Raw genomic sequence first — 57671 nt, 5'->3', positions numbered from 1 at the left:
AACGGATCGAGCGTGAATTTCAGTTCGGCGGTGAATGCCGCAAGTTCGCCGATCGGCGACCGTTGTCCCACTCGTCACAGCGTATCGGAGTAGTCCGACACGGGTCTCGATGTTTTCTCCGCGGCGGAGTCGTGCAGGATCGAGGCGGCCGGGTCGATCGGCTCCGCGGCCGCGATCGGCTCCGCCTGGCCCATCCCTCCAGCGCCGGGCAGGGGCGATGCCTGGTCGTCGGACAGCGCGTCCCACTCCCCGCTCGCCCGGGCGCGACGGCGGTCGTTGAGCCGAGCCACCTGCACCGCCACCTCGAACAGCACCGTCAGCGCGACGGCCAGCGACAGCATCGAGATCGGATCCTGCGGCGTGACGATCGCGGCGAAGACGAACAGCCCGAAGATCATGCCGCGCCGCCACTTCTTCAGCCGCGCGTAGCTGAGCACGCCGATCGCATTCATCCCGACGATCAGCAGCGGCGTTTCGAAGCTGACCCCGAAGATGATCAGCAGCTTGATGATGAAGCTGAAGTATTGCGTGCCGCTCAGCGCCGTGATCTGCACGTTGTTGCCGACGGACATCAGGAACCGCAGCGCGTGGGCAACCACCCAGTAGGCCAGCAGCGCGCCGATGACGAACAGCACCGAACCGGCGCCGACGTAGCTGACCGCGTACCTGCGTTCCTTCGCGTACAGACCCGGGGTGACGAACGCCCAGATCTGATACAGCCAGATCGGGCTGGCCAGGACCATGCCCGCGGTGAGGCCGACCTTGAGCCGCAGCGTGAACTGTTCGAACGGCGCGGTCGCGAGGAGCCGGCAGGCCCCGTCGGCGCTCAGGGTCGCACGCGAGGAGGCCGGGAGCGAGCAATACGGGCCGCGCAGGATGTCACCGAGACTGTGAATGCCGAGGAATCCATATTGATACCAGGCGAATCCGAGGGCGGTGGTGAGCGCGACGGCCAACAGCGCCTTGAGCAGCCGGGAGCGCAGCTCCTCCAGATGTTCGACCAACGACATGGTGCCGTCGGGATTCGTCCTGCGCTTGCTGCGCCGGGGGTCGAACGGGATGCGCATGGATTCTCAATGCCTCGCTGATCGCAGTATCTGGGCCGGACCCCGGCAAACCACCCGGCGGCATGCGCTCGTTCGGAGCGGGCCGGGTGGCGACGATGCGGCGGCTACGCCTTGTGGACTTCCGGGTTGACCTGCACCTGCGGGGCCGGGGCGGCCGGCTGCGAGGCGGGCAACTCCTGCGGGGCGGGCGCGGGTGTGGGACTGGACGCAGGTGCGGCCGCGGAGCCCTCGGACTGCATCTCGCTCATTTCGCTCTTGAAGATGCGCAGCGAGCGCCCCAGGCCCCGGGCGGCGTCGGGCAGCCGCTTGGCGCCGAACAGCACCAGCACCAGCAACGCAATGATGATCCAATGCGTCGGGCCGAATGTACCCATCGATAACCTCCAAAGACTGTGGTATGTCCGATGCTACCGGACCCGGAAGAACCGAACCCGCTCGTCAGCCCCGCTGCGCCGAATGGGCCGCGTCCACGCCGCCGGACTTCGCCGCACGTAACTCTGCCAGCAACTCCGTACCCGCCCACCGGCGGGGGTCGCCGCGCTCGGCGGCGCCGATCAGCTCGGTCAACCGGGCGTTGACCGGCGCGGGCATCCCGACCATCCGGCCCAGGTTCACGATCTCGCCGGACAGCCACGCGATCTCGGTCCGGCGGCCCAGCTCCAGATCGTCGGCCATGGACGAGCGCGCCTGCGGATCCACCGCCACCACGGCGCCGGCAAGCCGGGTGAACACCACGTCGGGCAGCCCCAGCACCCGCACCATCAGCCAGGGCGGCACGCGCGTCAGGCGGGCCGGGCGAATCCGGGCGCGCCGCATGACCGCCAGCGCCTCGGCCTGAGCCAGCGACAGACAGCGCCGGTAGTCGCGCCCGGCGAGCTGGTCGCGCAGCGGCAGGCCGGACAGGGCGTTCACCGGGTTGTTCAGGTTCAGCAGCAGCTTCGCCCACTGCACCGGCAGCAGGTCCGCGTGCCGGTCCAGAGGCAGCCCGGCCCGGGCGAACAGCGGTGCGAACCGATCCACGGCCGGGTTGTCGGTGACGGCCAGGACACCTTCCGTGCCGCGGCGGAAGTGGCCCTCGCCCTGGTGGGCCACGTTGAACATCACCATCCCGGCCAGCACCACGCACGAGGTCAGCACCTCGCGGATCACCGTGTCGTTGCCGATCCCGTTCTGCAGGCTCACCACGACGGTGCCGGACCCGATCCGGTCCACCAGCTCTGCGACCGCCTCCCCGGTCTGCGCCGACTTCACCGTGATCAGTACGAGGTCGGCGGTGGCGGCGGACTCGGGCACGGTCTCCGCGCCGAACGCGTCCGGGGCGACGCGCTCGTCGCCGCCGTCCAGATCCGACAGCCGCAGGCCGTGCGCCCGGATCTCGTCGAGCAGGCGCGGGCGGCCCACGAAGGTGACCTCCGCACCGGCGGCGGCCAGTTTGCCGCCCACGAAGATCCCGACGCTGCCGGCGCCGAGCACCGTCACACGAAAAGTCAAGCGGGACTTACCTCCTCGTGCGGGGCAGTGCCGTACCCGCCGTCCTCGGCGAGCGCGGCATAGGCCGCCAGCGCGGCGCCGGAGCGCTCCCGCACGGCGGTGACCAGCTCGGGCGGGCCCAGCACCGTCACGCCCGATCCGAACCCCAGCAGCAGCCGGGCCATCCAGTCCAGGGTGGCGAAGCGCATCGTGGCCTCGGCGTCGCCGTCGGGCAGGACCGCTACCTGGTGCATCGGATACTGGTCCAGCACCCAGCCGAAATCGGCGCGAATTCGCAACCGCGCCAGCGGAACCGCGGGATCGTCGGAAAACAGGTCCAGGGCCGCGGCCGCATCGGTGGCATGGCTGGGCGGGCGGGCCGGTTCGCGCAGTTCGGTGGCCTCCTCGATGCGGTCGAACCGGAACAGGCGCACCCCCTCGGCCTGACGACACCAGCCCTGCAGATAGGAGTTGTTGTCCACCAGCACGATTCGAATCGGGTCGACCACCCGCTCGGACACCACATCGCGGCTCGCCGAGTAGTAGACCAGCCGCAGCGCGCGGCCCGACGCCAGCGCCGAGCGCACGGTCGTCACAGCCGGGGCCTCCTGCGGCGCAACGGCTCTGGGCTGCGCGGCGGACTCGGTCCCCGCGATCGCCGACTCGATCTTCGCGAGCGCCGCGTGGGCGGCCGTCGGATCCACCATGCCCGGCAGGTCGACGATCGAGCGCAGCGCCACCAGCAGTGCGGTCGCCTCGGTGGACGTCAGCCGCAGGGGGCGGTCGATGCCCGCGGAGAAGGTCACCTCCACGCTCTCCTCGGAGAACGAGAGATCGATCAGATCACCCGGGCCGTATCCGGGCAGCCCGCACATCCACAGCTGATTCAGGTCGTTCATCAGCTGCTTGGTCGTCACCCCCAGATCCTCGGCCGCCTCGGCCGCACTGATTCCGGGATTGGCCAGGAAGTACGGAACCATGTTCAGCAGCCGGGACAGCCGCGTGGACAGCCTGCTACTCACGACTCCACCTCGCTAGCGCTCGGCTCCGTCGTGCGCAGGGCACGCTGGCTCACCGATTCACTCCGCTCCGCTCCGCTCATGACTCCACCTCGCTAGCGCTCGGCTCCGTCGTGCGCAGGGCACGCCGGCTCACCGATTCACTCCGCTCCGCTCCGCTCATGACTCCACCTCGCTAGCGCTCGGCTCCGTCGTGCGCAGGGCACGCCGGCTCACCGATTCACTCCGCTCCGCTGCGTTCATGCGTGAACCTCGGTGCGATCCAGAACTGAGCGGAGGCGGGAGATCACGTCCTCGCGCAGGTCGGCGGGGGCCAGGATGAGAGCGTCCGGGCCCAGGCCCGTGACCAGGCGGGCCAGCCAGTCGCGCGAGCGGACCGGCACCTCGATGACCGAACCCTTACGTCCGCCGACATCGCGGTCCTCCACGATCGGGCCGAGCCGGCGGATCTCCTGTCCGCGGCCCTCGGCCACCCAGACGGTCGCCGACCCGGTCACCGGGGCCGCGCCCGTGACCTGCCTGACGATCGCGCGCAGATCCGTGCCCTCGGGCGCGTGCACCGCGTTCTCCGGGCCGTACGCGGTCACGTCCGCCCCGATCCGGGACAGCCGGAAGGTGCGCACGGCATTGCGGGTGCGATCGTGCCCGACCAGATACCAGCGGCCGTGGTGGGTCACCACCCCCCACGGCTCGACATCGCGCATCAGGTACGGCGCGCTGTGCGTGTTCCGGTGCTCGAAGCGGACCGCGCGACCCGCATCGATGGCAGCCAGCAATTTGCCCAGCGCCGCCTCCGAACCCCTGGTGCGCGCGGGCACGGCGGGCACCGTGGCGGAAGCAGCCTCGGGTTCCACATGAATTCCCGCCGCCCGCAGCTTCAGCAGCGCCCCCTCGGCCGCGGCGGCCAGTTCCGGCGACTCCCACAGCTGCACGGCCACCGCGACCGCGGCCGCCTCCTCACTCGTGAGGTCGATATCGGGGAGCTCGTACGCATCGCGGTTGATGCGGTAGCCCTCCTGGCCGGAGAAGCGGCCGACCGGGCCGACCTCGAGAGGTATACCCAGGTCGCGCAGTTCGTTCTTGTCGCGCTCGAACATCCGGCTGAACGCCTCGTCGCTGGCGGACTCCTCGTACCCGGCGACACTGTCGCGAATGCGCTCCGCGCTCAGGAACTGCCTGGTCGACAGCAGCGCGATAACCAGATTCATCAGCCGCTCGACCTTGGATATCGCCACTCGGACAAGAGTAATGCGAGTCCGGCGATCGATGCGCGGTGGTATCGCATTTTCAGCGGCGTACCCGGTGCCCGCGAGCGAATCCGGGGTGAACCGCCACGCCGCCGCCCTCCCTCCGGGAGGCCCCGCGACGACGGGCGGCCTGTATCACTTCAATGCGATCCTCACGCTCGCCCATCGACCTGCATCGACGCACTCTCGTACCGCACCCGGCGTCGAGCCTGGGCCGATCACATCGATGCGATCAGCCGATCGACTCGTTCATCGACGGAGCGGAACGGATCCTTGCACAGGACCGTGCGCTGCGCCTGGTCGTTCAGCTTGAGGTGGACCCAGTCGACGGTGAAATCGCGGCCGGCCTCCTGGGCGGCGGTGATGAAATCGCCACGCAGCTTGGCCCGGGTGGTCTGCGGCGGCGTGGTGACGGCCGCGTCGACCAGGTCGTCCTCGGTGATCCGCTTGGCCAGGCCCTTGCGCTGCAGCAGGTCGAAGACGCCGCGGCCGCGCTTGATGTCGTGATACGCCAGGTCCAGCTGGGCGATCTTGGGATCGGACAGGTCCATGTTGTAGCGGTCCTGATAGCGCTGGAACAGCTTGCGCTTGATGACCCAGTCGATCTCGGTGTCGACCTTGGCGAAATCCTGCGCCTCCACCGCGTCCAGGGTGCGGCCCCACAGATCCACCACCGCGTCCACCTGCGGATCGCGCTCGCGGTTTCGCAGATGCTCGACCGCGCGGGCGTAATACTCGCGTTGGATGTCCAGCGCGCTGGCCTGCCGCCCGCCCGCCAGGCGCACCTGACGACGTCCGGTCAGGTCGTGCGAGACCTCGCGGATCGCGCGAATCGGGTTGTCCAGGGCGAAGTCCCGGAACGAGACCCCGGCCTCGATCATCTCGAGGACCAGCGACGCGGTGCCCACCTTGAGCATCGTGGTGGTCTCGGACATGTTCGAATCGCCCACGATCACGTGCAGGCGCCGGTACTTCTCGGCATCGGCGTGCGGCTCGTCGCGGGTGTTGATGATCGGGCGTGACCGGGTGGTGGCCGAGGAGACGCCCTCCCAGATGTGCTCGGCGCGCTGGGACAGGCAGAACGTGGCCGCCTTGGGCGTCTGCAGGATCTTGCCCGCGCCACAGATCAGCTGGCGGGTGACCAGGAACGGCAGCAGCACATCGGAGATCCGGGAGAATTCACCGGCGCGCACGACCAGGAAGTTCTCGTGGCAGCCGTAGGAGTTGCCCGCGGAGTCGGTGTTGTTCTTGAACAGGTAGATATCACCGCCGATACCCTCCTCCGCCAGGCGCTGCTCGGCGTCGATGAGCAATTCCTCGAGCACCCGCTCACCCGCACGGTCGTGGGTGACCAGTTGCACCAGGCTGTCGCATTCGGCCGTCGCATACTCCGGATGGGAACCGACATCGAGGTAGAGCCGGGCACCATTGCGGAGGAATACGTTCGAGCTACGGCCCCAGGAAACCACCCGGCGGAACAGATACCGGGCCACCTCGTCAGGACTCAACCGACGGTGGCCGTGGAACGTACACGTGACCCCGAATTCGGTCTCGATCCCCATAATTCGTCGCTGCACACCATCGACATTACAGCTATGGCATGCCCGAAAGTGGCTGTGCGAGCAGAAGGTTGCATACGTCTTCACAACGATTGTGCGTGCGAAGCATAGCGGTACCTGCCCGACGGGCAAGGCCCCTTACACCCGCTGTCAGCGGGTGTAAGGGGCCTCTTCCGGGCGAAAATATGGGAATCTACGAGTTCGACGGATCTCCGGCCGAGGGGGTCTCCGATTCGCCGGACTCCTCGGATTTCTTGGTCTTGGACTTGCCCTTCGCCGCCTTTTCCTCGTCATTGCCCGCGGCGAGCAGGGTCTCGAGGGCCGAGCCGGAGATGCGGCGGAACGACCGGCGCGGCCGCAGCTGCTCCAGCGTGGCCACCTCGAGCGAGCGGACGCCCAGTTGCCGTTTCTCCTTGTCGGTGCCCTCCGGGGTGCCCTTCTGCAGCGCCTCGACCGCCATTCCGATCGCCGGGCCGAGCTCGAGCCCGGCCCGGTAGGACTCCTTGAGCGCGGAGACGATCGGATCGGTGTTGCCACCCATCACCACGTATTCGCGCTCATCGACGATGGAGCCGTCGAAATTGATCCGGTACAACACCGATTCCGGGTCCTGCTCCGGATAGCCGACCTCACCGATGCACAGCTCCACCTCGTAGGGCTTGAGCTGGTCGGTGAAGATCGTGCCGAGCAGGGACGAATACATGTTCGCCAGGCCCCGGCCCGTCACGTCCCGGCGGTCGTACTGGTAACCGCGCAGATCGGCGTTCAGGATGCCGTGCTTGCGCAGGTTCTCGAACTCGTTGTACTTGCCGACCGCGGCGAATCCGACGCGGTCGTACAGCTCGCTCACCTTGTGCAGCGTCGCCGAGGGGTTCTCGGCGACGAACAGCACGCCCTTGTCGTAGACCAGCGCCACGACGCTGCGACCGCGTGCGATGCCCTTGCGCGCAAGGTCGGTCTTGTCGCGCATGATCTGCTCGGCCGACGCATAGTACGGCAGTGTCATGCTGTCGCACTTCCTTCCTCGATCGCTCGCTCGGCCACGATCGCCTGCGCGATTTCCGCCAGCCGGTCGTCGGAGACCTCATCGGCGCCCTCGGCGTCGATGGTGATCGCCGTCGGGTAGATGCCGCGCATCAGATCCGGCCCGCCGGTGGCGGTGTCGTCGTCGGAGGCGTCCAGCAGGGACTCGACCGCGATGCGCAGGGCGCGATCCTGGTCGATCCCGCGGGCGTAGGTCTTCTTCAGCGACGACTTGGCGAACATCGAGCCCGAGCCGGTGGCCGTGTAGCCGAAACGTTCCTCGCTCCGGCCGCCCACCAGGTCGTAGGAGACGATGCGACCGGCCTTGTCGGGGTCGGTGGCATGGTCGTCGTAGCCGACCAGGATCGGCACCACCGCCAGACCCTGCAGGGCCGCGGGGAGGTTGTCACGCACCATTTTCGACAGCTTGTTGGACTTGCCGTCGAAGGTGAGCGACACCCCCTCGATCTTCTCGTAGTACTCCAGCTCGACGGCGAACAACCGGATCATCTCCACCGCCACCCCGGCGGTGCCGGCAATGCCGGCCGCCGAGAACGTATCGGTGATGTACACCTTCTCCATGTCCCGGCTGGCCAGCAGGTTGCCCTGGGTGGCCCGGCGGTCGCCCGCGATCAGCACGCCGCCGCGATAGCTGACCGCGACGATGGTGGTGCCGTGCGGAGCGATGTCCTGCGCACCGGCCGCCGCGACGGCCGGGTCGGCGGCGCGCGCAAAACCGTTGCTGGGCAACAGTTCCGGCGCGTGCGAGCGCAGATGCTCGGAGAAGGATGACAGGGCGTACCCCGGTTGGAGCCGCATGGGGTCACCTGGTGTCACTGGCCGCCCTTCTGAACGTACGCGCGAACGAAGTCCTCCGCGTTCTCCTCGAGCACATCGTCGATCTCGTCGAGCAGGTCGTCGGTGTCCGCCGCCAGCTTCTCGCGACGCTCCTGCCCGGCCCCATCGCCGCTGGCGTAGCCCTCGTCCTCGTCACCACCACCGGTGCGTTTGGTCTGCTCTTGTGCCATCGCAGCCGACCTCCTCTTAACTGATCATCGGCGAGCACCGGAAAAAGTCCGATGCTCGTTCCTCAACACTACCCAGCGGCGCCGACAACATGCCGGATTACACCGCAATGTGCCCAGGACTCCACCTCGCTGACGCTCGGCTCCGTCCTGCGCACAGCGCGCTGGCTCCTTGGTTCGATCCGCTCACTCCGCAACGCCACAGCAGCCATATCACCGAACCGTAGCGGCCGGATTTCGCGTTCGCGGTCCGCGTAGCCGGTCGCCGCTTCCTAGGTAGTGAGCTGCTCCACCAGCTCCGAGGCGGTGTGCACGCCGTCCAGCAGCTTGCCGACATGAGATTTGGTGCCACGCCGCGGCTCCAGGGTGGGAATCCGCACCAGCGAGTCCCCGCCCAGATCGAAGATCACCGAATCCCAGCTTGCCGCCGCGATATCGGCGCCGAAGCGGCGCAGGCATTCGCCCCGGAAGTAGGCGCGGGTGTCGGTCGGCGGGGCGGTCATCGCGTCGACGACCTGCTGCTCGGACACCAGTCGCTGCATCGAACCCCGCGCCACCAGGCGGTTGTACAGACCCTTGTCCAGGCGCACATCGGAGTACTGCAGGTCCATCAGGTGCAGCTTCGGCGCGGCCCAGCCCAGGCCCTCGCGGCTGCGCATGCCCTCGAGCAGCCGCAGCTTGGCGGGCCAGTCGAGCAGATCGGCGCATTCCAGCGGGTCGCGCTCGAGCAGGTCCAGCACGTGCGCCCACTTCTCGACGACATCGGACACGCGCGCGTCGTCGGTGCCCTGGCGGCTGTGGAACTTGGCCACTCGATCCAGGTAGATCCGTTGCAGCGCAAGGCCGGTCAGCTCGCGGCCGTCCGCGAGCGCGACGGTGGCCCGCAGCGTGGGATCGTGGCTGATGGCGTGCACCGCGGTGACCGGGCGGGCCAGCTGCAGATCCGACAGGTCCTGCCCCGCCTCGATCAGATCCAGCACCAGCGCGGTGGTGCCGACCTTGAGGTAGGTGGACCATTCGGAGAGGTTGGCATCGCCGATGATGACGTGCAGGCGGCGGTACTTGTCGGCGTCGGCGTGCGGCTCGTCGCGGGTGTTGATGATGCCGCGCTTGAGCGTGGTCTCGAGGCCGACCTCGACCTCGATGTAGTCCGCGCGCTGCGAGAGCTGGAATCCGGCCGTATCGCCGGACTGGCCGATGCCCACGCGTCCGGAGCCGCAGATCACCTGCCGGGAGGCGAAGAACGGGGTCAGGCCCACGATGATCTGATTGAACGGCGTATCGCGGCTCATCAGGTAGTTCTCGTGGGTGCCGTAGGAGGCGCCCTTGCCGTCGACGTTGTTCTTGTACAGCTGCATCCGGGGCGCGCCGGGCACGCTGGAGGCGTAGCGCGCGGCGGCCTCCATCACCCGCTCGCCGGCCTTGTCCCAGACCACCGCGTCCAGGGGGTCGGTGACCTCAGGGGCGGAGTATTCGGGGTGCGCGTGGTCGACGTACAGCCGGGCGCCGTTGGTGAGGATCATGTTGGCCGCGCCGACCTCGTCGGCGTCGATCACCGGGGCGGGCCCGTTGAGGCGTCCGAGATCGAACCCACGAGCATCGCGCAGCGGGGATTCCACCTCGTAGTCCCATCGGGTGCGCTTGGCCCGCGGCACGCCTTCGGCCGCCGCGTAGGCCAGCACCGCCTGGGTGGAGGTGAGAATCGGGTTGGCCGAGGGTTCGGTCGGAGTGGAGATCCCGTACTCGACCTCGATTCCGATGATGCGCTGCATAAGTTGAGACTAGGCGACGATTGGCCGTCCGGGGCGGCGGCGGGGTCCGTTGGGTGACACGCGCGGCACCGAATCCGGATTCACACCTGTCGGTGGTGTGTGGGATCGTCAGGTGCAGCACAGTGTCATCAGCAGCTCGGTTCGCCAGCGACGATGGGGGTAGCACGTGTCGATACCGCAAACGGGTGAGATGTCCGGCCACACCGGCCATGCGACGCCGACCGGCCACACCACCTCCCCGCCCGGCGGATCGCCGCTCACCCGCCTGCTGTACAGGTTCTCCACCTACGTGCTCGCGGCACTGCTGGCTCTCGGCCTGATCTTCCAGGGCACGCTGAGCCGCTGGGTGGGTGGGAGCGCGAAACTGCAAACCGCCACAACGATTTTCACCGGAGTCTTCGTCCAGGCAGTGCCCTTCCTGGTGCTCGGCGTCGCCATCAGCGGCGCGATCGCGGCCTTCGTCTCCCCCGAGATGCTGCGGAAACTGCTGCCGCGCAACGAAACCGCGGCCATCGGGGTGGCAGGTCTGGCGGGAATCGCGTTGCCGGGCTGCGAATGTGGAGTGGTGCCGGTATCGCGGCGGCTGATGGATCAGGGCGCACCCGGCGCCGCCGCCTTCGCCTTCCTGCTGTCGGCGCCGGCGGTGAATCCCGTCGTGCTGATCGCCACCGCGGTCGCGTTTCCCGGGCAGCCCGGCATGGTGGCCGCGCGATTCACCGGATCGCTGGCCACCGCCTTCGTCATGGGGTACCTGTGGGCGCGGTTCGGCAGGCCCGAGTGGTTCCGGGCGCGCCCGCCCGGCCATGATCACTGCGCCGCCGGCAGGTCCCGGTGGGAGGTCTTCGCCGAGGCCGCCCGGCACGATTTCATGCAGGCCGCGGCGTTCCTCGTAATCGGCGCCATGGCCGCCGCGGTCCTGCACGTGCTGGTTCCGCCGTCCTGGTACCGGGATCTGTCCGGGCAGCTCATCGTCTCGATCGGGGTGATGGCACTGCTGGCCGTGGTGCTGGCGCTGTGCTCGGAGGCCGACGCCTTCGTCGCGTCGAGCATGTCGGCCCTGCCGCTGCTGCCCCGGCTGGTCTTCCTCGTGGTCGGCCCCGCGGTGGACGTGAAATTGTTCGCGATGCAGGCGGGCACTTTCGGGCGGCGGTTCGCGATTCGCTTCGCGCCCATGACATTCGTGGTGGCGACGGTGTGCGGTGCGGCCGCCGGATATCTGTTCGTGGGGGCGCGATGAACCGGGCGGCGCAGAATTTCGTGCTGCTGCTGATCGGTGCGGCGGTGCTCAGGATCTCGCTCGACGGCACGTTTCTGCGGTACGTCAAGCCCGGGCTGCGGCCGTATCTGATCGTCAGCGGGGCCGCACTGCTGCTGCTCGCCGTCGTCGCGATCGTGCGGGACGTGCGCGGTGACGCGGAACCGGACCACCACCCGGGCCGCCCGCAATGGTTGCTGCTGGCGCCGATCGCCGCGTTGCTGATCATCGTTCCGCCCGCCCTGGGCGCGGTCTCCGTGCAGTCCGGGACCACCGCCCAGGCCAGTATCGCCAAACCCGCCGCCGCGACCGCCGGCGACGACGGCAAATTCCCCTTCTCGCCGATGCCGCCCGGCGATGCCCCCACCATCCGCATGTACGACCTGATCGACCGCGCCTCCTACGATTCCAGTGGCGAGCTGGACCGGCGGCAGGTCACCGTGATGGGCTTCGTGGTCCGCACCGACGAGGACGGCAGTCCCCGCCTCGATGGTGGGCACGACGGACTCGACCTGGCCCGCGTCGTCATCACCTGCTGCGTGGCTGACGCCCAGACCCTGCGCATCCACCTCGACGGCCCGGTCACCCCGCTGCCCGACGACACGTGGGTCTCGGTCCAGGGCAGGATCGTCGCCAACAGCGCCACCCAGGCCGACAACATGACGCCCACCCTCACGGTGACGGAGATGCACACCATCCCTGCCCCCGCCCACGTGTACGGCTAGATGCTGCCCGCGTTCCGGAATCCGCCCTGATCGAACCGGCCCGCACGGGCCGGGTACCTACCGAGAGTCACGCGGGGGTTGACGAAAGAATAGTAAGCGCGCATACTACTTACATGACATTCATCGCCGAAGCCTCCGCAACCTCGACCGCCGCTCCCGCCGCCTTCTTCGCCAAGTGGGCCGACATGGCCACCTGGCCCGAGTGGAATCAGGACACCGAATGGGTCACCCTGGACGGCCCCTTCGCGCAGGGCGCGACCGGCGTGCTGAAGCCCAAGGGCGGGCCGAAGACGCGGTTCGTCGTCACCACGCTCACCGATACGGAATTCGTCGACTCGTCCCGGCTGCTCGGCGCGCGGCTGATCTTCGCGCACGAGATCACCACCGAGGACGGGCGCACCACGGTCAAGGTCCGCATCACGATGGAAGGTCCGCTGCGCGGGCTCTGGACCATGATCATGGGCAAGGATCTGGCCGCCTCGCTGCAGCGCGATGTCGACGCGCTGGTCACGGCCGCCGAGGCGGTGCTGGTATGAGCAGGTACTGGCTCGCCGTCGTCTCGCGGGATCATGTTCGCCGCGGCGTGGAACTCGGCTTCGCACAGGCCAATCACGGCAAGCGCGCGGCAGTCGAACGGATGGGGCCGGGCGACGGACTCGTCTACTACTCCCCCCGCACCGGCATGCGCGAGGGCGCGCAGATCAAATCCTTCACCGCGATCGGCACCGTCGCCGACGGCCCGGCCTGGCAGGTGCACGAGCAGGACGGGTGCTTCCAGCCCTGGCGACGCGCGGTCGACTACGACCGCGAGGCCCGTCAAATCCCCCTCGACGACCTGCGCTCCGAACTCGAGCTGACCAGCACTCCGAACTGGGGAATCGTGCTGCGCCGCGGCATAGTCGAGCTCACCGCCCACGATTTCGGGGTCATCTCGCGCGCTATGGGCGGCCGGTGAATGCGAAGCTGCACAGCGAATTCGAGAACGCCGACGAGAGTCCGGGTCTGTTGCTCTGGCAGGTAACCAATCGCTGGCAGGCCGCCCAGCGCGCCGCACTGGCCCCGTTCGACCTGACCCACGTCCAATTCGTTCTGCTCGCCGCCCTGACCTGGCTTACCGGCCGATCGGGCGGCGAGCCGGTCACCCAACGCGACATCGCCGCGCAGGCCGCCACCGACCCCATGATGACCTCCCAGGTGCTGCGCGCGCTCGAGCAGAAGGGCCTGCTCGAGCGCCGCGACCACCCCACCGACCGCCGCGCCCGATCCCTGGCGCCCACCGAATCCGGTGCGGCCCTGGTGAATCGCGCCATCCATGCGGTGGAGGAGTGCGATCGCGAATTCTTCGCACCGCTCGGCGATCACACCGGGGCCCTCACCGCCGCGCTGCGCCGACTCCGGGACCGCGACACCGGCGGCAAGGGCTAGTCGCTCGGGACCGGTTCGCCCGTCGTGGCGGCCGTGCCGAGTGCGGCGGCGACCGCGGCCTCGGCATGCAGGCGAGTGGTCGGGAAGACCGGGACCGGGCTGTCGTCCGGCCGGATCAGCAGCTCGATCTCGGTACAGCCCAGGATGACGCCCTCGGCGCCGCGCGAGACGAGTTCGTCGATCACCCGCCGGTAGGCGGCGCGTGATTCGGGGCGGATGATGCCCTGGCACAGCTCGTCGTAGATCACGCGGTGCACCATGTCGCGGTCGGCGGGGCCGGGGATCAGCACCTCGAGACCGCGCTCGGCGAGCCTGCCGCGGTAGAAGTCCTGCTCCATCGTGAACGCGGTGCCCAGCAGACCGACCGTCGTCCGGCCCGCCGTCCGCACCGCCGCGGCGGTCGTATCGGCGAGGTGCAGCAACGGGACCGACACCACATCGCTCACCTGATCGGCGACCTTGTGCATGGTATTCGTGCAGATCAGTAGCAGCTCCGCACCCGCTGCCTCCAGCGCCTTCGCGGCCTCGGCCAGGACCTGCCCCGCCCGTTCCCACTCACCGGCCACCTGCATTCGTTCGATCTCCGCGAAGTCGACCGAATACACGATGCACCGCGACGAATGCAGCCCGCCCAGGCGTTCCCGGGTCAACTCGTTCAGAAGTCGGTAGTACTCGGCGGTCGATTCCCAGCTCATCCCGCCGATCAATCCGATGATGCGCACCCGACCAGCCTGGCACAGCCGCACTCCCCGAGGCGCGGCGGCGCTCACCGGATCCGGGCTGACATCGCCTCGGCGCGGGCAATTCCGGCCGCGTGGCCGATTAGGTGAGAAACGCGAATTCAGGTGGTGCGGACGGGATCTGGGCGCGCGATCAGGTCCGCGACGGGTGTGCTGCGGGTGAGGGGGACGCCGAGGCTGTGGGCGTTGCCCTCGAACAGGGCCAGGACCGATTCGGTGAGGATGCCCTCGATCTGGTGCGTGGTCAGGGTGGTGGCGGGGTCGGCACGCCAGCTGGTGACGACGCCGTCCACGAAGCCGATCACACCGAAGGCCATGGGCCGGGCGCGGATCGGATCGATTCCCGAGCGCGTGAGCGCAAGGGCGAACAGACCCGCCAGCCGGCCGCCGATGCGGTCCCGGACGCCCGCCAGGGCCTGAGACGGATCCCCCTGTGGCGCATGACCTTCCAGAAAGCGGTGCAGGCTGGGATGGCGGTCGATCCAGCCGACGTAGGTCGCGATCGCGCCGCGCACCGCGTCCTTCACGGTGCCGTCGGCCCGGAGCGTTGGCATCACCTCGGCCAGCAGCATGTCCAGAATGCGGCGACGAATCTGCTCGTCCAGGTCCGCGCGACCGTCGAAATGACGGTAGACCACCGGGCGCGGCAAGCTCAGGCGATCGGCGATCTGCTGCACCGACACCTCGACGCCGAATTCCTCGATCACCTCGACCGCGGCATCCAGCACCTCGGCGCGGCGGCGCTCCTTGTGCCCGTCCCAGCGGGTGCTGCGACCGTCTGCGGCGCGGCGCGCCGGGGGTTCTCCGCTGGTCCTGGACATATCGAAACGATACCCGGCCGCCTATTGACCGCTACAACTTGTCTCACTAACCTGACTGTTACCGCGTGTATCATTAACTTCGAGAGTGTTGGAGAGCGCCATGGGCAACGACGCCGCATTGCTCCCTTCGAGGGACAACTTCGCGCAGCGCCTGCTGACCGGCTCGGTCAAGAAGTCCTACGACCCGGTGGTCGACCTGGACTGGGACGCCCCGCTGGATCCCGACAAACTGTTCCTGCCGGCCGAGGTCGTCTCCCTCTTCGGCACCAAGCTGTGGGAATCGATGACCCCCGCGCAGCGCCGCGAGCTGTCCCGCCAGGAACTGGCCAACGTGCTGTCGGTCGGCATCTGGTTCGAGAACCTGCTCAACCGGCTGTTGTTGCGGGAGTTGATGAACGACGATCCGACGAGCAGGTATTCGCACTACACACTCACCGAGATGGGCGACGAATGCCGGCACATGATGATGTTCGGCAAGCTGATCGACCGCATCGAGGCGCGTCCCTACTGGCCGACACAGCCTGCACGCCTGCTGATCTCGTCGCTGCAGCTGTTCCTGCGCGGCTCGATGACCTGGGTGGGCGCACTGGTCGGCGAGGAGATCTTCGACGCGCTGCAGCGACGCACCCTCGACGATCCCGAACTGCAGCCGCTGGTCTCGCGCGTGATGCGGATCCACGTCACCGAGGAGGCCCGGCACATCGGCTTCGCCCGTGACGCACTCGCCCGGCGGGTGCCGCAGATGTCGCAGGCCGAATTGGCCTACACCCGACTGTGTGTCGCGGTCGCGGCGTCGCTGTTCGTCCATCTGATGACCAACCGGCACATGTACGCCCGCGCGGGTCTCGACGGCCGCGAGACCGCCCGCATCGCCCGCCGCAACCCGCACTCCAAGCGGGCCCTCGGCATCGGCGCGGCCAACCTCGGTGCGTTCCTGGACAAGCAGGGACTCATCGGCTCGGTCGGCAAGTGGATCTGGCGGCAACAGGGACTGCTCGGATGAGCGATCGGCTCGATCCCTCCACGGATCGGCGCGACACGGTCGGAGCCGACATCGTCATTCTCGGAACAAGTTCCGGCGGGCGCACGGTGTCGGCCGAACTCGACCGCGCCGGTATCGACGAGTACCTCGTCCTCGACATGCAGGATGCGACTGCCGAACGGACCGACGGCACACACCGATCACGGGTCACCGCACTGGATTTCGACGCGGAGGCCGATCGCTGGCAGGTGCACATGACCGACGGCCGGTGCTATCGCCCGCGCCTGGTCATCGCGGCCGTCGGTCCACATCTCGCCGACATTCCTGTCACCGGGCCGGACGGCCTTGTCCTGCACGATATGTGGCGCGACGGCCCGGCGAGCTTCCTCGGTGTTGTCGTGCACGGCCTGCCGAATCTGTTCCTGACGGGATTGGACTGCGGCGGGGCCGGAATCGCTGTACAGGCACGGTATATCCGGCAGTGCGTGCTACTGATGCGCCGCACCGCGAGCACCCGCATCGAGGTGCGGGCGGCCACGCAGCACGAATTCGTCCGGCGCATGAACTCGGCTCCGCTTGCCGCATCGAGGAATTCGGCGGCGCGACGCATCGTCTCCGTGCACCGCGCCCTGCGCCGGCCGCACCGGAGGCATTTCGATCTCACCGTCGCGGCGGATCGCGAACCCGCACACGAGTATTCGGGACCGGCCACCCTCGACGCGCCGGGCGCCGAGGTGGCGGTCACGGTCACCCTGAACGGCCATCCGGACCCGATCGACGGCCGCTATCACTGGTACGGCCGGGTCAGCGGCCCCGACCCGGCCGCCCTGCCCGATCCGGGCCGCGGCTTGGTCCAGTTGACCCTGCCGGGCCGCGCGCCGGCCGCCGCGACGCTGCAGGAGCGCGATACCTGGGGCAACCTCCGGATCGTCGGAGTCGGCAACCCGCCGTATCCGCTGGCGTCGGTGGAATCGTACTGAGGCCACGACGGCGCCGCATCCGCGCGACGGACGCGGCGTCACCTCAGCGCGCTGAGCCGAATCGGCAAGCGGCACCACGCCGATTCACGAATCGGGGTGTGCCGCAGGGCGTCCCGCGGCGATCGGTCCGATCAGAGCACCGATTTCAGCGACTGCTCGTCGCGGGCGACGACCGCGCCCTTGTCGCCCGCGACGATCGGGCGCTGGATCAGCTTCGGATGGTGGGCCAGGGTCTCGATCCAGTGCTCGCGATCGGCCGCGGTGCGCGACCAGCCCGCGATGCCGAGCTCTTCGGCCTCGTCCTCCCCGGTGCGAGTGATGTCCCACGGCTCCAGGCCGAGCCGGTCCAGGATATCGCGAAGCTCCTGCGCCGTCGGCGGCTCCTCGAGGTAGCGGCGCTCGGTGTAGGAGACTCCCGCGTCGTCCAGGGCCTGTTTCGCGGCGCGACTCTTCGAGCACCGCGGGTTGTGCCAGATCTCCATGTGCTCCGATGTCATGAGTACGCAGCCTATCGGGCCGCCGCCGGACACCCGCCTCGGCAGCCGCAGCCCCCCTGGTCAGGGGGGCTGCTACCGCCTACGCGTCATCCCCGGCGGCGGCCACCACCGCTACGGGAGAATCCGGCCAGTCCGCCGGTGCTGCCCGCCGGGGCCGCACCACCGCGCGCGCCCGTACGCTTGCGTGCCCCGGTGTTCGCGGGCGCCGTACTACCGCCGGCATGATTGACCCGGCGTCCGTCCGCATGCGCTTGCTGTGCACCGCCGTCGGCCGATCCGCCGCGCGCTGTCCGCGCACCGGCCCGAGCCCCTTCGGAATCACGGCGCCCGTCGCTACGGCTGTCCGCCGACCTTCCGCGAGAGACATTGTCACGCACGGTGTTCGCCGGGGCGTCCGCACCGCGGCGGCGGCGTCCGTTGCCGGCGCCACCCGATTCGCTCGCGGCCGCCTGCCGGCTGTTCCGCAGCGGCTCATCCGATTTCGCGGACCGGCGCGGTCCCGCGGCGGCGCCGCGGTTCCGGGCGGAATCGGTCCCCTCGGCGCCGCGGCGGGCACCTCGCGCGGGCGCGCCACCGGCCGGGCGGGTGGCCGAGTCGGTGCGTCCACCCCCGGACGTCGCCTTCGTACGCGGCGCGCCCTGCTTCGCCGCGACCTTCTTGGGCTGCTGCTTCGGGGCGGGCGGCGCGGCAGCGACCAGCGGGGCGATCTCGCCGGTGAGATCGGCGACGGACCGCGACTGCGCGGTAACCGGCTGCGGCCGCACCGTGATCGCGGCCTTGCGCATCAGCGCGGCCATGTCCTTGCGCTGCTCGGGCAGGACCAGGGTGACGACGTCGCCGGTGCTGCCGGCGCGGGCGGTGCGACCGGATCGGTGCAGGTACGCCTTGTGCTCGGCGGGCGGGTCGACATGCACCACGAGTTCGACGTCGTCGACGTGCACACCCCGGGCGGCGACATCGGTGGCCACCAGCACCCGCACGGTGCCGTCGGAGAAGGCGGCCAAATTGCGATCGCGCGCACCCTGAGCCAGGTTGCCGTGCAGGTCGACGGACGGAATCCCCTCGGCCGTCAGGGTTTTCGCGAGCTTGCGGGCCTGATGCTTGGTGCGCATGAACAGAATGCGCCGGCCGGTGCCCGAGGCCAGGGTGCGCACGACGTCCTTCTTCACGGCCGGGCTCTGGACCTCGAAGACGTGGTGGGTCATCGCGGCGACCGGCGAGTTCGCCTCGTCCACCGAGTGCAGCACCGCGCCCGGCAGGAACCGCTTGACCAGCTTGTCCACCCCGTTGTCCAGGGTCGCCGAGAACAGCAACCGCTGCCCGTCGGCGGGGGTCGCGGCCAGGATCCGGGTGACCGCGGGTAGGAAGCCGAGGTCGGCCATGTGGTCGGCCTCGTCGATGACGGTGATCTCGACCGCGTCCAGGGCGATCAGCCCCTGCCGCATCAGGTCCTCGAGGCGCCCCGGGCAGGCCACGACGATGTCGACGCCCGCCGCGAGCGCCTTCACCTGCCGGTGCTGCGACACACCGCCGAAGACGGTGGTCACCACCATCGAGTGCGCTGCGGCCAGGGGCTCGAGGGCGGCGGCGATCTGGGTGGCCAGCTCGCGGGTGGGGGCCAGGATCAGCCCGGTGGGGTGCTGGGGACGACGGCGCGCGCCGGCCAGCCGGGCGACCGTCGGAATGGAGAAGGCCAGGGTCTTACCGCTACCGGTCTTACCGCGGCCGAGCACATCTCGGCCCGCGAGGGTGTCGGGCAGGGTGTCGGCCTGGATCGGGAACGGCGCGGTGATACCGGCCCGGTCGAGGGCCGCGACCAGCGTGGCGGGCACGCCGAGGGCGGCGAAGGAGGTGGTGTTCACGGAGTTCGGATGTCTTTCGGGCAGGGGTGCCCGCGTCGCGCGGCAGAATCGCACCGAGCGGGGGCACGCAGTGGCGAGATGGCCGATGGGCCATATCGATCGCCGCAAGGAGTGCCGGTGCCACGCAGCTGGACGCTGGAGTAGGCAAATCTACGACGCTGGGCGCCGGTCGAACCGCGCCCGCCCACCACGATAGCTCAACCATTGCCGAACTACGACTCGATGTAGTGGCCGTCACGTTCCGCGCGGAACCGCTACCGCACGAATTCCTTCGGTAGCCCTGTCGTGCAGAGTGCACAAATTCGCCGCCGAGGCCCTGCTCGATTGCCGGTGGCCTCCCCCCGCCGAGGTGCGGTCCGCTGGAGTTCTACACCGGGGCCGCCACTTTCGGCACCGGCCCGCCGAGCCGAAGGTAGGTCGTGAGTTCACCATCGATGGCCGCCCCCGTCCGCGCGCACGCTGTGCGAGGTGTTCCAGCGCACCGTCGCCGGCCACCCGGACGCGGCGGCCCTGTGCACGCGGGGCGATACCGTGCGAATCACCTGGCACGAGTATGGATCCCGATTGGTGAGCATCAGCGCCACGGGCCTTGCCGCCCTCGGCGTCGGCCGCGGCGACACCGTGGCGCTGATGCTCACCAATCGGCCCGAATTCCACCTGTGCGGCACCGCCGTCCTGCACACCGGCGCAACCCCGTATTCGGTGTACAACACCAATCCGGTCGAGCTGCTCGCCTACCAGTTCGGCAATGCGGGCAACGCGACGGTGATCTGCGAAAACCATTTCGCATCACAGGTTCTCGCGGCAGTCGAGCGGGCCGTCGCGCGAGGACACGAAGTCCGGCATGTGATCTGCGTAGACGAAGCCATATCGGGCACCGTGCCGCTGGCCGCGGTCGAGGCCATGCCCGCACCCGGCTTCGATTTCGAATCGTCCTGGCGCGCGGTCGATCCGGAGGATCTGCTGACGATCGTCTACACCTAGGGCACCACCGGACCGCCCAAGGGCGTCGAGCTCACCCACACCAATTTTCTCGAAAGCGCCCGCATCGTCGAGGAATTCGGCGGCGGCGGCCCGCGGGACCGGATGGTGTCCTATCTGCCGGACGCGCACGCTGCCAACCGCTGGTTCGCGCACTATCCGAGCCTGACCGAGGGCGCTCAGATCACCACCGAACCCGAGCTGGGCCGCGTATTCGAGGCGCTGACCGAGGTCCACCCGACGATCTTCCTCGGCGTGCCGCGCATCTGGGTCAAGGTCGAGGCGGCGCTGGAGCAGCGCCTCGAGGCCGAACGGTTCGCAATACCGTCACCTATCGGCTGGCGCGCGTGCACGAGCTCACCGGCCTGGACCCGCCTCGCCCGACCGACGCGATGACACTGTCCGCCACACGCATCGCGCGGCGGCTCGAGACGTCCGGTTTCGCACCCCGATCCAGACTTTTTGCCTACTGGGCAAATTTTCTCGCTAGGAACTCTTGCCCGATGGGCACCTTTAGGCGCACAATCGAGACATGGCCGACAACCAGCCCCTCGGACTGCGGGAGCGCAAAAAGCTCGATACCCGCAAGGCGCTGAGCGATGCCGCGCTCGATCTGATGGTCGAGCGCGGACTCGAGAACGTGGTGCGGGAGGACATCGCGGCGCGAGCGGGAGTGTCGGTCCGCACCTTCAACAATTACTTCTCGAGCAAATACGACGCCCTGACCTACCGGCAGATCGAGCGGGTCCGGCACAGCGCCGAACTCCTTCGCACGCGCCCTGCGGGCGAACCGCTCTGGACAGCCCTGACCGAGGCGCTGCTCGAGCCGCTGACGTCCGACGGTGCCGGCTATGGCACGCCCACTCCCGCCATCCTCGCCGAAACCCGCAAGCTCTTGGCCGTACCGGAGGTCTACTCCGTCGTCGGATCCCCGGCGGGCGAGGAACTGCTGGCGGCGGTGGCCGATCGCACCAGCACGACACCGGCCGACCTGTATCCGAAGCTCGTCGCCGCGACGATAAATGCCGCCTACGTCACCGCGATCGACGTCTACGTTCATTCCGATCCGCCCGAGCTGATCACCACGATCCTGCGCCGGGCCCTGACCGAACTCGCCCGGGGGCTACCCGACCCGAGCGTCCCACCCACCGCGTAAAACCGCAGTACTCACCGACACCAGAATTCCAGCGCGGGAACGTATTCCACGCGTCGGGGTTCCGGTGACCGAGCATTCGGCGGCCCACCGTCGTGCCGCCGATTCGCGCAACGTCGTGCGGCGCCACGCAATTCCACCGAAATATCAGTCGAAACACCACTTATGACAGGGGTTGATCAGTCATGTCCGAAACACGTACCGATGTAGTCATTTCCGGCGCGGGACCGAACGGTCTCATGCTCGCCTGTGAGCTCGCGCTGGCCGGGGTCCAGGCCGTCGTGCTGGATCCACTCCCTGGCCCGAGCCCGGAGCCGAAGACCAACGGCCTTGTCGGACAGGTGGTCCGGCTCATGGACATGCGGGGGCTCTACCAGACGCCGGACTACGACATCATGGGCAGCGAAACCACCGAGATCCCGGAACCGCTCCCCCGGTACATCTTCAGCGGCATGGGCCTGGAATTGTCCGCGCTGCAGCACAATCCGGTCTACGGCATGGGCATTCCGCAGCCGCGCCTGATCCAGCTGCTGGCCCGGCGCGCCGAAGACCTCGGAATACGGGTCCGCTGGGGCCAGCCGCTCAGCGACCTGCGCGTGGACGGCGACGGCGTCACCGTCACGATCGCCGGACCGGACGGCCCGTATGAGCTCGAAACCCGGTATCTGGTCGGCGCAGACGGCGGAAAGAGCCTGGTGCGCAAGCGAACCGGAATCGAATTCCTGGGCACCTCCGCCGACAACCGGATCACCCGGTTCGGCCACGCGCGGATACCGGACGAGCTGCGGACCGCGACCGGCGGCATCGCCATTCCGGGTGCGGGCGAATTCAACTTCGGCCACAACCGCATCGAGCGCGGCATGTTCATCTTCGCCGAACTCCAGCCCGGCCGACCGCTCATCGGCGTGATGGAGTACGACTGCGATCCCGTGCCGGAGGATGCCCCGGTGACCTTCGAGGAGATCCACGCCGCCGTCGAACGCGTGCTGGGCGTCCCGGTACCGATGGAGCCGCCTGCGGGGCCCGGCCCACATGCGCTGCGCCGCACGGTCGGTCAGCGCACCCTGCTGGCCGAGCACTACCGCCGCGGCGGGATCCTGCTGCTCGGCGACGCCGCGCACGTGCACTCCGCGATGGGCGGCCCGGGGCTGAATCTCGGCCTGCAGGACGCGATCAACCTCGGCTGGAAGCTGGCCGCCGTCGTCCGGGGTGACGCGCTGGCGGATCTGCTGGATACCTATGAGAGCGAACGGTATCCGGTCGCCGAGCGGGTCATGATGCACAGCCTCTCGCAGAGCGCCCTGGTGGCGCCCGGACCGGAGGTGACCGCCCTGCGCGAGCTGTTCGGCGAGCTGTTGCGGCTGCCGGAGGTCGTCGAGCACATCGCGAATCTGCTTGCCGGATCGGATGTTCGGTACGACACCGGTGACACGCATCCACTGTCGGGGCACTTGGTTCCCGAGCTGACCGTCGAAACCTCCGACGGCACCTGGCGGGTCACGGAGCTCCTCCGGTCCGCCCGCCCGGTGCTGCTGGACCTGTCCGGATCGGCGGCCCGGCATGCACGGGAGTGGTCCGACCGCGTGGACATCGTCACCGGTACCGTGCCGGACGCACCGGCCGCCGCGCTGCTGATCCGCCCCGACGGGTACATCGCGTGGGCCACAGACGATTCCGATGTGGAGGGCCTGCACCGGGCGCTGAATCGCTGGTTCGGGCCCGCGCGTGAACTCGCCGAGCTGACCGACCGCTGAGTCGACGCGGTGAAAGGCGGTGGTCCGCAGGCAATTCCGCCGCGGTCCATCGCCTCGTATCTCCGGGCACTCCCACCGCCCGATCGCAATCACTCCGACGCGTTGGTCCGCAGCAATTTCCGTCGCGGACCAACGCCTCGGTCCTCCGGACGCGCCCACCGTCCGATCGCAATCGCCCGGGCCGACGGTGCACCGAAGGTCCGCACGCTCCGGAACCGCTCGACGGTCGTCACAGATGCATCCAGCGTGGCCACACGGCGCTCCAGGGCACGAGCCGGCCGGTACACTTCCAGATCGTGACGTCCTGAGTGTTCCCGGGAAAACCGATCCGTGTATTCAGTTTGCCGATCGGCGTGACATGCTCGAATTGGCTGCGCAGCGCCGGCTCGGTGCCGCCGACGGCGATCACCGCCGTGGCGTTTTCCGGCGGGGTGGCGAAGTAGCCGAAGCCGCGGCTCGGGCTGTAGATCGGGGGCAGGTGGTCGCGGCCGAGCTGATCCAATGCGCTTGCCTGCCAGTATGTGTCGGCGATGATGGCCGCGTGTGCGCGTTCGGCGGGCGAGAGCGCGTCGTACGCCTCGCTGACCGCCTCGTCCAGTTCGGGCCAGCCGAACTGGCCGTACAGCCCGATCTGCACCGCCGCCTCGGTCGCATTGCGCGGCGGCGTGATCTGGTCGGCGGGCCGCCACGGCGCGCCCTCCACGATCAGCAGGGTCCCCGCAATGCCCAGTGCGGCAAGGACAATCGCCACGGTACGTCGCCAGGCGGCCGCCATCCGCCCCATCGCCGCCACGATACCCACCGCACCGGCCGCGATCACCACGGCATACATCCCGGCCGGGTAATACACCCGCCCGCCGGTGGCCGTGAAGGCGATGTACAGCAGGATGAGCGTCGCTCCGAGAAAGCGATAGGGCCGGAACTCCGTGCGCCGCAACAGTACCCAGATTCCGCACAGCAGCAGCGGGGTGCCCAGGAATCCGCACAGCGCCACCGAGACCGGGACGAACAGCAGCCGCCCGCCCAGCACCGCCGCCTCATCCGAGATCTCGCCGCCCATCCCCAGCTGCGGCCAGCCGTGCCCGGCCTGCCAGAGCAGTTCCGGCACACAGGAAATCAGCACGATCAGCCCACCCGCCCACAGCAGCGGCCGTCGCACCAGCTCGCGCGGGCCGACGAGGAGCGCGGATACCGCGACGGCGGCCCAGAAGAACGGAATCAGCCATTTCACCTGCAGATCGACCGCGGTCACCAGGGCCGCGAGCAGCAGCAGCACATCACGGCGGGTCTGCACCCAGCGCACCAGCAACCAGGTGATGATGACCCACAGTGCGGTGTCCACCGCATTCGTCGTCAGCATCGCGCCCTGCGCCAGTAGGAACGGCGAGGTGGCGTATCCGGCGGCCGCGAGGATTTGGGCGACGCGGCTACCGCCGAGTCGGCGTGCCAATTCGGCGCACAGCACCACGGCCACGACCGTGAGCGCGACCGCGGGCAGCCGCAGCGCCAGATACGAACCGGGCACGAGCGTGTCCATCACCCGTGCCAGCAGCGGCAGCACCGGTCCCTGGTCAGCGTATCCCCAGGCGAGGCGCCGCCCGGCGGCCAGGAAGTACAGCTCGTCCCCGAAATATCCATAGCGCGAGGCGGAGAACAGCAGCGCCGCCGCCGAGGCCACGGCGATCGCTGCGACGGCAGCCAGGGCGCGCGGCGGCTCGGCGGCCGCCACGTCGTCGATCGGACGTTCCACCACATCGGTCATCGACGGCGCTCCTGCACGAATCTGAACAGCGGACTCGCCGAATCTATCGACCCGGGCGGGCCCTGCCATCCACCCTGTGGGCGAGTCACGATCAGCCTTGCGGCGTAGCCGGGGTTTACGTCCACACGCGGTATCCGAATCCGGCCGGCGTCGATAGGCTGTTGCCGGGTGTACTGACAAGGAGCGGACATGACCTCGGATTTATCGGCGCCCAACCCGTACGGCACCCCGTCGACCTCGGGGCTCGGTGGCCCCATGCGATTTCAGGGGGCGATGAACGGGTTCGTCGGATTGCTGCTGCGGGTGCCCGGGCTCGGCTCGATCGTCGGGCGCAGGCTGCTGGTGCTGCACGTGGTCGGGCGGAAATCCGGTAAGCGCTACGACATTCCGGTTGCCTACACCCGTCACGAGGACGCGCTGCTGATCGGCACCGCACTGCATCCGTGGGTGAAGAACATTCGCAAGGACGCACCCGTCCGGGTGTCGATGGGGGGCCGGCCGCGCACCGCCGCGGCCGAGGTGTGCACCGACGTGGAGACGGTGATGCGGCTGTACGAGATCATCGCCCGCGACAATCGCCAGAACGCGGGTTTCAACGGCATCGGCTTCGATGCCTCCGGCGACCCCAACCGGGCCGACATCTACCAGACCTGGCAGCAGGGCGGCGCGGTCATCCGGCTCACCCTCGAATAGGGTCATCGGCCGATACACCCTGCGCGCCAACCGACTTCGCCGCGGCCAACGCCGTTCCGGTCCGCGCGGACCGGAACGGCGGCCGTTACCTCAGGCGGGGTGCGCCTCGAGGTAGAAATCGACGGAGATGACGTTCAGGATCTGACGCACTCCCAGCGGAGCCCAGGAGACTGCCGCGTCGTGGCGCACCACGGGATCGGTGAGGGTGATCGTGTGGCCACCGGTCTCGAGCTCGAATTCCCCGGCTGCCAGCACGTTCTTGACCCAGTCCGAGTCCCTGCCGTAGGTGAGGGCGATCCGGTAATCCGCGCCGTGGGAGAACACGTTCACCGGGGTGTGATAGACGCGGCCGGACCTGCGCCCGGAGTGCACGACGATGCCGAATCCGGGCGCCCACCCGGCGACCAGACCCGACACCCGGTTGGTGACCTGCCGATTGAACTTCGCCAAAGCCTGTGGCAGCGGCATATTCCATCCCCTCTCGGAAGTCCCTGCGCACCACACGCTACGCCGCGCTGGAGGATCCGCGGCGCGATCAGGGTCCCGGCACGGCAACGATCCGGCCCACACCGGGCCACGCTGGGGAAGCCCCCGTAAGGGCCGCGATCAGGCTCGAACGAACCGCACCTGCCGCCCGGGCCGGGCCTGGGCCAGCGCGTCGATATCGGCGTCCAGGACCGTGCCGATCACCGGGTAGCCCCCCGTGATCGGATGGTCGGACAGGAACACCACCGGCTGGCCCGAGGGTGGTACCTGGATCGCGCCCAGCGGCATCCCCTCGGTGGGCAGTTCGGCGGAATCGACGCGGGTCAGCGGCGGCAGCTCGGATCCCCGCTCGAGCCGCACCCCGACGCGATCGACATCGGGGCTGACCCGCCACGGACCGGCGAACAGATCCTCCGGACGGGCGAACCAGTCCTGGCGCGGACCCAGCAGCACCCGCGCGGTGATCATGGCGTCGGTCACCGCGGCGACCGGGGCGACGTCCACCTCCGGCCAGCGCGCGGGCGGCGGTCCCACCGGCAGCTCGTCCCCCGCCCGGAGTGGTTCGGGCCCGATGCCGGCGAGGGTGTCGCGGCTACGGGAGCCCAGCACCGGCGCGACCGCGATCCCGCCGCGCACGGCCACGTAGCAGCGCATCCCGGTGCTGGCCACCCCGAGCGTCAACCGCTGCCCGGCCTCCGGGCGCAGCACCGAGGCGTGTGCGGCGGGCCGCCCGCCCAGGGCGATGGGGGCCGGGGCGCCGGTCACCGCGACCACCGCCGGCGCGGTGAACTCCAGGACCAGACCGCCCAGCAGACATTCGACCGCCGCCGCGGATTCGTCGTTGCCGACCAGCCGGTTCGCCAGCGTGAACGAGCGCCGATCGGCGGCGCCGGAGACACCGACCCCGGCCGAGAACCATCCGGCTCGCCCGAGATCCTGAATCGTGCTGAACATGCCGGGCGCGACTACTCGCACCGGCGCGGTTGTCGTCTCGCCGGCGGCCGCACCGCGGGTTGGCGCAGGCCGGGTCACGCGGCACCTCCCCGGCCTCCGCGTACCGTTCCCCCGGCATCGGAAACAGTCATCGTCCAACCCATTTCGCTCGTCGCGCCCATGCTCGATCCGGCCATCCGGACCGCGGGCGATACCCGCCGCACGCTCGGCGGCGCACAGTTCCATCTCGGAGTCCATGGTCCGCCCGCACGGCTGCCCAAGCCTCCACCTTGACGAAATACGCTGCGGCGCTCAGCAACCGAACCGTCACTCACCACCACCTCGGCGCAGCGGGCGGTGACCCGCGTATACGCCACGGACCCCGCCTTCTCGGAACCTTGGCAGTGCATCGCCGCGATCATGATGGTTCCACGGCTACGAAGCGCACGAGGGTGCCCGGGCGGAGCAGGGCCGGTTCGGGACGGTCCAGATCCCACAGGCGGGCCTGGGTGGTACCGATGATCCGCCAGCCGCCGGGTGAGGTGCGGGGGTAGACGGCGCTGTATCCGCCGGCCAGGGCCACCGCACCTGCGGGGACCGCCGTGCGCGACTGATCCCGGCGCGGCACCTCCAGGCCCGCCTCGGGCGCCTCCAGGTAACCGAATCCGGGGGCGAACCCGATGAATGCGCATCGCCATCGGGCCGCGGTGTGCCGCGCGATGAGCTCGGATTCGGTGATGCCGAGCAGCGCCGCCGTCTCCGCGAGATCCTCGCCGCCATAGCGGACCGGAATCTCAACGGCGGCAGCGGCATCCGCCGTCCTTTGCGTATCACCTTCCACCGCGTTGACGGCCCGCAGTCGCTTCTCGACCGCCGCCGCATCCGCCCGGGGCTGTAAGGTCACCAGTACCGTTCGCGCGGCGGGCAGGATGTCGCTCACCCCGGGGATCGGTGTGCCTTGCAGCCGAGAGATCAACTCCGCCAGAGTATTCCGGTTTGGCGGCTCCAACAGCAGCGCCCTGTCCCCAGCACGGCGAACGATCAGCTCCGCCCCGGCGGGCGTCCTACTCATGAGACCACCCCGCAGCCCGTCGCGACCGGTACGAACCCCTTTTGTCGGCGGATAACCGCTCGCCCATACCGCCGTCGTCGGCCATCGTCGCTACCTCTGCACAGATCTCCGTCATCGCAGCGGACCCGGTCCGCCCGTTACCTCGGGGCCGCGCGCATCGGCGGTCTCATCAGGTCGACAGGCCGCCGCGCCCGCGGTCCCGTCCGCCCCGACGTCACACCCGGTCGCAGTCGCCGGGCGCGGCCCACGTCCGCGGCCGGCCGCGACCGAGCTCGAATCCATGCCGAGCGGCAGACCGGCGGTCCTCGTAGTCCATTCGCCGCTATCGGTCATGTGAACGCACCCACCTCGATTCCCTTGCCGGTCAGCGCATCACGGATGGCCCGGGCCATCGCGACCGCTCCCGGCGAGTCGCCGTGCACGCACAGGCTGCGCACGGGCACCGCGACCGATTCGCCGTCCGGATCGCGTGTCGCACCGTCGACCGCGATCGAAATCGCCTGCGCCAGTGCGGATTGCTCGTCGAGAACGCTACCGGGGCGACCGCGTGGCACCAGCGTGCCCGCCGAGGTGTAGGCCCGATCGGCGAATCCCTCTGCACAGAACTCGATTCCGGCCTCCGCGGCAGCGGTCTCATGCTGCGATCCAGGCAGCCCGAGTAGACTCAGCCCGCCGTATCGTGCCACCGCGGCCGCGATCGCCCGCGCGATATCACCGTCGACGGCCGCCGAATTATACAGTGCACCATGCGGTTTCACGTAGCGTACGCGATCGCCCGCCGCCCGGGCGAACGCGTCCAGCGCGCCGATCTGATAGAGACATTCGTCGGTCAGCTCCCGCGGCGGCACCGCGATCGCACGGCGGCCGAATCCGGCCAGGTCGCGGTACGAAATGTGGGCGCCGATCCGGACCCCGCGCGACACGGCGAGCTCGCAGGTGCGGCGCATGATCGACGGATCCCCGGCATGGAAGCCGCAGGCAATGTTGGCGCTGGTGACGATCTCCAGCAGGGCGTCGTCGTCGCCCATCGACCAGGCCCCGAAACCCTCGCCCAGATCGCTGTTCAGATCGAACATCACCCACGCCTCCTTCATCGAATCCCGCCGTGTAGCAATTATTCCCGGACTCACGCCAACTCCCGGCCGCGCGTCTCGGGCATCCAGAACAGCGCCAGCACCGCCAGCGCGTACCCGAACGCACCGAAGAGCATCGCGCCCGTCAGCCCCAGCGACGTGGCGGCCAGGTAGCCCACCACGGTCGGGAACACCGCGCCCACACCGCGGCCGAAGTTGTAGGTGAAACCCTGTCCGGTGCCACGACACCGGGTCGGATACAGCTCTGCCAAGTATGAACCGAATCCGGAGAAGATCGCCGAGGTGGAGAATCCCAGCGGCACGCCCAGCAGCAACACCAGGGTATTGGCGCCGTGCGGCACCTGGGTGTACGCGACCATGAACACCACCGACAGCACCGCGAACAGCTGGATGGTCCGCTTGCGGCCCAGGCGGTCGGCCAGCAGGCCACCGCAGACGTAGCCGACGAACGCTCCGCCGATGAGGAAGACCAGATAGCCGCCGGTGCCGACCACGGTCAGGTGGCGGCTCTTCTTCAGGAAGGTCGGCAGCCAGGTCGCCAGGGTGTAGTAGCCACCCTGCACTCCGGTCGCCATCACCGAGGCGAGAAACGTGGTGCGGGCCAGCTCGCCGGAGAAGATCGCGCGGAAACGGCCACGTTCGGCCGGGGTCCGCTCCCGGGCCCGAGTGGCGGCGTCCGCATCGGTGATGCCGCGCCGGATCCAGAGGATCAGCAGCGCGGGCAGTGCGCCGGTGAAAAAGAGCACCCGCCAGGCGATCCGCTCATCGAACAACTGGAACACGACGGTATACACGCACACGGCCAGGCCCCACCCGACCGCCCACGCGCTCTGCACGTAACCCAGCGCCCGGCCCCGGAACCTCGGATCGGCGTACTCGGCGACCAGGATCGCGCCCACGGCCCACTCACCCCCGAAGCCCAGGCCCTGCAGCGCGCGGAAGACCAGCAGGCTCTCGAAGTTCCAGGCGACGCCGCACAGCACGGTGAACACCGCGTACATCGCGATCGTCACCTTCAGCGCGTAGACCCGGCCGAGGCGGTCGGCCAGCACACCCGCGAGAGCGCCCCCGACCGCCGACACGACCAGCGTGACGGTGGTGAGCAGACCGGACTGGCCGGTGCTGATCGCGAAGTACGACGCGATCGCGCCCAGGGCCAGCGGCAGCACCTGAAAGTCGTAGGAGTCCATCCCATACCCGCCGAACGCCCCGAAGAAGGCGCGGCGGCCGATGGGGCCCAGGGTGCGGAACCAGTCGAACGGCCGGGTCGGCGCGTCGGACGTGCTGGTGGACAGATCGGTCATAGTGACCCCTCGAGTCTCAACGGGGTGGGTGTGGCAGGGATCTCATCGTACAAATCGTTCTACGATCCGGCAATACTTCGATCCAATCGTTCGGAGAAGGCCGGGGTAATCTCAGGGAAGAGGACTTGACCGCTCGGGTGAACAGGGAAGGTGGCGATGACGTCGGCGATATCGGGCGGCACCGGCGATTCGTACGAGGTGCTCGCGTCTCATCGCGCCCACCTCGGCCGCGCGGGCCTGTCCAGCCAGGTCGCGGATATCGTCCGTGATCGGATCCTGGACGGGCACTTCCGTCCGGGAACCCGCCTGTCCGAGCCGGATATCTGTGCGGCCCTCAAGGTTTCGCGCAACACCGTCCGCGAGGCCTTCCGCACGCTGATGCAGGAGCGGCTGGTCGCCCACGAGCTCAATCGCGGTGTGTTCGTGCGGATTCCGCTCCCCGAAGACGTCGCCGAGGTGTACAAGTGCAGGCGAGTGGTGGAATGCACTGCGCTGCGCGAACATCCGCGCACCGGACTGAGCCTGAAGCCGCTGCTGTCCCTGCTCGAGCGCGCGGACGAATTTGCGGCCCAGGGAGATTGGACCGGCGTCGGCACCGTCGACGTGGAGTTCCACCGGGCGATCACCGCGCTCAACGATTCGCGGCTGCTGGATGCGATGATGGCCGGGGTCTGGAACGAGCTGCGGCTGATCTTCCACGTGGTGGCGCGCCCGGATGTGTTCCACAGCCCGTATCTGCGCCGCAATCACGAGGTGTTCGAGGCGCTGGAGCGCGGCGAGGCCACGGCGGCGGCCGATATGCTGGCCGACTATCTGCGCGACGCGCAGGCCCAGATCCTGGCGGCCTACGCCGAGATCGACACCGATTTCTGAGAATCCGCAGGAGGCGCGCGGTGGGTGAGACGATCGCGGTCTACGACCGCGAGGGACGCGAGACCGGCAGCGCCGACCGCGCCGAGGTGTACGCCCGGGGCCTGTGGCACGCCAGCGCGGGCGTGCTGGTGCGATCGCGCGACGACGAGCGGATCTATGTGCACCGCCGTACCGACACGAAGATGGTCTTCGCCGGAATGCACGACTGCCTGGCGGGCGGCGTGCTGGATCCCGGCGAGGATCCGGCGGAGGCGGCCGTCCGCGAGCTGGGCGAGGAACTCGGAATCGTCCTCGGCGAGACCGACTCTCCGCCGCGGCTTCGCGCGCGGGCCGCGTGGGACGGTCAATGGCTCGGCAGGCCGATGCGCTGCCATCTGTTCGCCTACGAGCTGCACTACGACGGCCCCATCCGGCATCAGCCCGAGGAGATCGCCGCCGGCTGGTGGTGGACCGACGCGGAACTGCGCGCACACCTCGGGGATCCGCGGTGGCCGTTCGTCCCCGATACCCGGGTACTGCTTGCGGACCTCCTGCGCTGACCACCTGTTTCCGGACGGAAATGGTCCGGCATCCGGCGCCCGCCCGCGCGAGACGACGATTAGCGCGCCGGGACAACGGGTAAGTGCTAGCGGACAACGGGTATCGGCTTTCCGCGGACACCCGCCATACGAGATGGCATGATCCGCGACTGACCCGCCATCCCGTCCCGCTATGAAGGAGCCCCACGCCGGTGAAGAGCGTTCCGCAGACCCCGCAGCCCGACGTCGACAGGCGACCGCGAGGCGCCGCCATCCGGCGGATCGGCCTCGCGGCCGCCGGTGTGGCCATCGCACTCCTGGCCACCGGCCGGGCGCTGGCGGCGCCGGTCCCACTGCACACCAACACCCCCGGCTGCCTGCCCGCCGCCCCCGGACAGTCGAACGGCAAGCAGTGGCCGAATCCGCCGGGTATATCGATCAATACACACGCCAACTACACCGCGGTCCTGCAGACCAACTGCGGCACCATCACCGCCTCGCTCAATGCCGCGAAAGCGCCGGTCACCGTCAACTCGTTCGTCTTCCTGGCCGGCCAGCAGTACTTCGACCGCACCCACTGCCATCGGCTGACCACCGAGGGCATCTTCGTGCTGCAGTGCGGCGACCCGACCGGTAGCGGCTCGGGCGGGCCGGGCTACAAGTTCCAGGACGAGAACCTGGCGGGCGCGACCTACCCGGCGGGCACCGTCGCGATGGCGAACGCGGGCCCCAACACCAACGGCAGCCAGTTCTTCCTGGTGTACAAGGACTCTCAGCTGCCCCCGAACTACACCCCCTTCGGCCGCATCACCGGCGGCACGGACGTCCTGCAGAACATCGCGGCGGGCGGCACCCGGGACGGCTCGGGCGACGGCGCCCCCAAGTCCGACATCGTCCTGCAAACGGTCACCACCCACCCCTGAGCATCCCCCGGAAAGAGCGAGGGCCGCAGCCTCATTGAGGCTGCGGCCCTTGTGTTTTGCGGGCTTACAGGTACTGGCCCGTGTTCGACTCCGTATCGATCGCGCGGCTGGCGCTGGCGTTCTTGCCGGTGACCAGCGTACGGATGTACACGATCCGCTCACCCTTCTTACCCGAGATGCGGGCCCAGTCATCGGGATTCGTGGTGTTGGGCAGGTCCTCGTTCTCGGAGAACTCGTCCACGATCGAATCGAACAGATGCTGGATGCGCAGACCCGGGTTGCCGGTGTCGAGCACGGACTTGATCGCGTACTTCTTGGAGCGGTCCACGATGTTCTGGATCATGGCGCCGGAGTTGAAGTCCTTGAAGTACAGGACCTCCTTGTCACCATTGGCGTAGGTAACCTCCAGGAAGCGGTTGTCCTCGCTCTCGGCGTACATGCGGTCGACGACGCGTTCGATCATCGTCTGCACACACTTGGTGCGGTCGCCGCCGAACTCGGCGATGTCGTCGGCGTGCAGGGGCAGGGTCTCCGTGAGGTACTTGGAGAAGATGTCCTGCGCTGCCTCGGCATCCGGCCGCTCGATCTTGATCTTCACATCGAGGCGACCGGGCCGCAGGATGGCCGGGTCGATCATGTCCTCGCGGTTGGACGCGCCGATCACGATGACGTTCTCGAGGCCCTCTACGCCGTCGATCTCCGACAGCAGCTGCGGCACGACCGTGGTCTCCACGTCGGACGACACACCCGAGCCACGAGTGCGGAAGATCGAGTCCATCTCGTCGAAGAACACGATCACGGGGGTGCCCTCGGACGCCTTCTCGCGCGCCCGCTGGAAGATGATCCGGATGTGCCGCTCGGTCTCGCCGACGAACTTGTTCAGCAGCTCGGGGCCCTTGATGTTCAGGAAGAACGACTTGGCTTCCTTCGCGTCCTCACCCCTCGCCTCGGCGATCTTCTTGGCCAGGGAGTTGGCCACCGCCTTGGCGATCAGCGTCTTACCGCATCCGGGCGGGCCGTAGAGCAGCACGCCCTTGGGCGGGCGCAGCGCGTACTCGCGGAACAGATCCTTGTGCAGGAAGGGCAGCTCCACCGCGTCGCGGATCTGCTCGATCTGCCGGGACAGGCCGCCGATGTCCTCGTAGCCGACATCCGGCACCTCCTCGAGGACCAGATCCTCGACCTCGGCCTTGGGGATGCGCTCGAAGGCGAATCCGGCCTTGGTGTCGACCAGCAGCGAATCGCCCGCGCGCAGCCGCCGGATGGGGCGATCGGGATCCTCCACGTCGTCCACGTCGACCAGCGCGGACAGCGGGCCTGAGAGCCACACCACGCGCTCCTCGTCGGCATGGCCGACCACCAGCGCGCGGCGACCATCGTCGAGGACCTCGCGCAGGGTGCCGAGCTCACCGGTCTGGTCGAAGCTGCCCGCCTCCACGACCGTCAGTGCCTCGTTCAGGCGCACGGACTGCCCGTAGTGCAGGACGGTGGTGTCGATATTCGGCGAACACGTCAGGCGCATCTTGCGTCCGGAGGTGAACACGTCGACCGTCTGATCGTCGTAGACGCCGATCAGCACGCCGTAGCCACTCGGAGGCTGGCCCAGCCGATCGACCTCCTCGCGCAGGGCCACCAGCTGCTGACGAGCCTCCTTGAGGGTGTCCATCAGCTTGGTGTTGCGAATTGTCAGCGAATCGACGCGCGCTTCCAATTCTCTTGCACGATCCGGCGAGTCGGCGAGTTGCCTTCGGAGTGCAGCCGCCTCGGCGCGTACTACCTCGAGTTCTCTCCAGGCCGCCGAATCCGAATTCTCGATGGGGCTCATGATGCTGCTCCTCCCAGTCCCGGTCTATCAACGCTACCGGGCGCGAACCGTTCTCGCTTTCCGACATGGTTTCGTCGTGATCACATCTAGGCCGCGTTCGTCGCCAGGTCAAGCATGTTAGCTCGACCTAACCTGTTTCCGGCTGGTTAATTCCGCCGGATCGGGCCGAACGATGTGGGCTGAAACTCCTTTCGCCGGATGTAACCGTTGTAGCAGTAACGCGGCGCGCACCGTATGTGTTTCCGCGGCTACCGCATTCGCGGGCCCACAGTGTTACGCCACCATCAGAGCACGAGGCACCGACATGTCGGCCCGGCACCAATACCCCTTGACGATTAGGCTACCCTTACTGGACTTGTTCGCAACAGATTGAAAGGCACGTGCTCCACATGCTCGCTCGCACCCGTGCACCCCGCTCTACCAGCACCGTTCGCATCGCCGTGGCCGGCGCCGCCGCCGTCGCCATGGTCCTGACCGGGGGCTCGATCGCCGCGGCGGACGCCCCCGCACCCACGTCGGCCGAGCTGCAGGGCACCCTGGACCGGTTCGCCGATCCGGGCGTCCCGACCGCCGCCAAGACCAATCTGGTCGTGGACGGCAACCGGCACAGCGCCAACATCGACCAGATGAACAAGGGCCTGGCCAACTACGGCAAGGTCGGGTTCACCGTCTCGAACGTGCAGGCCAAGGGCGACGACGCCACCGCGCAGGTCGCGGTCGTGTCCCCGCACGGAACCATGCCCGGGGTGCCGATGTCCTGGCAGCACACCGCCGCGGGCTGGCAACTGTCGGAGAAGACCGGGTGCACGATCCTGGCGATGGCGATGGCGCCCTGCTGACCTGCCGGCTCAGCCCTTCGAGGGCCGGCGCTGCGGTTTCGGCGCGATGACGCCATCCGCGAGGCGCCGCGCGCTGATCAGGAAGGCCGTGTGGCCCTGCATGCGATGCTCCGGGCGCACCGCCAGGCCCACCGCATGCCAGGGACGCACCAGCGATTCCCAGGCCCGCGGCTCGGTCCAGCACTGTTGCCGGCGCAGTGCCTCCACCGTTTCCGAGAGCTGCGTGACGGTCGCCACGTAGACGATCAGCACGCCGCCGGGGATCAGCGCCTTGGACACCGCTTCCAGCGCGTCCCAGGGTTTGAGCATGTCCAGCACCGCCCGGTCGACCCGCTCGCCGTCGTAGTCCGCGACGTCGCCGAGGGTCAGCGACCAATTTGCCGGACGTTCGCCAAAGAACCGCTCCACGTTGCGGATTGCGTGCTCGGCGTGATCCTCGCGAATCTCGTACGACAGCACCCGCCCCTCGGGACCGACCGCGCGCAGCAGCGAACAGGTCAGCGCGCCCGAGCCCGCGCCGGCCTCGAGCACCCGGGCGCCGGGGAACATGTCCCCCTCGTGCACGATCTGCGCGGCATCCTTGGGGTAGATCACCGCCGCGCCGCGCGGCATCGACAGCACGTAGTCGACCAGCAGCGGGCGCAGTGCGAGATACGGTGTGCCGTTGGCGGATTGCACCACGGTGCCCTCATCGGCGCCGATCAGTGCGTCGTGGCGGATCTGGCCCTTGTGGGTGTGGAATTCCTTGCCGGGCTCCAGCACGACCGTGTGCTGGCGGCCCTTGCCGTCGGTCAGCTGCACCCGGTCCCCCGCGGTGAATGGGCCGGTCCGTCTGGCCGTCATGGATCTCCTCTGTGAAGTGTGTCGGTACCCCGGGATAGCCTGCCAGGTATGTCAGCGCCGCCCGCGATCACCCCGCCGCCGCAGCCCTCGGAGGCGCACACTCCGGCGTTGTCCCCCTCACGGGCAATGGATTTCAAACAATGTCCATTGAAATATCGATTACGCGCCGTGGATCGGATTCCCGAGCCGCCCGCGCGGCCCGCGGTGCGCGGCACGATGGTGCACGCGGTGCTGGAATCGCTGTACGGGCTACCCAGCGGTGAACGGGTTCCGGATCGGGCCGCCGCCCTCATCGCCCCCACCTGGCAACGTTTGCTGACAGATCGCCCAGAGGTAGGGGCCCTGGTCTCCGACGACGGCCTGGACGAATTCCTGGGCGAGGTAGACCGTCTCGTGCGCGCCTACTACCGGCTGGAGGATCCGACGGCCCTCGACCCGGAATCGTGCGAATCGATGCTCGAGGTACGCCTGCCGGACGGTTCCCCGCTGCGCGGGTTCGTCGACCGTATCGACGTGGCCTCGGACGGGGAGCTGCGCGTGGTCGACTACAAGACCGGCCGCTCCCCCGCACCGGGCGCGGAGAATCGCGCGCTGTTCCAGCTCAAGTTCTACGCACTCATGATGCTGCGCATCCGCGGCATCGTGCCGGCCGAGCTGCGGCTGATCTACCTGTCCGACGGCCAGATCCTGACCTATCGGCCCGATAGGGAGGAGCTGCTGCGCTTCGAGCGCATTCTCTCCGCCCTCTGGGCCGCGATCAGCACCGCCCTGCGGTCCGGCGATTTTCCGCCGAACCGCAGCTGGCTGTGCGAATTCTGCGACTACCAGCGGCTGTGCCCCGCGTTCGGCGGCACCCCGCCGCCCTACCCGGGACCACCCGAGACCGTGCCGGACCCGCGCTAGAACGCCCGGCAGGAGCGGATGTCGGTGGCCAGGATGGCCTTGGCGCCCAGATCGGCGAGCTGGTCCATGACCTCGTTGCTCTGCTTGCGGGGCACCATGGCGCGCACCGCGACCCAGGCCGGATCCGCCAACGGGGAAACCGTGGGCGATTCCAGGCCGGGAGTGATCCCGACGACGGCGTCGAGCAGCTCCTTCGGGCAGTCGTAGTCGAGCATCAGGTACTGCTGGGCGAAGACGACGCCCTGGACGCGGGCGACCAGCTGGTTGCGCGCCTTGTCGCGCTGGTCCGCGCCCGCACGCTCGATCAGCACCGCCTCCGATTCGCACAGCGTCTCGCCGAACGCCACCAGGTTGTGCTGGCGCAGCGTGCGACCGGTGCCGACCACATCGGCAATGGCATCGGCGACGCCGAGCTGAATGGAGATCTCGACGGCGCCGTCCAGGCGGATCACCTCAGCCTGGATGCCGCGGCGCTGCAGATCGGTCAGCACCAGATTCGGGTACGAGGTGGCGATGCGCTTGTCGTAGAGGTCCTCGATCTTCCATTCGCGCCCAGCGGGGGCGGCGTAGCGGAAGGCGGAGCCGCCGAAACCGAGACTCAGGCGCTCCTGTACAGGTGCGGCCGAATCCAGCGCCAGGTCGCGGCCGGTGATGCCCAGGTCCAGCTCACCCGAGCCGACGTAGATAGCGATGTCCTTGGGGCGCAGGAAGAAGAATTCGACCTGGTTGGCGTTGTCGATCACCGACAGGTCGCGCGCATCGGAGCGCTTGCGGTAGCCGGCCTCGGTCAGGATGCCGACCGCGGCCTCGGACAGGGCGCCCTTGTTGGGGACTGCGACGCGAATCATGAGGATGTCCTTTCCGGACGTGTGACGGAGGGAGATGGTGCGTATCCCGCGCACCGGGCGCGGGTCATCCGTCACAGATGTCGGTACACGTCCTCGAGGCTCAACCCCCGGCCCACCATCAGCACCTGTACCCAATAGAGCAGCTGGGAGATCTCCTCGGACAGCGCCTCGTCACCCTCGTGTTCGGCGGCCAGCCACACCTCGCCGGCCTCCTCGAGCACCTTCTTGCCCTGCGCATGCACACCGGCGTCCAATGCCGCCACGGTCCCGGACCCCTCGGGGCGGTTGACCGCACGATCCTGGAGCTCGGCGAACAGGGATTCGAAAGTCTTCACGACTCGACATTCTTTCAGATCCGGCACACATCCCGTAATCAGAGCACCGCCCAGGCCCACAACCAGCCGCAAACAGCACCCCCGGGCCGCGCACCCCACCGCAATCAGAGCAACACCCAAGCCCACAACCAGCCGCAAACAGCACCCCCGGGCCGCGCATCCCCCGCAATCAGAGCAACACCCACAACCGGCCATGAACGGCACCCCCGGCCGCGCATCCGGCCGTCATCAGCAGCGAATATCGTCAGTGCGACCCCGGGCGGGAGATGGCGTAGATGTAGTGGCGGCCGTCGTCGATCGGATTGTCCGGCGGGAGCTCCCCTTCAGCGATCCGCCGCATACCTGCCTTCTCGAGGGCTCGCCAGGAGGCGTGGTTAGCCGCGGCGACCGGGACGACGATGCGGTCCGAGCGCGGATGTTCGATCCAGGTCGCGGCGATGATCGCGCGCAGCATCGCGGACCCCAGCCCGAGGCCGACGCGGGCGGGGTCACCGATGAGATAGTCCAGCGTCATCGTCTCGGGCGACACCTCGGCCAGCGGCGCGAGATCCGCGAGATATTCCGGGTAGTCGGCGGGCCGGCAGCGCTGCACCAGACCGACCGGCTCGCCGTCGGCGAAGATCAGCAGATCCTCGTTCGGCTCCTCGCCGCGCCAGGTCGGCCCGAAATCCCGCGCCACCGCGTCGGGGGTTACCTCGTGATTCCACCAGCGACGCACGTGCGGCTGCGCGAGCCACCCGCCCAGCAGCGGGTAGTCCGCGGGAATCAGCCGCCGCCAGGTGAATTCGGGCGGCGCGGTGCCGGTCACGGCCCGACCGTAACACCGCGCGAACCACAGGTTCGACCGGTTTTCCCCGGCGTGCCCGCGGGGATTACGACCCGCCCAGCAGCTCCCGCAATTCGGCGACCGCGATCCGCAGTTGCTCGGCGAAGCCGTGCATCTGATCGGCGACGTGCGCGGGAGTGGCCAGGTAGATGTTCCAGCGGTCCGGCAGCAGGACGTAGGCGATACCGATGCACTTGGCGCTGGTGCAGCCGAATCCGAAGTACTCGATGTTGGCCGAGGGCGCGGAGCTGGTGCTGAGGAAGTCGTCGCGGGTGATCAGCCAGCCGGGGCTGTCGTAGAACGGCATCGGCTCGGTCGCGCCGAGGCTCTCGCCGCGCCGGCGCTGGATCATCTGCAGTTCCCACAGGTGTTGCTCGGGCGCGTCGCCGAGCTGGCATTCCTTGGCGCGGGTGACGTGCGCCTGGGCGGCCGCCCGCGCGGCGGCCAGGCGAGCACCGGGCGCGGCCGCCGGATCATCCATGGCCGCAACGAATTCCAGGATCTCGGGCGTCACCACCCGCATGGCCTCGGTGCGCCCGTTGCGGTACTGGCGAGTGGCGATGGACTCGTACGTCGCGCCGGTCAGGCCCTTGCTGCGGCGATGCGCGAGCTGATAACTCAACTGCGCGAACGCATCCGGCGACATACCCAGCGCCTTCGCCTGCGCCGTACCGAATTCCGGGAACGACACGGTGAGGGTGGCGTTGTCGGCAGCGAACGCGGCGAAGGCCGCTGCCGCGGCGGCGATCTCCTCGCGCATCGCGCCGTCGAGGGTGAATTCGATCGCCTCGGTCGGCGGCAGGCCCTGGGCCTGCGCACCGGAGCGCCGCGCGTGCTCGGCCACCGGGGCCTCGAGCAGCGTGTCGACGAACGACAGGATCGTGGTGCCGTCGAGGCCGCAGTGCTCGACATTGATGCCCGCGGAGCCGTCGGCGAAGACGACGAAGGACACCGCCTTGTCGAACCACCGGTTACCGCTGTCGCCGTGCAGCAGCTGATCGCAGGCGTGCTGGGTGTCCGCGGGCGCGAAATCCTCCAGGCACACGCAGAACAGGGCCGTCTCGATGACGTCCAGCGCCGTCGCATTCACCGGCTCGGCACGCAGCGTGGCGCGCACCTGCGCCCAGTGCGCGCGGGCGAGCGTGGTGAGGTGGCCCGGGGCGGTGCCGGCGGCCGCGGCACGTGTGCCGGACTTCATCACCGCGCGCAGCCCGTCGGCGAGATCCTCGGTCGCATAAGGGATTCCGTCCGGACCGAGTACGTCCATCCGGAACAGCCCGCCGCGGAACAGGACCACAATGTGGTGGGATTGCGACGGCCCGGGCCACTCGTCGCTGTAGGGCACTCGCACGGTGTCCTGCGGATCGCCGGGAATCCGGGTCTCGGAGAACAGGTATTTGTTCTGCGCCATCGAAAGATGCTGTCCGCGTTGCACGATCGGCGGGATCTGCTCGTCGTCCAGCAGCAGCTTGTAGTTCACCGCCGCGGTGACGATCGCCGCGGCCCGCTCGGCCTGCTGCGCCGCCGTCGAGGCCGCCAGCGGGGTGTCGTCGCGGAACAGGAAGAAGAAGTTGGCGTTCAACGCGATTCGATCGCGACGCCCCAGATAACGCGACGGCCAGAACTCGTCGAGCCAGCTTCCGACCCCGGGCTCGGCGTCGAACCGGGCCAGATCCGCATGCAGAACGCGCGCCGGACCGTCCGGGCGCAGCAGATCCGCCACCGTGCGCTCGGTTTCGGCGAACTCCTGCTCGGACAGCAGCGGCTCACACCACTGCAGGAAGCGCGCCCCACTGTCCTCCAGGGTCGGCAGCGGTACACGCGGCAGCTGGTCGTCGAAGGCGAAGGTGCGGTCGGTCACGGGCGATCCTTATGGGTCGATGGGCAACGAAGCTGGCGGTTCGTGCGCGGTAAGGCCGGAGTCAACTGGCACACAGTAACCCGCGGGCGATACCGGCCGGACGCGTGCCGGGACGACGAGGGTCTCGCGCACCGGATATCGGACATTTGGCGAAAGCCGGGCGACCTCAGGTCAATCGGGCACGGCACGGCCTCGCACGGAGGATTCCGGCAGGGACAGGAACAGCTGCGCGTGGAGCCAGCCGTCCTCCTCCACCCCGGAGGGGTCGATTCCCTTGGCGGACAGGGTGTTCAGCACCTTGTCTCGCTCGGCCTCCGAGGCGAAGCGGCGCTGCCGGAAGGTTCCGGGTGCGCGCTCGGTGCGGTATCCAAGCTCGGCCAGGCTCCGGGCGATCGGCTCGTAGTCGTACATGCGGAGCACGAAATGCGCCATCCACGGCCGCTTTCCGTGCGCGCGCACCACCTGCAGCAGGGTTCGCTCGGTGACGTAGCCGATGCATCCGGTGGAGAGCACCAGATCCACGGACCCCAGCACCCGCCGCTGCGCCTCGGTCGGTTCGCCCGATTCCAGGTCCGCGTGCACGACCTCGTGCAGCAACCCCGCCGCCGAGGCGTAGGCCAGCGCCGGCGCGGAGGCGTCCATGCCGACGAAACGCACCTGCGACTGCCGATCGCGGGCGGCCAGGCGCGCCCGGTCTCGGGCGATGCGGGCGGCGGTGTCGCCGCCTCGGTAGTGCTCGGCGAGCTGGCCGACGGTGGTGTCGAAGCGCAGCAGGGCGGCGTTGACCCCGTAGGAGCAGCCGATGTCCAGGACGGTCGGGGCCGCGCCGGCGGCGGACCGGTAGTCCTCGATCAACCGCTCGAAGTGCGGTTTGGCCAATTCCGGTATGCGGTAGTCCAATTCGGACATGCGACTGTAGTAGTCGCCGGGATCGGGGCGGTCGTAGATGTCGTCGAACGAGGCTTTTCCGGTGGTGCTGTGCAACGTAACCGGCACGGGCCGTCCCTCTCAGTTCAGTCGAGTAGTCGATCACCGCGCACGGCATTGCCCGCGGCGGCCAGATGATCCGGGAGGACGCGTCCGAACAGCTGCCGGGTGCGCTCGGCGGTGCCGACTACCCCGGGCCGTTCGTTGTAGGCGAAGATCGCGGTGTGGCGCGGGATGTCCCCGGCCACCGGCGAGACCCGGTGCAGCGCGAAACGTCCCTGGAACAGCTGCAGATCCCCGGGCCGCAGCTCGAGCCGCCGCACGAAGCGCTCCCCCGTGCCGGTCAATACCGCGTGGACGTCGCCGAGATTCTCGGCCTCCGGGGTGCGGATCCCCGGGCAGTACTCGAAGATGCCGCCGGATTGCGGCGCCTGGGTCAGCATCGAGACGGTGAACTCGTTCGTGTCGAAGTGCCAGGGGTGCGACCTGCCGGGCGTCACGACGTTCAGGCACAGCCCCGCGAGCGGGTCGGCGAACTCGTGCAGTTCGGCCAGGCCGAAGCAGTCTGCGAGGAAACGCCGGAACAGCGGGCTGGTGTACAGGATCTCGATGAGCGCCCCGGATGGGATGAGATCGCGTGCCACGAAGGCATTTCCGCGCTCGAACACGATCCGGCCCGGATGTTCCGGTGGCAGTTCGGCATCCAGCGGGATGTTGTAGGCATTGACCCGCTCGACCCGATAGTAGGCGTGCGGGGCCAGTGCCTCGGATTCCGCGCGCAGTTCCTCGAGCAGTACGGGGCGGATGAAACCCGCCAGCACGCAACAACCGTCCTGCGCGAGCTCGGCGCGCGCGGCCGCCACCATCTCGTCCCATGCCGCGGATCCCGGTTTCCGCAGCGGATATCGGCCGATATCGACCAGCGCCTCGAGGGTTTCCGATTCAAATACCTGTGCCCGACCCTCTGTCGCTGCCATGGCGACCATTGTGGCAAGGCGGTACCCACCCGGTACAGGATTCGGCGCGATTACTGGAAAAATCACATACCAACGAGTCGCTATGCAGCGCAGCACTATTCAAGATGACAAACCGACCGGTTGGCAATCAACGATGGGCCCGCATACACCGAACTCACTCGTGCTCCGCTCCCCCTCGCCGACCACACGGTTTCAGAGGATCGCGGCAATCCGCTACCGGGGCAACGGTTTACACCGAACGGCGAAGGGCGCGCAGGTCGTCGATCGTCAGGCCGATCAGCGAGTCGCGGAACGAATAGCCGGGCCGGGGCGGAACTGGGATCTCGCACGGGACCACCAGCACCGCGCAGCCCGCCGCGGCGGCGGACGCCGAGCCGGTCACCGAATCCTCGATCGCCACGCACCGGGCCGCAGGCACGCCGAGCAGTTCGGCGGCGCGCAGGTAGGGATCGGGCGCGGGCTTGCCGCGCTCGACCTCGTCGCCGCAGACGGTCACGTCGAAGTACTCCCGCCCCAGCGTGTTCAGGCACAGCTCGGTGACCGACCGCTTGGTATTGGTCACCAGTCCGGTCGCCAGCCCTGCCGCCCGCACCGCGGCCAGCGCCTCCGGGGCCCCGGGCCGCCACGGGATGGAACCGGACATCAAGTCCATCACCCGCCGCTCGAGCCACCGCCCCGCCTCGGCCATCGCCGCCGGGTCCGGCTCGAGACCCAGGCCCTCGAAGATGATCCGCAACGCATTCGGTGCCGCCGCGCCGATCAAAGCGTGCCGGGTCTGCTCGGTCATCTCGCCGCCGAGCTCCACCGACAGCTCACGCACCCCGATGTCCCAGAGCTTCTCCGAGTCCAGCAGGGTGCCGTCCATGTCCCACAGCACCGCCCGGAGTTCCCCGTCGCCGGAGTGCACCGACACCCGGACATCGCTGTCCGTCGGCCCCACGAGCGACGAAGTGCCGGATGCGGCGGCGGTGTCGAATTCGGGCACTCCGTTCACCCTGCGGCTTCCTTCCGTAGAGATCGACATCAGGTTCCGGAACCGGAGATCTGCATACGGCCGGCGGACGAGTCGACCGTGAACCAGCGGGTCTCCGAGGTGGTCGAGCCGTTCTTCAACGTATAGGTGACCGTCGCGGTGGCATGCCCGGGGCTGTCCTGTTTGACGTTGCTGATGCCGACCGAGGAGATGCCGTTCCAGAAGCTCGTGTACTGGTCGTAACTGCCTGTCTGGGCCTGGTATCCGGGCGAGAGCATCGACCAGGCGCCATTGGTATTGCCCGGCAGCCTGCCGTAGTAGCTGGTGATGAAACCGCCCAGGTCGGCCGGCTGCGCGGGCGGTGCGGTCGTGGTCGACGACGGTGCGGTCGTGCTGGTGGCGGTGGTCGTCGCGGTGCTCGACGACGCCCGCGTCGTGCTCGCGGCCTGCGTGCTCGGCGCGGCACCGATCTGAACGACCCCGGCCGAGGCGGCCTGGGGGTGCGAGGTTCCCGCCGCCACCGGAGAACTTCCGCCGCCGCCCCGCAGCGCGACGACGAGCCCGATGACCACCAGCAGCACCACGACACCGGCGGCGGCAAGGATGAGCACCCGCCGATTTCCCGGTGCGCCCGGCTTCGGCTGTGCCACCGTCGATCCCGCGGGCGCGGCCCCGCCGGCGGGGAGGTGCACCGTCGCGCCCGCGGCGGCCGCGCCGCTCTCCAGCACCGTGGTCGCGTCCGCATCCCCGGTCGTCATGTCGGCCTTCGGCAGAATCCTGGTGGCCGACTTGACGGGTGCGGGCGCGCGGCCCTCGGCGACGGCCTCGAGCTCCTGCTGCGCCTCGACCATGGTGGGCCGATCGCCCGCCTCGGAGGCGAGCAGCCGCATCAGCACCGGCCCGAGCGGACCGGCCCGCTGCGGCTCGGGGATCCGGGCGGCGGCCACCGCATGCAGCACGGCCAGCGGGTTCTCCGCCTCCCCGAAGGGCGGCTGGCCCTCCACCGCGGCATACAGAGTCGAGCCCAATGCGAAGACGTCCGAAGGGGATTCGGGATTCTCCCCGCGCGCCACCTCGGGCGAGAGGTAGGCGGGCGTGCCCGCCAGAAATCCTGTCGAGGTGACCGTGACATCGCCGACCGCGCGGGAGATGCCGAAGTCGGTGATCTTCACCGCGCCGCCGTCGGCGACCAGGATATTGGCCGGCTTCACATCGCGGTGCACAATGCCCGCGTCGTGCGCGGCGGCCAGGGCGGCGGCGACCTTCGCGCCGATCCGTGCCACCTCCTGCGGATCCAGCTGGCCCTTCTCGCGCATCAGGGTGGCCAGGCTCGGCGCGTCGACGAACTCCATGACCAGCCACGGCTGGCCGTCCTCCTCGGCGACATCGAACACGGTGACCGCGTTCGGATGATGCAGCCGCGCCGCGATGCGCCCCTCGCGCATGGCCCGCATCTTCGCCTCGAGCGCCTGCGCCCGGGTCAGGCCCGGCGCCAGGAGCAGCTGCTTGACCGCGACGGTGCGCCGCAGGCGGACGTCGCTGGCCCGCCATACGACACCCATCGCCCCCGAGCCGATGGGATCGCCCAGCCGGTAGCGTCCCGCAATCAGCCGGTCTGATGTCATGTTGTGAAAACCTTCCCCTGCGCCCGGACGTCGAGCCACCCTGCCACTCTGCGCGAGCCCGGAAACGCAAATATCCTACGCGTTAAAATATTTCGCTTCCGGATGGAGTAGGACGAACGCATCCGTCGACTGCTCCGGATGCAGTTGCAACTCTTCGGACAGTGTGACACCGATTCGCTCGGATTCCAGGAGCGACACGAGTTTTGCCCGATCCTCCAGTTCGGGGCAGGCGCCGTAGCCGAATGAGTAACGGGCGCCGCGATATCCGAGATTGAAGTAGTCCCGCACGTCGGCCGGATCCTGGTCGGCGACCGAATGCCCTTCCAGCACAAGCTCTTCGCGAACGCGGCGGTGCCAGTATTCGGCCAGCGCCTCGGTCAGCTGGACGCCGACGCCGTGCACCTCCAGGTAATCGCGGTAATTGTCGCCGGCGAACAGCTCGTTGGCGAAATCGGCGATCGGCTGGCCCATCGTGACGAGTTGGAACGGCAGCACATCCACCTGTCCGGTTTGTACCGCGAATTCGCGCGACCGGATGAAATCGGCGATACACAGGAATCGGTCCCGTTGCTGACGCGGGAACGTGAAACGGTAGCGCTCGGGCGCATCGGGTGACGGCTCGGTGAGCACGATCACATCGTCGCCCTCGGACACCGCGGGGAAATATCCGTACACGACCGCGGCGTGCTGCAGCACGCCCTCGGCGGTGAGCCGCTCGAGCCAGTGCCGCAGCCGCGGGCGACCCTCGGATTCCACCAATTCCTCGTAGCTGGGCCCGTCGCCGCCGCGCTGGCCGCGCAGGCCCCACTGGCCCAGGAACAGCGCGCGCTCGTCGAGCAGGCCCGAATAGTCCTGCAGGGATAGGCCCTTGATCACGCGGGTGCCCCAGAACGGCGGCACCGGGACGGGCAGGCCGGCGGCCACGTCGGAGCGGTCGGGCACCACGACGGGCACCTCCTTGGCCTTGCGCTCGGCGGCGATGCGCTTGGAGCGCTCGTGGCGGGCCTTGCGCTCGGCGGCCTTCTCGCGCGCGGCGATCGCCTCGGGGCTGTCGGGATCGCCGCCGCCGCCGCGCTTGACCGTCATGATCTCGTCCATCAGCCGCAGGCCCTCGAACGCGTCGCGCGCGTAGTGCACCTCGCCGCTGTACACCTCGGTCAGGTCGTTCTCCACATACGAGCGGGTCAGGGCCGCGCCGCCCAGGAGCACCGGGAACTGGTCCGCGACCCCGCGGGTGTTGAGCTCCTCGAGGTTCTCCTTCATCACGACCGTGGACTTGACCAGCAGCCCGGACATGCCGATCACGTCGGCCTTCTTGTCCATCGCGGCGTCCAGGATCGTCGCGATCGGCTGCTTGATGCCGAGGTTCACCACCTCGTAACCGTTGTTGGACAGGATGATGTCGACCAGGTTCTTGCCGATGTCGTGCACGTCGCCCTTGACCGTGGCCAGCACGATCCGGCCCTTGCCCGAATCGTCGGTGGCCTCCATGTGCGGCTCCAGATGCGCGACCGCGGCCTTCATCACCTCCGCGGACTGCAGCACGAACGGCAGCTGCATCTGCCCGGACCCGAACAGCTCACCGACGGTCTTCATCCCCGACAGCAGCGTCTCGTTGATGATCCGCAGCGGCGGCACCTCGACCATCGCGGCGTCCAGATCGGCCTCCATGCCGGCCTTTTCGCCGTCGACGATGCGCCGCTCCAGGCGCTCGAACAGCGGCAGCGCGGCCAGTTCCTCCGCGCGCGAGGCCTTGGAGGAGGCCGCGGAGACGCCCTCGAACAACGCCATCAGCTTCTGCAGCGGGTCGTACCCCTCCGAACGCCGGTCGTACACCAGATCCAGCGCGACCTGGCGCTGCTCCTCGGGGATCCGGCTCATCGGCAGGATCTTCGAGGCGTGCACGATCGCCGAATCCAGCCCGGCCTCGACGCATTCGTGCATGAACACCGAATTGAGCACCTGCCGCGCGGCCGGGTTCAACCCGAACGAGATGTTCGAAAGGCCCAGCGTCGTCTGCACATTCGGATGCCGCCGCTTGAGTTCCCGGATGGCCTCGATGGTTTCGAGGCCGTCACGCCGCGACTCCTCCTGACCGGTGCCAAGGGTGAAGGTCAGGGTGTCGACGATGATGTCGGACTCGAGCAGGCCCCAGTTGGTGGTGATGTCCTCGATCAGCCGCTCGGCGATCTCGACCTTGTGCTGCCACGTGCGGGCCTGGCCCTGCTCGTCGATGGTCAGCGCCACCACGGCCGCGCCGTGCTCGGCGACCAGCGCCATCGTCTTCTGGAACCGGGAATCCGGACCGGCGCCGTCCTCGTAGTTCACCGAGTTCACCGCGCAGCGACCACCCAGGTGCTCCAAACCCGCACGCAGCACCGGGGTTTCGGTGGAATCGAGCATGATCGGCAGCGTCGAGGCGGTGGCCAGGCGGCTGGCCAGCTCCGACATGTCGGCCGCGCCGTCGCGGCCCACATAGTCCACGCACAGATCGAGCATGTGCGCACCGTCGCGGGTCTGATCCTTCGCGATGTCCAGGCACTTCTGCCAGTCCTGCGCCAGCATCGCCTCCCGGAACGCCTTGGAGCCGTTGGCATTCGTGCGCTCGCCGATCATCAGGACCGACGCGTCCTGCTCGAACGGCACCGCGGTGTAGATGCTCGCCACGCTCGGCTCGTGCACCGGCGTGCGCACCGCCGGGGCGGTCCCGTGGACCGCCGCGGCGACCTGCCGGATGTGCTCGGGCGTCGTGCCGCAGCAGCCCCCGACCATCGACAGCCCGAATTCGGATACGAACTCGCTGAGTGCCTGCGCTAATTCCTCCGGCGTCAGCGGGTATTCGGCGCCGTTCGCACCGAGCACCGGCAGGCCGGCGTTGGGCATCACCGATACCGGCACCTGGGCGTGGCGCGACAGATGCCGCAGATGTTCGCTCATTTCCGCCGGGCCGGTCGCGCAGTTCAGCCCGATCATGTCCACGCCCAGCGGTTCGATCGCGGTCAGCGCCGCGCCGATCTCGCTGCCCACCAGCATCGTGCCGGTGGTCTCGACGGTGACGTGCGTGATGATCGGAATCCGCCGACCCGCGGTCAGCATCGCGCGCCGCGAGCCCGTCACCGCGGCCTTCACCTGCAACAGGTCCTGGCAGGTCTCGATCAGGATCGCGTCGGCGCCGCCGTCCAGCATGCCCAGCGCCGCCTCGGCGTACGCATCGCGCAGCGCCGCGAACGGCGCATGCCCCAGGGTCGGCAGCTTGGTGCCCGGCCCCATCGAGCCCAGCACGTAGCGCGGCGTGCCGTCCGCCGACGGCCCCATCTCGTCGGCCACCTCGCGCGCGAGCCGCGTGCCCCGCTCCGAGAGATCCCGGATCCGATCCGAGATGTCGTAATCAGCCAGGTTCGGCAGATTGCATCCGAAGGTGTTGGTCTCCACCGCATCCGCGCCCGCCTCGAAGTACGCGCGGTGGATATGCCGCAGCACATCCGGACGGGTCTCGTTCAGGATCTCGTTGCACCCCTCCAGGCCACGGAAATCGTCCAGCGACAGATCCGCAGCCTGCAACATGGTGCCCATCGCGCCATCGCCGATCACCACACGCCGGGCGAGCGTGTCGAGCAGAGTGGTATCGAACTCGATGCGGGAAGACGCAGACATGCACTAAAGAGTAGTGGGAGCCTGTGACAGCTCTGACCGGTGCGCCGGGTAAACGCCAGGTAGCGGCCCGGTGGAGTGTCCTGTGCCACATTTGCACCGTTCCACATCGCCTTGTGTTAATGCCCCCGGCATCGACACGCCCTCTCGAGCAATATGCCGTGAAAGGCAGGGCCTCTACGCCGTAGGCTGGCCGGGTGAACGCCAGTGCATCACCCGATCCGGACCTGCCGACGCTGCGCGATCCGGTGCTCGTGGCCGCCTTCGAGGGCTGGAACGACGCCGCGGACGCAGCGAGCGGCGCCGTCGAGCATCTGGAGCTGATCTGGGACGCCGAACCCCTCGCCGAGCTCGATTCCGAGGACTATTACGACTATCAGGTGAACCGTCCGACGGTGCGCCAGGTGGACGGGGTCACCCGCGAGATCCAGTGGCCCGCCACGACGCTGTCGGTTTGCTCGCCCCCCGGTAGCGATCGCGATGTGGTGCTACTACACGGGATCGAGCCCAATATGCGCTGGCGCAGCTTCTGCGACGACATCCTGGAACTCGTCGAGCAGCTGCACATCACCACCGTCGTCATCCTCGGCGCGCTGCTCGCGGACACGCCGCACACCCGTCCCGTCCCGGTCACCGGCACCGCCTACAACAAGGAGGCGGCCGAGCAGTTCAACCTGGAGCAGACCCGCTACGAGGGCCCGACCGGCATCACCGGCGTGCTGCAGGACGCGTGCGTGCGCGCGGGTGTGCCCGCGGTCTCGTTCTGGGCCGCGGTGCCGCACTACGTGTCGCAACCCCCGAATCCGAAGGCCACCATCGCCCTGCTGCATCGCGTCGAGGAGGTCCTGGACATCGAGGTCCCGCTCGGCGAGCTACCCGCCCAGTCCGAGGACTGGGAATCGGCCGTGGACGAGATGACCGCCGGTGACGAGGAGGTCAGCGACTACGTGCGCTCGCTCGAGGAGCGCGGCGACGCCGCGGTGGATCTCAACGAGGCGATGTCCAAGATCGACGGTGACGCCATCGCCGCGGAGTTCGAGAAGTACCTGCGCCGCCGGGGCGGTCCCGCGGCCGGGTTCGGCATGTAGTACTGCGAAACTCCCTGGCCCCGGCGCGATTTCCGCCCGGGGCCACGGGCGATCCGGCGCGATCAGACCTCGGTGGTCGCGATCAGCGCCAGGTCGTCGGTCTCGGCGTCCGGCAGAATCTGCGGCACCTGGGAACGATGGTCGACCGTCCACAATCGGGCCTCGGCATCCTCCGCCAGCTTCGCGATCAGGATGTCGCGCGGAATCGTCTGGCCTGCCAGATGATCCAGCGACGGCACCACCACGTGGTGCGCGTCGGCACGCTTGAGCTCGGCGGTCAACTCCGCGAACGCGGTGCCGTCGCCGGTAGTCGATTCATGGAACGTCGCGGCGAAACACATTCCGGCGGACGCCGCGAGGCTGCACATGGCGTCCTCGAGCTCCTGGGAGTGGCCGTCGGCCAGTTCGTCACGCACATACCCATAGATCAACGCTTCCACCCGAACCTCCATTGGATCTGGATAAGAATTCGCTGTTCTGTTGTCGGATACCCGCCTGCGGCGGGGTACTGCTGGGACGAGGTACTGCCGTTGCGACCGGACACCGCTGATCCGCGGTACCGAAGGGCCTTCGGAGCTTCCTGTATAGAGCATGCATCATCTACAAATGCAATTACAGATGTCAATCCACTGACATCGAGATGCCCTATCCGGGCCATCTTGCGTTAACTAGGGGGATACTACATAGGTGGCCGCTGGTGACGATCGACCCGTCTGGGCAGTCAGGATGCGTTCCGAGCGCGACGCGAGGGGGTGGTCACAAACCGAGGCGGTACGGGCGATGCGCGCCAAATCCTCGCACACCCTGCCGACGGACAGCACCCTGCTACGCAACTGGCGCCGATGGGAATCGGGCGAGTCCCGGCCGGACGAGTTCTACGCGCCGATCATCGCCGCCGCCTTCGACACGGTCACCGCCGCGTTCTTTCCCAAGGCCCGGCCCAATCGCGACGACGAGCTGCTGTCGTCCACGGGGATGGACACCCTGGAATTCCTCGGCCGGCTGCGCATGTCCGACGTCTCCTCGGCCACCCTGGAAGCCATCCGCATCACCGCCGAGCGGCTGTGCTGCGAATACTCCTGCGCCGATCCGCACGATTTGCACGCCGAGGGCACGGCCTGGCTACGCCGCATCACTTCCCTACTGGACGGTCGACTTACGTTGGCGCAGCATCGCGAGGTGCTCGTGCTGGCGGGCTGGGTCGCACTACTGGTCGGCTGCGCCGACTACGACCTGGGCCGCCGCACCGCGGCCGAGGCCACCCGGCGCGCCGCGCTGTCGCTGGGCCGCGAGGCCGAGCACGCCGAGATCCTCGGCTGGGGCGCGGAAATGGCGGCATGGTTCGCGCTCACCCAGGGCAACTACCGCGGCGCCATCGACGCCGCCGATGCCGCCGTGGCGACCACCCAGCAGCTCGGCGTCGGTGTACTGCTGGCCGCCCAGCAGGCCAAGGGCTGGGCGCGCATCGGCGACCGGTCGGCAATGGAGGCCGCGCTGCGCCGCGGTCGCGCCATCCTGGACCGCCTCGACCATCCGGCCAATCTGGACAACCACTTCGTGGTCGATCCGCAGAAGTTCGACTTCTACGCCATGGACTGCTGCCGCACCATCGGCGAGGACCGCCTCGCGGAAAGCCATGCGCGCCAAGTGATCCAGACGTCCACCGGGCCCTGCGGGACGGTCCTGAAACCGATGCGCGTCTCCGAGGCTCAGCTCACCCTGGCCGTCGTGGCGGTGCGCGAGCGAGATCTGGATCTGGCCGTCGACGAGGGCCTGCGCGCGTTCTCCGGCACGCGCCGGTCGCTGCCGTCGCTGATGTGGATCGCCGGGGAGACCGCGCGGGAGATGATCGAGCGCTATCCCGACGACCCGCGCACCCACAACTATCTGGATCAGCTCCGCTGCCTGGCCACAAACTGATTCGCCCGCGCGAACGCGACAATTGCTACCCTCCTGCGATGGACTTCAGTCTGCGGACCTGCTCGTGGCGGGGGCATGCCACCTACGCGCCCGACGAGACCGAACTTGCCCGCCGCCTTCATGTTTCGACTCCCGCCGGGACCGCCTGGCGGTGCCTGCGCTGCGGCGACTTCGTCGTCGGCGAGCCGCGCGGGCGCGGCCCCGCCGACGAGGCGCCCGAGGTGCCGCGCGGGCGGCTGCTGCGGGACCGATTCATCCTGCGGCTGCTGGCCGTCGAGCGGATCTTCCGCGGAGTGCTGTTCGTCGCGCTGGCCGCCGGGGTGTTCCAGGTGCGCCGCTCGCAGACCAAACTGCACGAATCGTTCGACAAGGAAATGCCGCTCATCCGGCCGATCACCGACCAGCTCGGCTGGAACCCGGACAATTCGAAGATCGTGCACTTCATCGAGGAGGGCTGGAAGCTCTCCCCGACCGTGCTCACCCTGATCGCGGCGGGGTTGCTCGCCTACGCCATCATCGAGTTCATCGAGGCAATCGGGCTGTGGCTGGCGCAGCGCTGGGGTGAATACTTCGCCGTCATCGCCACCGCCATCTTCCTGCCGCTGGAGATCTACGAGCTCACCGAGAAGATCACCGTGCTGCGCGCGGGCATGCTGGCGATCAACATCGTCGCGGTGCTGTGGCTGCTGTGGTCCAAGCGACTGTTCGGCCTGAACGGCGGCGGACGGGCCTATCACGCCGAGCACAACGAGGAGAGCCTGCTCACGGTCGAGCGCTCCGCGGTCGCCGTCGGAACCGGTGCGGCCGAGGGCGGTCCGGACGAGCCGACGGTGCGCATGTCGCACGCGCCGCAGCGAAGCGGCCGCTAGGCGCCGGGAGTCCCGGCACGCCCCGCGCGGCGCGCCGACGCCCGGGCACCGCGTAGCGCGCCTCGGGTTCGGTACTACCCTGTCCCGGTGACCGAGTCCGCTGAAGGATTGCTGCCCGGCGCCGCGCCCGCGGTCGACACGGGTTCCCTCGCGGCCGCACCCGGGGTCCCCCCGGATACCACCCGCGCGGCCGGACCGGACGCTCTTTTCGATGATTCCGCCATCCCGCGGGGCCGAGTTGTCTTCGCCCCCGCGGGAATCGACGCCCTCGCGGTCGAGGACCGGCTGCGGCTGTTCGGTTTCGCCACGGCCGAGAAGCGCGGTGAATACCTGTGGGTGCTGCGCGCGTTCGACCAGGCTCGCGCCGCCTATGTGGTGCTGCTGCACGCCAGCGACGTCGCCGACGCCCTGGCCCGGTTCTCCGACGCGCCGCGGCTGTCCGCCCTCGAGGTCGGACCGCTGCTCGAACAGCTGCACCAGTGGGGCGTGCTGGAGCGTAGCTACGACGGCACCCGCGCGGCGACGCTCGCCGAATATCGCAACCGGCACTTCGTCTACCAGTTCTCCCAGGGCGGATACCACGCCTACCGAGCGGTCACCGAGGTGCTGGGCGCGCGGCTGGACGAGGCGGCCCTCTCGCGCCTGGTGCTGCCCGAGCTGCTGGCCGATCTGCAGGCGCTGGCGCAGGCCAACCGCGCCGGCGACGCCGAGCGGGTCTACCGCATCCTCAAACGGCTCGACACCACGCTCTCGGAGCTGGCCGACCGGGCCGCGCACTTCTACCTGACGCTCGGAGACCTGGTGCGCACCACGGAGGCGACACCGGAATCGTTTCTCGCGCACAAGGATGCGCTGCTGGCGCACATGCGCGAGTTCAGCATGGATCTGGCGCGGTTCGCCCCGCGGCTTGCCGCCGCGATCGCCGAGGTGCAGGACACCGGCGTCGAGGAGATGATCGCGCGAGCCGCGGCGTGCGATGAGCGCGTCCTGCTGAACGTCGCCGATCGCGAGGACGACTGGCGAGACCGCTGGCGCGGGCTGCGCGGGTGGTTCGTCGGCACTGCCGCCGACATCGGTTCGGGCGAAGGCAAATCCGGTGCGGCCGACGGTCCGGCCGGAACCGAGGCCGAGCGGCTCCGGGATGCGACGATGAGTGCCATCGCCGCGGTGCTCTCGCTGCTGCGCCGGGTCACCGAGACGCGCAAGGGCGGGGTGAGCCGGGAGTCGGCGCTGCGGCATCTGGCCGGGTGGTTCACCGCGACGCCGTCGGCCGAGGCGGCGCACGCGCTGTTCGACGCGGTCTTCGGGCTGGGCCGCCCCCGCCACCTGTCCATGGAACATCCGGACGCTGATGTCGTTCCGGCGACCCGATCGTGGTGGGACGCACCGCCGTTGGAGATCGCGCGCACCCTGGCGGAGACCGGCCGCCCGCCCTCGCCGGGGGCGCCCTCGCGCATCTCGCGCAACGACGCGGGCATCCGGCGGCTGCGCCAGGCCCAGCTGGACGCGCAGCGCGCGCGGGCCGCCGCGGCCCAGTCCCTGGCCGCCGCCGACGTGCACGAACGGATCCTGGACGAGGGCGAGACCGAGGTGCTGCTGCGGCTGCTCGACGCCGCCTCGACCGCCTGGGTGCCCGTCAGCGGACGCAGCGGGACCACCGGATCCGAGAGCGGGGTCACCCTGACCGTGCGCGAGCATCCGGGGTCGACGGTCGTGCGGACCTCGCGGGGCCTGTTGCATCTCAACGGGCGCCGCCTCGAGGTGCGCGAGAACGGCCGTGCGCGAACGCCTTCCGCAGGAGGGCGACCGACAGCGCGAGCCGGGGCAGCCGGCGCGGCGACGCCCGGGGCGGGAGAACAGTCGTGATCCACGCACGCTCGATCGATTCGCTTGTGCTGGACAGCTACCAGCGCGCGGCGCGGGTGATTCTGTCCAATCACCTTGTCACGCGGACGTATCCGGATCGCATCGCGCTACCGCTGATGCGGCGCTGGGCCACCGAGCTGCGCGAGGATCTGGCCGAGCTCTTCGGGTATCGGCTCGAGGTCACCGAGACCACCGCGCGGCTGTTTCCCGTGCTGGACCGGCTCGATCCCGGCCGCCCGGCGCGCACGCCCGCCGAGCGCGTCTTCGACCGCCGGCGCTACGCCTACCTGGCGCTCGCGCTGGCAGCGCTGGGTCGCGCCGGGGACCAGATCACACTGTCGGAGCTGGCGGACCGGGTGGCGTCCTATGCGACCCGGGTGGACGGGCTCGAACTCTCCACGGACCGGGCCGCGGATCGCGACGCCTTCGTCGACGCGGTGGCCTGGCTGGGCGCGCGCGGCGCGCTGACGCTGGCCGACGGCGACGCGGGCGGCTGGGCGGCGGATCCCGAGGCCGGCGAGGCGCTGTACGACATCGACCGGACCGTGGTGCTCGCGCTGTTCCGGCCGCCGCGGGCGCTGCAGCATCTGCAGAGCGTGCAGGGACTGCTGGGCGGCGAATCCGAGGGCGGCACGGGCCGTTCCGCGCCGCAGACCCGCGCCGCGGCGGCCCGGCGGGTGCGCCGCGCGCTGGTCGAGCGGCCCGTGGTGTACGCCGGCGAGCTCACCGGCGAGGAGCGGGCGCAACTGGCCACCGAGAAAGTCGTGGCCGAGGTGGAGCTGCTCACCGGCCTGCGTGCCGAGCGCCGCGCCGAGGGCGTAGCGCTCATCGACACCTCGGGCCGCTTCTCGGACATCCGATTCCCCGGGACCGGGACCCTGGCCCAGGTTGCGCTGCTGCTGGTCGGCGAGATCGCGGATCTGGTGCTGGACATCGACCACCCCGTCGAGCGCCGCCCGCGGCCCGAGCCGGGTACGGCCCTGGCGGCCGCGCTCGACGAGGCGATCCCGGGGTCGACGGTCTTCGCGCCCCTGGTCGTGCCGCCGGATTTCGATGTCCCCGAGGACGATTCGCCCGATCCGGACGAGCCGCACGACGCGGTGGAGAACGGCTACCCGATCATCCCCATGGCATGGATCCGCGAGACCGTCCAGGCCCTCACCGACCGCTACGGGTCCACCTTCGCCGCCCAGTGGCAGGCCGACGTCCCCGGCCTCACCCGCGAGGTGCTGTCCCTGCTCGAACGCCTGCACCTGCTCGAGCGCTACGTCGTGCCGGAGCCGGCAACCGAATCCGCGGTCGCAGCCGCGGAATCCGAATCGGCGGTCCACGAATCCGAGCCCGTACCAACAGAATCCGACGAGACACCGACCGTCTCGGCTGTTGCGCCTCTCACCCCCGGGGACGACGCCCTGCTGATCCTGCCCGCCCTCGCCCGCTACCGCGGCGCGGTCGTCACCGTACGCACGCGGGCGGAATCCGAACTCTTCGCCTCGGCAACCGCACTCGGCGACCACGCCGCTGCCTCCGGGCCCGCGAGATGACCGCCCGGTGCGTACGGACGGTTCGGGGCCGGTTCGGCGTCCGGGGACTGCGCCGCATTCCGAATCCCCGTCAGCGTTCGGGGCCTTCCCGGGCTCGGCGCGCACGGGGCGCGCCGGCCCGCGGGCGGCAGATCCACTCAGCACAGAAGGGGAGTTGATGGAGCTCATACACGGTGGAGTTCGGTTCGTGCCGACGCGCGCGGGCATCATCAACCTCTGGGACTACCGCGATCAGGAATTCTGCTTCGCCGACGGCCGGCTGGTGCTGCGCGGGCCGAACGGCTCGGGTAAGACCAAGGGCCTCGAGGTGCTGTTCCCGTTCGTGTTCGACGGGCGGATCGAGCCGCGCCGGCTCAACCCGTTCGCCGGTGAAGAACGCACGATGAAGTCGAATCTGCTGTACCGCAAGCAGGAATCGGCGTACTCGTACGTGTGGATGGAGTTCGCGCGCGGGCGCTGGGACGATCCCGAGATCGTCACCGTCGGCATCGGCATGCGCGCCACCCGCTCCTCGGACAAGGTGACCCGCTGGTATTTCGTCGCCGACGGCCGTGTGGGCGTGGACTTCTCGCTCATCGGACCGGACGATCGGCCGTTCACCCGCAAACAGCTCGCGGAGCAGATCGGCACCGACGCCATCACCGACCGGCCGGTGGACTACCGCGCGGCCATCGACGCGCGCATGTTCGGCCTGGGCCTGCAGCGCTACGACCAGCTGATCAATCTCATTCTGACGCTGCGCCGCCCGCAGCTGGCCAAGAACCTCGATCCGCGCGGCCTCTCGCAGGCGCTCACCGACGGCCTGCGGCCGCTGGACGAGCAACTGATCCTGGACGCCGCCCGCTCGTTCAGCGATATGGAGGAGGTGGGGCGCACCCTCGAGGGCCTGGTCCAGGCCGACACCGCCACCCGCACCTTCGTGGACGTGTATCGCAA

At 69.0% G+C, this 57671-nt stretch carries 55 protein-coding genes and 1 pseudogene (2 of these 56 running past the window's edge); 23 read left to right on the top strand and 33 right to left on the bottom strand.

Annotated features, from left to right (window positions below; all coding sequences use genetic code 11):
• The 11 genes from KO481_RS11055 to dop form a co-directional block, all read right to left on the bottom strand.
• A protein-coding gene (locus KO481_RS11055) for a DEAD/DEAH box helicase (RefSeq protein WP_215916959.1) crosses the window boundary here: on the bottom strand, positions 1-71 show its 5' portion. The gene continues 2626 nt to the left of window position 1, outside the view; the window shows 71 of its 2697 coding nt (coding positions 1-71); the start codon lies at positions 69-71; its stop codon lies off the left edge, out of view.
• A gap of 3 nt (positions 72-74) precedes the next feature.
• Positions 75-1067 carry a twin-arginine translocase subunit TatC gene (tatC, locus tag KO481_RS11050; protein WP_215916958.1) on the bottom strand — a complete coding sequence of 331 codons (993 nt, stop codon included), beginning with the start codon at positions 1065-1067 and terminating at the stop codon, positions 75-77.
• A gap of 104 nt (positions 1068-1171) precedes the next feature.
• Complete coding sequence (gene tatA / locus KO481_RS11045) at positions 1172-1441, bottom strand: Sec-independent protein translocase subunit TatA (RefSeq protein ID WP_215916957.1); 270 nt, start codon at positions 1439-1441, stop codon at positions 1172-1174.
• Between the two features lie 64 nt (positions 1442-1505).
• Positions 1506-2558, bottom strand: coding sequence for a 2-dehydropantoate 2-reductase (locus tag KO481_RS11040; RefSeq protein WP_215916956.1), 1053 nt, complete (start codon positions 2556-2558; stop codon positions 1506-1508).
• A complete protein-coding gene (locus KO481_RS11035; RefSeq protein ID WP_215916955.1) occupies positions 2555-3559 on the bottom strand; it encodes a helix-turn-helix transcriptional regulator in 1005 nt (334 codons plus the stop codon). The genes KO481_RS11040 and KO481_RS11035 overlap by 4 nt, the downstream gene beginning before the upstream one ends.
• 236 nt (positions 3560-3795) lie before the next feature.
• Positions 3796-4791 (bottom strand): helix-turn-helix transcriptional regulator, encoded by a 996-nt coding sequence (locus KO481_RS11030; protein WP_215916954.1) that lies wholly within the window; start codon positions 4789-4791, stop codon positions 3796-3798.
• 230 nt (positions 4792-5021) lie between these two features.
• Positions 5022-6380, bottom strand: a complete 1359-nt coding sequence (gene pafA / locus KO481_RS11025) for a Pup--protein ligase (RefSeq protein WP_215916953.1) — start codon at positions 6378-6380, stop codon at positions 5022-5024.
• Positions 6381-6555: 175 nt separating this feature from the next.
• A complete protein-coding gene (gene prcA / locus KO481_RS11020; RefSeq protein ID WP_215916952.1) occupies positions 6556-7368 on the bottom strand; it encodes a proteasome subunit alpha in 813 nt (270 codons plus the stop codon).
• On the bottom strand, positions 7365-8204 hold the full coding sequence (gene prcB, locus KO481_RS11015; protein WP_215916951.1) for a proteasome subunit beta: 840 nt from the start codon (positions 8202-8204) through the stop codon (positions 7365-7367). The genes prcA and prcB overlap by 4 nt, the downstream gene beginning before the upstream one ends.
• 14 nt (positions 8205-8218) lie before the next feature.
• Complete coding sequence (locus tag KO481_RS11010) at positions 8219-8413, bottom strand: ubiquitin-like protein Pup (protein WP_215916950.1); 195 nt, start codon at positions 8411-8413, stop codon at positions 8219-8221.
• A gap of 269 nt (positions 8414-8682) precedes the next feature.
• On the bottom strand, positions 8683-10182 hold the full coding sequence (gene dop / locus KO481_RS11005) for a depupylase/deamidase Dop (protein WP_215916949.1): 1500 nt from the start codon (positions 10180-10182) through the stop codon (positions 8683-8685).
• A gap of 166 nt (positions 10183-10348) precedes the next feature.
• Here dop and KO481_RS11000 point away from each other — a divergent pair, with 166 nt between their 5' ends.
• The 5 genes from KO481_RS11000 (at position 10349) to KO481_RS10980 (ending at position 13587) form a co-directional block, all read left to right on the top strand.
• Entirely contained in the window at positions 10349-11419 is a 1071-nt protein-coding gene (locus KO481_RS11000; protein ID WP_308166505.1) for a permease, read from the top strand.
• The gene (locus KO481_RS10995) at positions 11416-12162 is read left to right on the top strand and encodes a TIGR03943 family putative permease subunit (RefSeq protein ID WP_215916948.1); all 747 of its coding nucleotides are present in this window, start codon (positions 11416-11418) and stop codon (positions 12160-12162) included. The genes KO481_RS11000 and KO481_RS10995 overlap by 4 nt, the downstream gene beginning before the upstream one ends.
• A gap of 113 nt (positions 12163-12275) precedes the next feature.
• Complete coding sequence (locus KO481_RS10990) at positions 12276-12698, top strand: SRPBCC family protein (RefSeq protein ID WP_215916947.1); 423 nt, start codon at positions 12276-12278, stop codon at positions 12696-12698.
• Positions 12695-13117 carry an EVE domain-containing protein gene (locus KO481_RS10985; RefSeq protein ID WP_215916946.1) on the top strand — a complete coding sequence of 141 codons (423 nt, stop codon included), beginning with the start codon at positions 12695-12697 and terminating at the stop codon, positions 13115-13117. Before KO481_RS10990 ends, KO481_RS10985 begins: the two co-directional genes overlap by 4 nt.
• The gene (locus KO481_RS10980) at positions 13114-13587 is read left to right on the top strand and encodes a MarR family winged helix-turn-helix transcriptional regulator (RefSeq protein ID WP_215916945.1); all 474 of its coding nucleotides are present in this window, start codon (positions 13114-13116) and stop codon (positions 13585-13587) included. Before KO481_RS10985 ends, KO481_RS10980 begins: the two co-directional genes overlap by 4 nt.
• Here KO481_RS10980 and KO481_RS10975 read toward each other — a convergent pair.
• Together KO481_RS10975 and KO481_RS10970 are read right to left on the bottom strand one after the other, a co-directional pair.
• Complete coding sequence (locus tag KO481_RS10975) at positions 13584-14309, bottom strand: aspartate/glutamate racemase family protein (protein ID WP_215916944.1); 726 nt, start codon at positions 14307-14309, stop codon at positions 13584-13586. The genes KO481_RS10980 and KO481_RS10975 overlap by 4 nt on opposite strands.
• Positions 14310-14428: 119 nt before the next feature.
• The gene (locus KO481_RS10970) at positions 14429-15148 is read right to left on the bottom strand and encodes a TetR/AcrR family transcriptional regulator (RefSeq protein ID WP_215916943.1); all 720 of its coding nucleotides are present in this window, start codon (positions 15146-15148) and stop codon (positions 14429-14431) included.
• Positions 15149-15248: 100 nt separating this feature from the next.
• On the opposite strand from KO481_RS10970, the gene KO481_RS10965 reads away from it, so the two are divergent.
• Together KO481_RS10965 and KO481_RS10960 are read left to right on the top strand one after the other, a co-directional pair.
• Positions 15249-16151, top strand: coding sequence for an AurF N-oxygenase family protein (locus tag KO481_RS10965; RefSeq protein ID WP_215916942.1), 903 nt, complete (start codon positions 15249-15251; stop codon positions 16149-16151).
• Positions 16148-17110 (top strand): DUF4873 domain-containing protein, encoded by a 963-nt coding sequence (locus KO481_RS10960; protein ID WP_245400735.1) that lies wholly within the window; start codon positions 16148-16150, stop codon positions 17108-17110. Before KO481_RS10965 ends, KO481_RS10960 begins: the two co-directional genes overlap by 4 nt.
• Positions 17111-17241: 131 nt before the next feature.
• Here KO481_RS10960 and KO481_RS10955 read toward each other — a convergent pair whose 3' ends face one another.
• Both KO481_RS10955 and KO481_RS10950 read right to left on the bottom strand, forming a co-directional pair.
• Positions 17242-17607 carry an arsenate reductase family protein gene (locus tag KO481_RS10955; protein ID WP_215916941.1) on the bottom strand — a complete coding sequence of 122 codons (366 nt, stop codon included), beginning with the start codon at positions 17605-17607 and terminating at the stop codon, positions 17242-17244.
• 86 nt (positions 17608-17693) lie between these two features.
• Positions 17694-19493: a DEAD/DEAH box helicase gene (locus KO481_RS10950; protein ID WP_215917341.1), complete on the bottom strand. Its 1800-nt coding sequence runs from the start codon at positions 19491-19493 to the stop codon at positions 17694-17696.
• 435 nt (positions 19494-19928) lie between these two features.
• Here KO481_RS10950 and KO481_RS10945 point away from each other — a divergent pair.
• From KO481_RS10945 to KO481_RS10935, 4 genes and pseudogenes are all read left to right on the top strand, one after another.
• Positions 19929-20756 (top strand): annotated as a pseudogene (locus KO481_RS10945) (AMP-binding protein); the annotation flags it as partial.
• Entirely contained in the window at positions 20663-21046 is a 384-nt protein-coding gene (locus tag KO481_RS42895; protein WP_308166576.1) for a helix-turn-helix domain-containing protein, read from the top strand. The pseudogene KO481_RS10945 and the gene KO481_RS42895, both read left to right, overlap by 94 nt.
• The gene (locus KO481_RS10940) at positions 20983-21606 is read left to right on the top strand and encodes a TetR/AcrR family transcriptional regulator (RefSeq protein WP_215916940.1); all 624 of its coding nucleotides are present in this window, start codon (positions 20983-20985) and stop codon (positions 21604-21606) included. Before KO481_RS42895 ends, KO481_RS10940 begins: the two co-directional genes overlap by 64 nt.
• Before the next feature lie 182 nt (positions 21607-21788).
• On the top strand, positions 21789-23357 hold the full coding sequence (locus tag KO481_RS10935; RefSeq protein WP_215916939.1) for an FAD-dependent monooxygenase: 1569 nt from the start codon (positions 21789-21791) through the stop codon (positions 23355-23357).
• A 229-nt stretch (positions 23358-23586) separates the two neighbouring features.
• On the opposite strand, the gene KO481_RS10930 is transcribed toward KO481_RS10935, so the two are convergent.
• Positions 23587-25119, bottom strand: coding sequence for a glycosyltransferase family 39 protein (locus KO481_RS10930; RefSeq protein WP_215916938.1), 1533 nt, complete (start codon positions 25117-25119; stop codon positions 23587-23589).
• Positions 25120-25308: 189 nt separating this feature from the next.
• On the opposite strand from KO481_RS10930, the gene KO481_RS10925 reads away from it, so the two are divergent.
• A complete protein-coding gene (locus KO481_RS10925; RefSeq protein ID WP_215916937.1) occupies positions 25309-25812 on the top strand; it encodes a nitroreductase family deazaflavin-dependent oxidoreductase in 504 nt (167 codons plus the stop codon).
• A gap of 90 nt (positions 25813-25902) precedes the next feature.
• Here the strand turns inward: KO481_RS10925 and KO481_RS10920 are convergent, their stop codons facing one another.
• The 5 genes from KO481_RS10920 to KO481_RS10900 form a co-directional block, all read right to left on the bottom strand.
• Positions 25903-26280, bottom strand: coding sequence for a nitroreductase family deazaflavin-dependent oxidoreductase (locus KO481_RS10920; RefSeq protein WP_215916936.1), 378 nt, complete (start codon positions 26278-26280; stop codon positions 25903-25905).
• 138 nt (positions 26281-26418) lie between these two features.
• Complete coding sequence (locus KO481_RS10915; protein WP_308166575.1) at positions 26419-27273, bottom strand: 5-oxoprolinase subunit C family protein; 855 nt, start codon at positions 27271-27273, stop codon at positions 26419-26421.
• Between the two features lie 376 nt (positions 27274-27649).
• The gene (locus tag KO481_RS10910; protein WP_215916935.1) at positions 27650-28303 is read right to left on the bottom strand and encodes a 5-oxoprolinase subunit B family protein; all 654 of its coding nucleotides are present in this window, start codon (positions 28301-28303) and stop codon (positions 27650-27652) included.
• 329 nt (positions 28304-28632) lie between these two features.
• On the bottom strand, positions 28633-29382 hold the full coding sequence (locus tag KO481_RS10905) for a LamB/YcsF family protein (RefSeq protein WP_215916934.1): 750 nt from the start codon (positions 29380-29382) through the stop codon (positions 28633-28635).
• Positions 29383-29429: 47 nt separating this feature from the next.
• A complete protein-coding gene (locus KO481_RS10900) occupies positions 29430-30701 on the bottom strand; it encodes an MFS transporter (RefSeq protein ID WP_215916933.1) in 1272 nt (423 codons plus the stop codon).
• A gap of 156 nt (positions 30702-30857) precedes the next feature.
• Between KO481_RS10900 and KO481_RS10895 the strand changes: the two genes are divergently transcribed.
• From KO481_RS10895 to KO481_RS10885, 3 genes are all read left to right on the top strand, one after another.
• Positions 30858-31574, top strand: a complete 717-nt coding sequence (locus KO481_RS10895; RefSeq protein ID WP_215916932.1) for a GntR family transcriptional regulator — start codon at positions 30858-30860, stop codon at positions 31572-31574.
• A 20-nt stretch (positions 31575-31594) separates the two neighbouring features.
• Positions 31595-32113 carry an NUDIX hydrolase gene (locus KO481_RS10890; RefSeq protein ID WP_215916931.1) on the top strand — a complete coding sequence of 173 codons (519 nt, stop codon included), beginning with the start codon at positions 31595-31597 and terminating at the stop codon, positions 32111-32113.
• 191 nt (positions 32114-32304) lie between these two features.
• A complete protein-coding gene (locus tag KO481_RS10885) occupies positions 32305-33015 on the top strand; it encodes a peptidylprolyl isomerase (protein ID WP_308166502.1) in 711 nt (236 codons plus the stop codon).
• A gap of 64 nt (positions 33016-33079) precedes the next feature.
• On the opposite strand, the gene arc is transcribed toward KO481_RS10885, so the two are convergent.
• A complete protein-coding gene (arc, locus tag KO481_RS10880; RefSeq protein WP_215916930.1) occupies positions 33080-34840 on the bottom strand; it encodes a proteasome ATPase in 1761 nt (586 codons plus the stop codon).
• 389 nt (positions 34841-35229) lie between these two features.
• On the opposite strand from arc, the gene KO481_RS10875 reads away from it, so the two are divergent.
• The gene (locus tag KO481_RS10875; protein WP_215916929.1) at positions 35230-35679 is read left to right on the top strand and encodes an MTB12 C-terminal domain-containing protein; all 450 of its coding nucleotides are present in this window, start codon (positions 35230-35232) and stop codon (positions 35677-35679) included.
• Positions 35680-35688: 9 nt separating this feature from the next.
• On the opposite strand, the gene KO481_RS10870 is transcribed toward KO481_RS10875, so the two are convergent.
• Positions 35689-36522, bottom strand: a complete 834-nt coding sequence (locus tag KO481_RS10870) for a tRNA (adenine-N1)-methyltransferase (protein ID WP_215916928.1) — start codon at positions 36520-36522, stop codon at positions 35689-35691.
• Positions 36523-36570: 48 nt separating this feature from the next.
• On the opposite strand from KO481_RS10870, the gene KO481_RS10865 reads away from it, so the two are divergent.
• Positions 36571-37425, top strand: a complete 855-nt coding sequence (locus KO481_RS10865; protein WP_215916927.1) for a RecB family exonuclease — start codon at positions 36571-36573, stop codon at positions 37423-37425.
• Here KO481_RS10865 and hisG read toward each other — a convergent pair.
• The 9 genes from hisG to metH all read right to left on the bottom strand — a co-directional run bounded on the left by hisG (position 37422) and on the right by metH (position 49451).
• A complete protein-coding gene (gene hisG / locus KO481_RS10860) occupies positions 37422-38273 on the bottom strand; it encodes an ATP phosphoribosyltransferase (protein WP_215916926.1) in 852 nt (283 codons plus the stop codon). The genes KO481_RS10865 and hisG overlap by 4 nt on opposite strands.
• A 71-nt stretch (positions 38274-38344) precedes the next feature.
• Positions 38345-38608: a phosphoribosyl-ATP diphosphatase gene (locus KO481_RS10855; protein WP_372451991.1), complete on the bottom strand. Its 264-nt coding sequence runs from the start codon at positions 38606-38608 to the stop codon at positions 38345-38347.
• A 244-nt stretch (positions 38609-38852) separates the two neighbouring features.
• Positions 38853-39416, bottom strand: a complete 564-nt coding sequence (locus KO481_RS10850; protein WP_308166501.1) for a GNAT family N-acetyltransferase — start codon at positions 39414-39416, stop codon at positions 38853-38855.
• 64 nt (positions 39417-39480) lie between these two features.
• Complete coding sequence (locus tag KO481_RS10845; protein WP_215916925.1) at positions 39481-41295, bottom strand: choline/carnitine O-acyltransferase; 1815 nt, start codon at positions 41293-41295, stop codon at positions 39481-39483.
• Between the two features lie 171 nt (positions 41296-41466).
• Complete coding sequence (locus tag KO481_RS10840; RefSeq protein ID WP_215916924.1) at positions 41467-42291, bottom strand: class I SAM-dependent methyltransferase; 825 nt, start codon at positions 42289-42291, stop codon at positions 41467-41469.
• Positions 42292-42308: 17 nt separating this feature from the next.
• Positions 42309-43199 carry a HalD/BesD family halogenase gene (locus tag KO481_RS10835; RefSeq protein ID WP_245400734.1) on the bottom strand — a complete coding sequence of 297 codons (891 nt, stop codon included), beginning with the start codon at positions 43197-43199 and terminating at the stop codon, positions 42309-42311.
• Positions 43200-43428: 229 nt separating this feature from the next.
• Positions 43429-44106, bottom strand: coding sequence for an HAD family hydrolase (locus KO481_RS10830; RefSeq protein WP_372452010.1), 678 nt, complete (start codon positions 44104-44106; stop codon positions 43429-43431).
• A gap of 116 nt (positions 44107-44222) precedes the next feature.
• A complete protein-coding gene (locus KO481_RS10825; protein WP_215916922.1) occupies positions 44223-45797 on the bottom strand; it encodes a serine/threonine-protein kinase in 1575 nt (524 codons plus the stop codon).
• A gap of 75 nt (positions 45798-45872) precedes the next feature.
• Complete coding sequence (gene metH, locus KO481_RS10820) at positions 45873-49451, bottom strand: methionine synthase (RefSeq protein WP_215916921.1); 3579 nt, start codon at positions 49449-49451, stop codon at positions 45873-45875.
• A 194-nt stretch (positions 49452-49645) separates the two neighbouring features.
• Here metH and KO481_RS10815 point away from each other — a divergent pair, with 194 nt between their 5' ends.
• Positions 49646-50536 (top strand): PAC2 family protein, encoded by an 891-nt coding sequence (locus KO481_RS10815; protein ID WP_215916920.1) that lies wholly within the window; start codon positions 49646-49648, stop codon positions 50534-50536.
• Positions 50537-50598: 62 nt separating this feature from the next.
• Here KO481_RS10815 and KO481_RS42890 read toward each other — a convergent pair whose 3' ends face one another.
• Positions 50599-50976, bottom strand: coding sequence for a hypothetical protein (locus tag KO481_RS42890; RefSeq protein ID WP_308166500.1), 378 nt, complete (start codon positions 50974-50976; stop codon positions 50599-50601).
• A 340-nt stretch (positions 50977-51316) separates the two neighbouring features.
• Between KO481_RS42890 and KO481_RS10805 the strand changes: the two genes are divergently transcribed.
• The 5 genes from KO481_RS10805 to KO481_RS10785 form a co-directional block, all read left to right on the top strand.
• The gene (locus KO481_RS10805) at positions 51317-52456 is read left to right on the top strand and encodes an NsdA family TPR-like regulatory protein (protein WP_245400733.1); all 1140 of its coding nucleotides are present in this window, start codon (positions 51317-51319) and stop codon (positions 52454-52456) included.
• Positions 52457-52494: 38 nt separating this feature from the next.
• Positions 52495-53325, top strand: a complete 831-nt coding sequence (locus KO481_RS10800) for a DUF2127 domain-containing protein (protein WP_215916918.1) — start codon at positions 52495-52497, stop codon at positions 53323-53325.
• 285 nt (positions 53326-53610) lie between these two features.
• Complete coding sequence (locus tag KO481_RS10795; RefSeq protein WP_215917335.1) at positions 53611-55191, top strand: TIGR02677 family protein; 1581 nt, start codon at positions 53611-53613, stop codon at positions 55189-55191.
• Positions 55191-56735, top strand: coding sequence for a TIGR02678 family protein (locus KO481_RS10790; protein ID WP_215917334.1), 1545 nt, complete (start codon positions 55191-55193; stop codon positions 56733-56735). Before KO481_RS10795 ends, KO481_RS10790 begins: the two co-directional genes overlap by 1 nt.
• A 157-nt stretch (positions 56736-56892) precedes the next feature.
• Positions 56893-57671, top strand: the 5' end (the start) of a protein-coding gene (locus tag KO481_RS10785; protein WP_215916917.1) for an SbcC/MukB-like Walker B domain-containing protein. The gene runs 3784 nt beyond the window's last position; 779 of the gene's 4563 nt are visible here — the first part of the coding sequence; it begins with the start codon at positions 56893-56895; the stop codon falls past the right edge of the window.

The sequence above is a fragment of the Nocardia albiluteola genome, from assembly GCF_018860155.1.
GTDB classification, from domain to species: Bacteria; Actinomycetota; Actinomycetes; order Mycobacteriales; family Mycobacteriaceae; genus Nocardia; species Nocardia albiluteola.
Note: the sequence above shows the minus strand (reverse complement) of the source record. Positions and strands in the feature narration are given on the sequence as shown.

What these genes read in the sequence shown, in the direction of transcription:
- tatA (WP_215916957.1), bottom strand. Translation starts at nt 1,441, where the DNA reads ATGGGTACATTCGGCCCGACGCATTGGATCATCATTGCGTTGCTGGTG.
- KO481_RS10965 (WP_215916942.1), top strand. Translation starts at nt 15,249, where the DNA reads ATGGGCAACGACGCCGCATTGCTCCCTTCGAGGGACAACTTCGCGCAG.
- KO481_RS10910 (WP_215916935.1), bottom strand. Translation starts at nt 28,303, where the DNA reads ATGAGTAGGACGCCCGCCGGGGCGGAGCTGATCGTTCGCCGTGCTGGG.
- KO481_RS10995 (WP_215916948.1), top strand. Translation starts at nt 11,416, where the DNA reads ATGAACCGGGCGGCGCAGAATTTCGTGCTGCTGCTGATCGGTGCGGCG.
- KO481_RS10895 (WP_215916932.1), top strand. Translation starts at nt 30,858, where the DNA reads ATGACGTCGGCGATATCGGGCGGCACCGGCGATTCGTACGAGGTGCTC.
- hisG (WP_215916926.1), bottom strand. Translation starts at nt 38,273, where the DNA reads ATGATTCGCGTCGCAGTCCCCAACAAGGGCGCCCTGTCCGAGGCCGCG.
- KO481_RS10875 (WP_215916929.1), top strand. Translation starts at nt 35,230, where the DNA reads ATGCTCGCTCGCACCCGTGCACCCCGCTCTACCAGCACCGTTCGCATC.
- KO481_RS11010 (WP_215916950.1), bottom strand. Translation starts at nt 8,413, where the DNA reads ATGGCACAAGAGCAGACCAAACGCACCGGTGGTGGTGACGAGGACGAG.
- KO481_RS10930 (WP_215916938.1), bottom strand. Translation starts at nt 25,119, where the DNA reads ATGACCGATGTGGTGGAACGTCCGATCGACGACGTGGCGGCCGCCGAG.
- KO481_RS10865 (WP_215916927.1), top strand. Translation starts at nt 36,571, where the DNA reads ATGTCAGCGCCGCCCGCGATCACCCCGCCGCCGCAGCCCTCGGAGGCG.
- KO481_RS10990 (WP_215916947.1), top strand. Translation starts at nt 12,276, where the DNA reads ATGACATTCATCGCCGAAGCCTCCGCAACCTCGACCGCCGCTCCCGCC.
- tatC (WP_215916958.1), bottom strand. Translation starts at nt 1,067, where the DNA reads ATGCGCATCCCGTTCGACCCCCGGCGCAGCAAGCGCAGGACGAATCCC.
- KO481_RS10920 (WP_215916936.1), bottom strand. Translation starts at nt 26,280, where the DNA reads ATGCCGCTGCCACAGGCTTTGGCGAAGTTCAATCGGCAGGTCACCAAC.
- KO481_RS10940 (WP_215916940.1), top strand. Translation starts at nt 20,983, where the DNA reads ATGGCCGACAACCAGCCCCTCGGACTGCGGGAGCGCAAAAAGCTCGAT.
- KO481_RS10935 (WP_215916939.1), top strand. Translation starts at nt 21,789, where the DNA reads ATGTCCGAAACACGTACCGATGTAGTCATTTCCGGCGCGGGACCGAAC.
- prcB (WP_215916951.1), bottom strand. Translation starts at nt 8,204, where the DNA reads ATGCGGCTCCAACCGGGGTACGCCCTGTCATCCTTCTCCGAGCATCTG.
- KO481_RS10825 (WP_215916922.1), bottom strand. Translation starts at nt 45,797, where the DNA reads ATGACATCAGACCGGCTGATTGCGGGACGCTACCGGCTGGGCGATCCC.
- KO481_RS10870 (WP_215916928.1), bottom strand. Translation starts at nt 36,522, where the DNA reads ATGACGGCCAGACGGACCGGCCCATTCACCGCGGGGGACCGGGTGCAG.
- metH (WP_215916921.1), bottom strand. Translation starts at nt 49,451, where the DNA reads ATGTCTGCGTCTTCCCGCATCGAGTTCGATACCACTCTGCTCGACACG.
- dop (WP_215916949.1), bottom strand. Translation starts at nt 10,182, where the DNA reads ATGCAGCGCATCATCGGAATCGAGGTCGAGTACGGGATCTCCACTCCG.
- KO481_RS10800 (WP_215916918.1), top strand. Translation starts at nt 52,495, where the DNA reads ATGGACTTCAGTCTGCGGACCTGCTCGTGGCGGGGGCATGCCACCTAC.
- KO481_RS10925 (WP_215916937.1), top strand. Translation starts at nt 25,309, where the DNA reads ATGACCTCGGATTTATCGGCGCCCAACCCGTACGGCACCCCGTCGACC.
- KO481_RS10970 (WP_215916943.1), bottom strand. Translation starts at nt 15,148, where the DNA reads ATGTCCAGGACCAGCGGAGAACCCCCGGCGCGCCGCGCCGCAGACGGT.
- KO481_RS10985 (WP_215916946.1), top strand. Translation starts at nt 12,695, where the DNA reads ATGAGCAGGTACTGGCTCGCCGTCGTCTCGCGGGATCATGTTCGCCGC.
- KO481_RS10955 (WP_215916941.1), bottom strand. Translation starts at nt 17,607, where the DNA reads ATGACATCGGAGCACATGGAGATCTGGCACAACCCGCGGTGCTCGAAG.
- KO481_RS10960 (WP_245400735.1), top strand. Translation starts at nt 16,148, where the DNA reads ATGAGCGATCGGCTCGATCCCTCCACGGATCGGCGCGACACGGTCGGA.
- KO481_RS10805 (WP_245400733.1), top strand. Translation starts at nt 51,317, where the DNA reads ATGCGCGCCAAATCCTCGCACACCCTGCCGACGGACAGCACCCTGCTA.
- arc (WP_215916930.1), bottom strand. Translation starts at nt 34,840, where the DNA reads ATGAGCCCCATCGAGAATTCGGATTCGGCGGCCTGGAGAGAACTCGAG.
- KO481_RS10900 (WP_215916933.1), bottom strand. Translation starts at nt 30,701, where the DNA reads ATGACCGATCTGTCCACCAGCACGTCCGACGCGCCGACCCGGCCGTTC.
- prcA (WP_215916952.1), bottom strand. Translation starts at nt 7,368, where the DNA reads ATGACACTGCCGTACTATGCGTCGGCCGAGCAGATCATGCGCGACAAG.
- KO481_RS10835 (WP_245400734.1), bottom strand. Translation starts at nt 43,199, where the DNA reads ATGGCAGCGACAGAGGGTCGGGCACAGGTATTTGAATCGGAAACCCTC.